The 57,265-nt window shown below is 43.8% G+C and carries 60 protein-coding genes (1 of these 60 cut by a window edge); 34 read left to right on the top strand and 26 right to left on the bottom strand.

The window, feature by feature from the left end; genetic code table 11:
* The 4 genes from AM279_RS18445 to AM279_RS20715 all read right to left on the bottom strand — a co-directional run.
* Positions 1-1,536: the 5' portion of a T9SS type A sorting domain-containing protein gene (locus AM279_RS18445; RefSeq protein WP_054409522.1), read on the bottom strand. 795 nt of this gene lie to the left of the window's left edge; the window shows 1,536 of its 2,331 coding nt (coding positions 1-1,536); its start codon is at positions 1,534-1,536; its stop codon lies beyond the left edge, outside the window.
* 107 nt (positions 1,537-1,643) lie between these two features.
* Complete coding sequence (locus AM279_RS18440) at positions 1,644-2,201, bottom strand: DUF4136 domain-containing protein (protein WP_054409521.1); 558 nt, start codon at positions 2,199-2,201, stop codon at positions 1,644-1,646.
* A gap of 73 nt (positions 2,202-2,274) precedes the next feature.
* Positions 2,275-4,314 carry a urocanate hydratase gene (locus tag AM279_RS18435; protein ID WP_054409520.1) on the bottom strand — a complete coding sequence of 680 codons (2,040 nt, stop codon included), beginning with the start codon at positions 4,312-4,314 and terminating at the stop codon, positions 2,275-2,277.
* A gap of 169 nt (positions 4,315-4,483) precedes the next feature.
* Positions 4,484-4,651 (bottom strand): DUF5522 domain-containing protein, encoded by a 168-nt coding sequence (locus tag AM279_RS20715; RefSeq protein ID WP_160316465.1) that lies wholly within the window; start codon positions 4,649-4,651, stop codon positions 4,484-4,486.
* Positions 4,652-4,682: 31 nt separating this feature from the next.
* On the opposite strand from AM279_RS20715, the gene AM279_RS18430 reads away from it, so the two are divergent.
* From AM279_RS18430 to AM279_RS18420, 3 genes are all read left to right on the top strand, one after another.
* Positions 4,683-5,015 (top strand): hypothetical protein, encoded by a 333-nt coding sequence (locus AM279_RS18430; protein WP_054410410.1) that lies wholly within the window; start codon positions 4,683-4,685, stop codon positions 5,013-5,015.
* A gap of 51 nt (positions 5,016-5,066) precedes the next feature.
* Positions 5,067-5,558: a DUF1761 domain-containing protein gene (locus AM279_RS18425; protein WP_054409519.1), complete on the top strand. Its 492-nt coding sequence runs from the start codon at positions 5,067-5,069 to the stop codon at positions 5,556-5,558.
* Between the two features lie 131 nt (positions 5,559-5,689).
* Complete coding sequence (locus tag AM279_RS18420; protein ID WP_054409518.1) at positions 5,690-6,835, top strand: GNAT family N-acetyltransferase; 1,146 nt, start codon at positions 5,690-5,692, stop codon at positions 6,833-6,835.
* A 210-nt stretch (positions 6,836-7,045) separates the two neighbouring features.
* On the opposite strand, the gene AM279_RS18415 is transcribed toward AM279_RS18420, so the two are convergent.
* Positions 7,046-7,921, bottom strand: coding sequence for a diacylglycerol/lipid kinase family protein (locus AM279_RS18415; RefSeq protein ID WP_054409517.1), 876 nt, complete (start codon positions 7,919-7,921; stop codon positions 7,046-7,048).
* 68 nt (positions 7,922-7,989) lie between these two features.
* Here AM279_RS18415 and AM279_RS18410 point away from each other — a divergent pair, with 68 nt between their 5' ends.
* Positions 7,990-8,958 (top strand): App1 family protein, encoded by a 969-nt coding sequence (locus tag AM279_RS18410; RefSeq protein ID WP_054409516.1) that lies wholly within the window; start codon positions 7,990-7,992, stop codon positions 8,956-8,958.
* A gap of 97 nt (positions 8,959-9,055) precedes the next feature.
* Positions 9,056-9,370, top strand: coding sequence for a hypothetical protein (locus tag AM279_RS18405; RefSeq protein WP_074961398.1), 315 nt, complete (start codon positions 9,056-9,058; stop codon positions 9,368-9,370).
* An 80-nt stretch (positions 9,371-9,450) separates the two neighbouring features.
* On the opposite strand, the gene AM279_RS18400 is transcribed toward AM279_RS18405, so the two are convergent.
* On the bottom strand, positions 9,451-11,364 hold the full coding sequence (locus tag AM279_RS18400) for an ABC-F family ATP-binding cassette domain-containing protein (RefSeq protein ID WP_054409514.1): 1,914 nt from the start codon (positions 11,362-11,364) through the stop codon (positions 9,451-9,453).
* Positions 11,365-11,413: 49 nt separating this feature from the next.
* Between AM279_RS18400 and AM279_RS18395 the strand changes: the two genes are divergently transcribed.
* Positions 11,414-11,803, top strand: coding sequence for a DUF983 domain-containing protein (locus AM279_RS18395; protein ID WP_054409513.1), 390 nt, complete (start codon positions 11,414-11,416; stop codon positions 11,801-11,803).
* On the opposite strand, the gene AM279_RS18390 is transcribed toward AM279_RS18395, so the two are convergent.
* The 7 genes from AM279_RS18390 to topA form a co-directional block, all read right to left on the bottom strand.
* Positions 11,793-12,833, bottom strand: a complete 1,041-nt coding sequence (locus tag AM279_RS18390; RefSeq protein WP_054410408.1) for an NAD(P)/FAD-dependent oxidoreductase — start codon at positions 12,831-12,833, stop codon at positions 11,793-11,795. The genes AM279_RS18395 and AM279_RS18390 overlap by 11 nt on opposite strands.
* Positions 12,834-12,899: 66 nt before the next feature.
* Positions 12,900-13,829 carry a type IX secretion system ring subunit PorN/GldN gene (porN, locus tag AM279_RS18385; RefSeq protein ID WP_054409512.1) on the bottom strand — a complete coding sequence of 310 codons (930 nt, stop codon included), beginning with the start codon at positions 13,827-13,829 and terminating at the stop codon, positions 12,900-12,902.
* Between the two features lie 43 nt (positions 13,830-13,872).
* Positions 13,873-15,426, bottom strand: coding sequence for a type IX secretion system motor protein PorM/GldM (gene porM / locus AM279_RS18380; protein ID WP_054409511.1), 1,554 nt, complete (start codon positions 15,424-15,426; stop codon positions 13,873-13,875).
* 55 nt (positions 15,427-15,481) lie between these two features.
* Entirely contained in the window at positions 15,482-16,120 is a 639-nt protein-coding gene (gene porL / locus AM279_RS18375; protein ID WP_054409510.1) for a type IX secretion system motor protein PorL/GldL, read from the bottom strand.
* A gap of 95 nt (positions 16,121-16,215) precedes the next feature.
* Positions 16,216-17,601, bottom strand: a complete 1,386-nt coding sequence (gene porK, locus AM279_RS18370; protein WP_054409509.1) for a T9SS ring complex lipoprotein PorK/GldK — start codon at positions 17,599-17,601, stop codon at positions 16,216-16,218.
* Positions 17,602-17,749: 148 nt separating this feature from the next.
* Complete coding sequence (locus tag AM279_RS18365; protein ID WP_054409508.1) at positions 17,750-18,898, bottom strand: formimidoylglutamase; 1,149 nt, start codon at positions 18,896-18,898, stop codon at positions 17,750-17,752.
* 3 nt (positions 18,899-18,901) lie between these two features.
* A complete protein-coding gene (gene topA, locus AM279_RS18360) occupies positions 18,902-21,406 on the bottom strand; it encodes a type I DNA topoisomerase (protein ID WP_054409507.1) in 2,505 nt (834 codons plus the stop codon).
* A 219-nt stretch (positions 21,407-21,625) separates the two neighbouring features.
* Between topA and miaB the strand changes: the two genes are divergently transcribed.
* The 9 genes from miaB (at position 21,626) to groL (ending at position 29,424) form a co-directional block, all read left to right on the top strand.
* A complete protein-coding gene (gene miaB / locus AM279_RS18355) occupies positions 21,626-23,071 on the top strand; it encodes a tRNA (N6-isopentenyl adenosine(37)-C2)-methylthiotransferase MiaB (RefSeq protein WP_054409506.1) in 1,446 nt (481 codons plus the stop codon).
* 43 nt (positions 23,072-23,114) lie between these two features.
* A complete protein-coding gene (locus tag AM279_RS18350; RefSeq protein ID WP_054409505.1) occupies positions 23,115-23,486 on the top strand; it encodes a GxxExxY protein in 372 nt (123 codons plus the stop codon).
* A gap of 55 nt (positions 23,487-23,541) precedes the next feature.
* Positions 23,542-24,846, top strand: a complete 1,305-nt coding sequence (locus AM279_RS18345; protein WP_054409504.1) for a sigma-54 interaction domain-containing protein — start codon at positions 23,542-23,544, stop codon at positions 24,844-24,846.
* 4 nt (positions 24,847-24,850) lie between these two features.
* Positions 24,851-25,357 (top strand): LptE family protein, encoded by a 507-nt coding sequence (locus tag AM279_RS18340; protein ID WP_054409503.1) that lies wholly within the window; start codon positions 24,851-24,853, stop codon positions 25,355-25,357.
* A gap of 90 nt (positions 25,358-25,447) precedes the next feature.
* Entirely contained in the window at positions 25,448-25,963 is a 516-nt protein-coding gene (locus AM279_RS18335) for an LptE family protein (protein WP_054409502.1), read from the top strand.
* 301 nt (positions 25,964-26,264) lie between these two features.
* A complete protein-coding gene (locus AM279_RS18330) occupies positions 26,265-26,975 on the top strand; it encodes a tetratricopeptide repeat protein (RefSeq protein ID WP_236688531.1) in 711 nt (236 codons plus the stop codon).
* A 6-nt stretch (positions 26,976-26,981) separates the two neighbouring features.
* Positions 26,982-27,335: a preprotein translocase subunit SecG gene (gene secG, locus AM279_RS18325; RefSeq protein WP_054409500.1), complete on the top strand. Its 354-nt coding sequence runs from the start codon at positions 26,982-26,984 to the stop codon at positions 27,333-27,335.
* Positions 27,336-27,476: 141 nt separating this feature from the next.
* Positions 27,477-27,752 (top strand): co-chaperone GroES, encoded by a 276-nt coding sequence (locus AM279_RS18320; RefSeq protein ID WP_054409499.1) that lies wholly within the window; start codon positions 27,477-27,479, stop codon positions 27,750-27,752.
* Between the two features lie 40 nt (positions 27,753-27,792).
* Positions 27,793-29,424, top strand: coding sequence for a chaperonin GroEL (groL, locus tag AM279_RS18315; protein WP_054409498.1), 1,632 nt, complete (start codon positions 27,793-27,795; stop codon positions 29,422-29,424).
* A gap of 58 nt (positions 29,425-29,482) precedes the next feature.
* Here groL and AM279_RS18310 read toward each other — a convergent pair whose 3' ends face one another.
* From AM279_RS18310 to xrtF, 8 genes are all read right to left on the bottom strand, one after another.
* Entirely contained in the window at positions 29,483-30,427 is a 945-nt protein-coding gene (locus AM279_RS18310; protein ID WP_054409497.1) for a YARHG domain-containing protein, read from the bottom strand.
* Positions 30,428-30,430: 3 nt separating this feature from the next.
* Complete coding sequence (locus AM279_RS18305) at positions 30,431-31,078, bottom strand: DUF2306 domain-containing protein (RefSeq protein WP_074961397.1); 648 nt, start codon at positions 31,076-31,078, stop codon at positions 30,431-30,433.
* 527 nt (positions 31,079-31,605) lie between these two features.
* Entirely contained in the window at positions 31,606-31,977 is a 372-nt protein-coding gene (locus AM279_RS18300) for a hypothetical protein (RefSeq protein ID WP_054409495.1), read from the bottom strand.
* A gap of 125 nt (positions 31,978-32,102) precedes the next feature.
* A complete protein-coding gene (locus AM279_RS18295) occupies positions 32,103-32,483 on the bottom strand; it encodes a heavy-metal-associated domain-containing protein (protein ID WP_054409494.1) in 381 nt (126 codons plus the stop codon).
* Positions 32,484-32,529: 46 nt separating this feature from the next.
* Positions 32,530-34,782: a TonB-dependent receptor gene (locus tag AM279_RS18290; RefSeq protein WP_054409493.1), complete on the bottom strand. Its 2,253-nt coding sequence runs from the start codon at positions 34,780-34,782 to the stop codon at positions 32,530-32,532.
* 71 nt (positions 34,783-34,853) lie between these two features.
* Positions 34,854-35,291: an HYC_CC_PP family protein gene (locus tag AM279_RS18285; RefSeq protein WP_054409492.1), complete on the bottom strand. Its 438-nt coding sequence runs from the start codon at positions 35,289-35,291 to the stop codon at positions 34,854-34,856.
* A 52-nt stretch (positions 35,292-35,343) separates the two neighbouring features.
* Positions 35,344-35,781, bottom strand: a complete 438-nt coding sequence (locus AM279_RS18280) for an exosortase F system-associated membrane protein (protein ID WP_054409491.1) — start codon at positions 35,779-35,781, stop codon at positions 35,344-35,346.
* Positions 35,768-36,310 carry an exosortase family protein XrtF gene (gene xrtF, locus AM279_RS18275; RefSeq protein WP_074961420.1) on the bottom strand — a complete coding sequence of 181 codons (543 nt, stop codon included), beginning with the start codon at positions 36,308-36,310 and terminating at the stop codon, positions 35,768-35,770. Before xrtF ends, AM279_RS18280 begins: the two co-directional genes overlap by 14 nt.
* 83 nt (positions 36,311-36,393) lie before the next feature.
* Between xrtF and AM279_RS18270 the strand changes: the two genes are divergently transcribed.
* From AM279_RS18270 to AM279_RS18210, 13 genes are all read left to right on the top strand, one after another.
* Entirely contained in the window at positions 36,394-36,849 is a 456-nt protein-coding gene (locus AM279_RS18270; protein ID WP_054409489.1) for a GAF domain-containing protein, read from the top strand.
* A 169-nt stretch (positions 36,850-37,018) separates the two neighbouring features.
* The gene (gene rpsO / locus AM279_RS18265) at positions 37,019-37,288 is read left to right on the top strand and encodes a 30S ribosomal protein S15 (protein WP_054409488.1); all 270 of its coding nucleotides are present in this window, start codon (positions 37,019-37,021) and stop codon (positions 37,286-37,288) included.
* A gap of 146 nt (positions 37,289-37,434) precedes the next feature.
* A complete protein-coding gene (locus AM279_RS18260) occupies positions 37,435-39,753 on the top strand; it encodes a polyribonucleotide nucleotidyltransferase (RefSeq protein ID WP_054409487.1) in 2,319 nt (772 codons plus the stop codon).
* A 359-nt stretch (positions 39,754-40,112) separates the two neighbouring features.
* Entirely contained in the window at positions 40,113-40,733 is a 621-nt protein-coding gene (locus AM279_RS18255) for a hypothetical protein (protein ID WP_054409486.1), read from the top strand.
* Between the two features lies 1 nt (position 40,734).
* Entirely contained in the window at positions 40,735-41,361 is a 627-nt protein-coding gene (locus tag AM279_RS18250; protein ID WP_054409485.1) for a hypothetical protein, read from the top strand.
* Positions 41,362-41,398: 37 nt separating this feature from the next.
* Positions 41,399-41,635: a hypothetical protein gene (locus tag AM279_RS18245; RefSeq protein WP_054409484.1), complete on the top strand. Its 237-nt coding sequence runs from the start codon at positions 41,399-41,401 to the stop codon at positions 41,633-41,635.
* A complete protein-coding gene (locus AM279_RS18240; RefSeq protein WP_054409483.1) occupies positions 41,625-41,924 on the top strand; it encodes a type II toxin-antitoxin system RelE/ParE family toxin in 300 nt (99 codons plus the stop codon). The genes AM279_RS18245 and AM279_RS18240 overlap by 11 nt, the downstream gene beginning before the upstream one ends.
* 75 nt (positions 41,925-41,999) lie before the next feature.
* Positions 42,000-42,992: a hypothetical protein gene (locus AM279_RS18235; RefSeq protein WP_054409482.1), complete on the top strand. Its 993-nt coding sequence runs from the start codon at positions 42,000-42,002 to the stop codon at positions 42,990-42,992.
* 68 nt (positions 42,993-43,060) lie between these two features.
* The gene (locus AM279_RS18230) at positions 43,061-43,777 is read left to right on the top strand and encodes a hypothetical protein (protein ID WP_054409481.1); all 717 of its coding nucleotides are present in this window, start codon (positions 43,061-43,063) and stop codon (positions 43,775-43,777) included.
* Between the two features lie 132 nt (positions 43,778-43,909).
* On the top strand, positions 43,910-45,370 hold the full coding sequence (locus AM279_RS18225) for a TlpA family protein disulfide reductase (protein ID WP_054409480.1): 1,461 nt from the start codon (positions 43,910-43,912) through the stop codon (positions 45,368-45,370).
* Between the two features lie 72 nt (positions 45,371-45,442).
* Positions 45,443-46,030 (top strand): TetR/AcrR family transcriptional regulator, encoded by a 588-nt coding sequence (locus AM279_RS18220; protein WP_054409479.1) that lies wholly within the window; start codon positions 45,443-45,445, stop codon positions 46,028-46,030.
* Positions 46,031-46,110: 80 nt separating this feature from the next.
* Positions 46,111-46,566 (top strand): hypothetical protein, encoded by a 456-nt coding sequence (locus tag AM279_RS18215; RefSeq protein WP_054409478.1) that lies wholly within the window; start codon positions 46,111-46,113, stop codon positions 46,564-46,566.
* A gap of 2 nt (positions 46,567-46,568) precedes the next feature.
* The gene (locus AM279_RS18210; RefSeq protein ID WP_054409477.1) at positions 46,569-46,874 is read left to right on the top strand and encodes a DUF3817 domain-containing protein; all 306 of its coding nucleotides are present in this window, start codon (positions 46,569-46,571) and stop codon (positions 46,872-46,874) included.
* On the opposite strand, the gene AM279_RS18205 is transcribed toward AM279_RS18210, so the two are convergent.
* From AM279_RS18205 to AM279_RS18185, 5 genes are all read right to left on the bottom strand, one after another.
* Positions 46,864-47,466 carry a CDP-alcohol phosphatidyltransferase family protein gene (locus tag AM279_RS18205; RefSeq protein ID WP_054409476.1) on the bottom strand — a complete coding sequence of 201 codons (603 nt, stop codon included), beginning with the start codon at positions 47,464-47,466 and terminating at the stop codon, positions 46,864-46,866. The genes AM279_RS18210 and AM279_RS18205 overlap by 11 nt on opposite strands.
* Positions 47,467-47,593: 127 nt before the next feature.
* Positions 47,594-48,280, bottom strand: coding sequence for a hypothetical protein (locus tag AM279_RS18200; protein WP_054409475.1), 687 nt, complete (start codon positions 48,278-48,280; stop codon positions 47,594-47,596).
* Between the two features lie 50 nt (positions 48,281-48,330).
* Positions 48,331-48,930, bottom strand: a complete 600-nt coding sequence (locus AM279_RS18195; RefSeq protein ID WP_054409474.1) for a hypothetical protein — start codon at positions 48,928-48,930, stop codon at positions 48,331-48,333.
* 89 nt (positions 48,931-49,019) lie between these two features.
* Positions 49,020-49,712: an LA_2272 family surface repeat-containing protein gene (locus AM279_RS18190; RefSeq protein WP_054409473.1), complete on the bottom strand. Its 693-nt coding sequence runs from the start codon at positions 49,710-49,712 to the stop codon at positions 49,020-49,022.
* Positions 49,713-49,858: 146 nt separating this feature from the next.
* Complete coding sequence (locus AM279_RS18185) at positions 49,859-50,551, bottom strand: LA_2272 family surface repeat-containing protein (RefSeq protein ID WP_054409472.1); 693 nt, start codon at positions 50,549-50,551, stop codon at positions 49,859-49,861.
* Between the two features lie 151 nt (positions 50,552-50,702).
* Between AM279_RS18185 and AM279_RS18180 the strand changes: the two genes are divergently transcribed.
* The 6 genes from AM279_RS18180 to rpe all read left to right on the top strand — a co-directional run bounded on the left by AM279_RS18180 (position 50,703) and on the right by rpe (position 57,214).
* On the top strand, positions 50,703-51,677 hold the full coding sequence (locus tag AM279_RS18180; protein WP_236688530.1) for a hypothetical protein: 975 nt from the start codon (positions 50,703-50,705) through the stop codon (positions 51,675-51,677).
* Positions 51,678-51,749: 72 nt separating this feature from the next.
* Positions 51,750-52,595 (top strand): hypothetical protein, encoded by an 846-nt coding sequence (locus AM279_RS18175; protein WP_054409470.1) that lies wholly within the window; start codon positions 51,750-51,752, stop codon positions 52,593-52,595.
* 228 nt (positions 52,596-52,823) lie between these two features.
* Complete coding sequence (locus AM279_RS18170; RefSeq protein WP_054409469.1) at positions 52,824-53,375, top strand: RNA polymerase sigma factor; 552 nt, start codon at positions 52,824-52,826, stop codon at positions 53,373-53,375.
* Entirely contained in the window at positions 53,365-55,086 is a 1,722-nt protein-coding gene (locus tag AM279_RS18165; RefSeq protein WP_054409468.1) for a hypothetical protein, read from the top strand. The genes AM279_RS18170 and AM279_RS18165 overlap by 11 nt, the downstream gene beginning before the upstream one ends.
* A gap of 188 nt (positions 55,087-55,274) precedes the next feature.
* Positions 55,275-56,138 (top strand): sigma-70 family RNA polymerase sigma factor, encoded by an 864-nt coding sequence (locus AM279_RS18160; RefSeq protein ID WP_020212501.1) that lies wholly within the window; start codon positions 55,275-55,277, stop codon positions 56,136-56,138.
* Positions 56,139-56,554: 416 nt separating this feature from the next.
* Positions 56,555-57,214, top strand: a complete 660-nt coding sequence (gene rpe / locus AM279_RS18155; RefSeq protein WP_054409467.1) for a ribulose-phosphate 3-epimerase — start codon at positions 56,555-56,557, stop codon at positions 57,212-57,214.
* The last annotated feature ends 51 nt before the right edge of the window (positions 57,215-57,265 follow it).

Genomic DNA, 57,265 nt, shown 5'->3' with positions numbered 1-57,265 from the left:
GGTGGCTATAATTTCTCTTCTTTCAAAAGGCTGAAGGTTACTATAATTCCAGGTTAGTAAGCCCGTAGCCAATGTATTTTGTAACGGGCTTGCACTAACATAATCCAGCACAGTATCATCATAAGTAAAGGTTACATCGCCATTTAGGGTTTGGTTGCCGTTATTGGTGTAGATTATTTTATAAACCGCATCAAAGCCCGGGCGCGCAGGTTCTATAGGCACAATTACCACAGATACATCATTGTGTATACCGTTTGCAGTAACACAAAAGTTTTGGATTGTAACGTTGTAATTGTTATCAACAAAGGTTACAATAGCAGGCGTAGTGGTAAACCAGTCGTTTTCAAATTGGGGTGTAAGGGTAAAAGTGCCTGATTGGGTGTAAAAACTGTAACTCCCAGTACTACTGATAGCAGAACCATTATCTGTCCCGTCGTTTATTGTTACAGTAATAAGTGGCAAAACATCATCTAAAGCGTTACAGCCATTGCCATCTCCATCAAAAGTTACGGTACCGGTTATGGTATTGTAATTTCCGCCCGGCTCAACAGAGCAATAAGTATTTACCTGTACTCCCGTTGTATTGGTAAATGCAAGCCTGTCTAAAATATGTGCTTGTTCACCCTCATCTACACATATATAATGTAATGACGTATTGGTATTATAAAACAGTATTTCAGAAGTATTCTGTAAGTTGCCGTTTTTCAAACTTATAGATTCAAGTAATGGGTTATCTGCAACAAAAAGCGAGCTAATGTTAGGGCAACTGCTAAGATCGAGTTGGGTTAGCTGGCTTTCACTTACATAAAACATACTTAAATTTGGCATAACACTCAAATCAAGAGAAACAAAAGGGTTTTGGAGAGCCAGTAAAGTGTGAACATTATCAACATTGGTAAAATCCAGCCCCTGTAAATTATTTTCTCTGGCATCAATCGAAACCAATGAAGGAAGATTAGACAATGTAAGGTTTGTAAGCTGGTTACCATTGCACTTTAGCATCATCAGGTTAGGCAGGTTGTTAAGGGTAAGGCCCGTTAATTGGTTGCCGTCGCATTCAATATGAACAAGATTTGTAAGTCCTGTAACATCTAAAGATGTAAGCAGGTCATTAGACATATACAGGTATTTAAGATTTACAAGCGGCAACAGGTTTATTGAAGTAATTTGCGAATTATGAAATCCAAGGCTTTCAAGATTGGTCAGAGCGGTTACATCTAATTGTGTCACATTAGGACTACTACAAACCAAGGACTTAACATTTATAAATGCTTCAATCCCCTGATAAGAAATTATTTCAAGTGAACTGGCTTGCAAATAATATACAGCCTGAGCTTCAGCAACCTGTATTTCACCATCGTTATTGGCATCAATTACCATAGGCTGGTTATTTATATCCCTGGCAACTACACCATTTGTTGAATTTGGGTCTGCTGAGAGTAATTTGGCCTTAAATGCCGCATCAGGAATGTTTACAATTTGTGCATTCATAGCACCCGCCACAAACAGCAGCAGCAATAGAGAGATCTTTTTCATAAGGTGATTGGTTTTTATATTTTAGATACTGAAAATCAAAAAGGTTGCGTTACATTAATAAAAAAAGCCCCACAAAACTGTGAGGCTCAATATCATCTAAAAAAATCTTATTTTTTATCCTGCGGAGGGAACTCCGCAATTATCTTTTCTACAAACTCATTAATGCGTTCCTGCTTTTTCTCGCGGTTTTTAGTAAGCACGCCTGTACCCACACCCTGCCATACAAGCTCTTTTTTAGCAGTATCTATAACATCTATATACAGTGTACCTTCGGTATGGGTGCTTACGCTGTTATAGCCTCCGCCCCAGCCCCACGGGCCACCCCAGCCCCAGCCGGGTCCCCAGCCATAACCCCAGCCGCCGTAGCCGCCCCAGTTGTTTACGTTAACCTCTTTATTAGCCTTTGTAAAAATATTGACTAAAAAATCGGGCTTATCGCTTTTGGTAAAGCCTTTCTTGGCCATTTCGGCATCAATGGCGGTTAATATGCGTTTTTTATCCAGGTCGCTTATCTCAGCCTTGTCTACACCATCTTTAAGATAGCCATAGGTTTTAAATGTGGTAAAGTTAGCGGCTTCATCATAATCAGAATTTACCCTAACAGAGCTGCACGACACGGCAAATACCGTGGCAAGCAATAGTGGGAGCAGTTTTATAGCTTTCATAATCTCACAGTTAATTGTTTTTCTTTTTCTTAGCAATTTACATCATTGGCGCACACAATTAACCTTTGCAGGATTATGATTCCAATAGTGCGTCGTCTACAAGGTTGGGCAACGTTACCTGCAATAGCGGTTCGTGTTCCATAGCGCGTTTTATGGCAAAAACAGCGCCCTCATTACGCGCCCAGCTGCGGCGTGCAATACCGTTATTCACATCCCAGAAAAGCATTGATTCCAAGCGCCTTGATGCTTCTGTAGAACCATCAAGAACCATGCCGAAGCCACCATTTATAACTTCGCCCCAGCCCACACCGCCACCGTTGTGTATACTAACCCAGGTTGCCCCGCGGAAACTGTCGCCAATCACGTTGTGTATGGCCATATCGGCCGTAAAGCGCGAACCGTCATAAATATTGCTGGTTTCACGGTAAGGAGAGTCGGTACCGCTCACGTCGTGGTGGTCGCGGCCCAATACTATTGGCCCAACTTTACCCTCGGCAATAGCCTTATTAAATGCACGGGCTATATTAATGCGGCCTTCGGCATCGGCATATAAAATACGTGCCTGAGAGCCTACCACCAGCTTGTTTTCCTGTGCGCCCCTTATCCAGCGTATGTTATCTTCCATTTGCTGGCGAATTTCGGCAGGAGCCGTTTGTGCCATTTCTTCCAAAACTTCTGCCGCAAGGTTATCGGTAAACTGTAAGTCTTCCGGTTTGCCCGATGCACATACCCAGCGGAACGGACCAAAGCCAAAATCAAAACACATAGGCCCCATAATATCCTGCACATAGCTGGGGTATTTAAAGTCGATTCCGTTTGGCGCCATAACATCGGCCCCGGCACGCGATGCTTCTAAAAGGAAGGCGTTACCATAATCAAAGAAATACGTGCCTTTTGCCGTGTGCTTATTAATAGCGGCGGCCTGCCTGCGTAGCGACTCCTGTACCTTATCTTTAAACGCGGCCGGGTCGTTAGCCATTAATTCGTTTGATTCTTCTAACGACAAGCCAACCGGGTAATACCCACCCGCCCACGGGTTGTGTAGCGAGGTTTGGTCACTGCCCAGGTCTATATGTATATCTTCTGTATCAAAGCGTTCCCAAACGTCTACCACGTTGCCCTGGTAGGCTATAGATACTACTTCTTTATTTTGTTTTGCGGTGCGCACACGGGCTACAAGGGCATCCACATCGGTTACCACCTCGTCTACCCAGCCCTGGCTGTGGCGGGTATGTACCGCTTTAGGGTTCACTTCGGCACACACTGTTATACAGCCTGCAATGTTACCGGCCTTGGGCTGGGCGCCGCTCATGCCCCCCAATCCTGAAGTTACAAAAATCTTCCCAGCCCCACCTGACCTCCCCAAAGGGGAGGAATCTGACAGTACGGAAGCCCCCCCTTCGGGGGCGGGGGGGGCTATCTTTCTCAGCGCATTCAGCACCGTAATGGTAGTGCCGTGCACAATGCCCTGCGGGCCTATGTACATATAGCTGCCGGCCGTCATTTGCCCGTATTGCGATACACCCAGCGCATTGAATTTTTCCCAGTCGTCAGGCTTGCTGTAGTTGGGTATCATCATGCCATTTGTTACCACCACCCTTGGCGCCTCTTTGTGCGACGGAAACAGCCCCATAGGGTGCCCGCTGTACATAACCAGCGTTTGTTCGTCGGTCATTTCGGCAAGGTACTTCATGGTAAGGCGGTATTGCGCCCAGTTTTGGAACACCGCACCGTTGCCTCCGTATGTAATAAGTTCGTGCGGGTGCTGTGCCACGGCATAATCCAGGTTATTCTGAATCATGAGCATAATAGCCTTTGCCTGCTGGCTCATGCCCGGATATTCTTCTACAGGGCGGGCATACATTTTATAATCGGGCCTCAGGCGGTACATATAAATACGCCCATAATTTTCAAGCTCCTGGGTAAACTCTTTAACCAAAACGGCATGGTGCTGCGGCTCAAAATAGCGTAATGCATTGCGCAGTGCCAGCTTTTTCTCATCAGCCGATAAAATCTCCTTACGCTTGGGCGCATGGTTTATGGCCGGGTCATACGGTTTTGGCTGCGGCAGGATTGCCGGTATGCCTTCAAGTATCTGTTCGTGGAATGTCATTTTTTGTTTTAGTTTTTGTCGGCCTCACCCCCAACCCCTCTCCAAAGGAGAGGGGGGCAGCTACACTCGAATATTTTGATTACGAATTAGTAATATCTTTTTGTAGCATTGTTACCAAACTGTCTTCGGTTCCCGGCTCCCTCTCCTTTGGAGAGGGCTGGGGAGAGGCTTATCTGCCTGTTCGTTTATCATAGCCATACGGGCAGTGGCGGCAACCGCTTTTACAGCAATAGCCGCGTTTAAGGTGCCAGGCTTCGGTAAACACCTTGTAGCCTTCGGGCGAAAGGTAATAATCTTCGCCTTCTGTTAATTTATTTCCAAAAAATCCGCTGCTCATATTCGCAAATTTATAAACTTTGCACAAAATGATAGTAATAGCCTCTAAATATTTAGTCCCAAAGGGATATGCCGGTATGGCCATATTCCCTTTTATACTTGTGGGAGATAAAAACGACATAAACCCCACCTTCCTCAACCACGAGCGCATGCACCTGCGCCAGCAGCTCGAGCTACTTATTTTATTGTTTTACCTGTGGTATGTGCTGGAATATTTATTCCGCCTCATACAGTACAAAAACCACGACCTGGCTTACCGCAACATTAGCTTTGAGCGCGAGGCCTATGCTAACGAACGCAACCCCGACTACCTGACTACCAGAAGCTTCTGGCGATTTACAAAACACTTACGCACACAACGTTAAGCCAAAATTATTGCTACATTTGTTTTAGACAACCATAAAACAAAATCAATTATGTTAGTAAATCCCTGGGCCTATTTAGTGTCCACCCTTATTGTATTGCCCGTAGGCTTTGTGTGGTACAACCCTAAAGTTTTCGGCAGCATCTGGATGCGTGAAGCCGGCGTTAATGCCGATGCCGCAAAGAGCGCCAATATGTTTAAAATTTTCGGGCTAACCCTACTGTTTTCACTCATGGCAACCTTTATGCTGCAAACCATAGTAATACACCAGTTTGGCGCACTGAGCATGATAGGCGGCATGCCGTTTATTGAGAGTGCCAAACCCAGCTATGAAGCCTTTATGGGCGATTATCAGCACGCCTACCGCACGTTTAAGCACGGCGCACTCCACGGTTTTATGACAGCCTTGTTCCTGGCACTGCCCATAATTGGCACCAACTCGCTTTTTGAAATGAAAAGCTGGAAATACATTTTTATAAACGTAGGCTACTTTGCCGTATGCTTTACCCTGCAGGGCGGCATACTGTGTGCCTGGGAAAATTAATACCTTTACAGCCCTGTTTGTGTTTTGTCATGCTGAGCGGAGCTTCCGAAGTCGAAGCATCTCAACTTATTCGAGATTTAGATTTCTCCACTTCGCTGCGCTCCGGTCGAAATGACAAACAGGGCTTTATTATGGCACTACAAACCTCTTTTACAATTTACGCTTCCGCAGATGAACTCCCTGCGGATTGGGATACTTTGGCCAAAGCCAACATATTCCTTAGCCGGGCTTACCTGGGCGTATTGCAAACATCTGCGCCCGCAAACATGGAGTGCAGCTTCATTGGGCTGTTTGAGGGAAGTACACTTCGCGGCATTGCCCTGGCCCAGTACATAAACATAAGCAGTATTAATACCTATGTTGAAAACCAAAGCGGCTTTAGCCTGAAACACTACCTGTACAAAAAGTTTTCATCGCACGTGCTGATTATAGGCAACAATATGCTTACGGGCCAGAATGCCTATGTATTGGACGCTGATTTCCCTGAAACGGAAGCGCTAAAAATGCTGCTCAAAGCGCAACAGGAATTAAAACGCCAATACTGCAAACGGTGCATTTACATTAACCTGCTTACCATTAAGGATTTCAACTCGCAAGAGCTGCCCGATTTTAAAGCCGCTGGTTACAACGGGTACTTTAAATTTTGCACCCAGCCCAACATGATTTTTGACATCAAACCCAAATGGCAGGATATTGAAGGCTATTTACCTGACCTTAACACCAAGTACCGCACGCAATACAACCGCGCACGCAAAAAAGCCGAAGGTATAGAAAAACGCAAGCTTAATGCTGAAGAAATTGAGGCGCACGCCGCCTGCATACAACGCCTGTATTTAACCGTGGCAGGCAATGCATCATTCAACACGTTCCACCTGCCGGAAGGGCATTTTAAAGCATTTAAAGACGCCCTGGGCAACGATTTCCTGTTCTATGGGTACTTTATCGACGGGAAACTAATCGGCTTCAATACGCTCATAAAAAACGGTACTGATATGGATACCTATTTTTTAGGCTACGATGATGCCCTGCAAAAAGAAAAAATGCTGTACCTCAATATGCTGTATGACATGGTAGCTTATGCTATTAAGAAGCAGTTCAGGCATATAATCTTTGCCCGAAGCGCTATGGAAATTAAAAGCAGTGTTGGTGCCCGCGCCGAGGAAGTATACGGACTCATAAAGCACACCAACCCGCTTATCAACCTGTTTATGGGCAGGCTTTTTCAGTATTTTGACCCGGTTATAACATGGAAACCCCGCAGCCCGTTTAAGGGATAAGAGATGTACCCCAGAGATTCTCAGAGGCAGCCCAGAGATTCGCGAAGAATCAGAGGTTTACCTTCAGTATGAGAATACAGAGGGCAGTCAGCTCTGTGGCCTCGCGCTGAAAGCGCATCCTAAAAAACTCTTCTGAAAACTCTGTGTACCTCTGGGCTTCCTCTGAGAATCTCTGTGCTATAATTTAATGCCATAAAGAACGCAGTCCGTTTAAGGTATCGCCACGCGCATTTGCTTGTGCAGTATACGCACGTCAAGTTTGGTTTCCTCGCCGCAAAACTCACCATCTACCTGAAAGCTTGTGGGCTTATCTACGGTAATAACAGCCTGCTGTGTAGAAATTATCACCACGTCCTCGTCAGCATCAAGCGGCATATTGCCTGCCATTATCTTGCCTATCAGCAAAACATCAAGGCTTTTAAGTACTACTATTTCAAAAAAACCGTCATCGGGCTTACCCACAGGGTTTATGGTAACCCCGGTGCCATACTTTTGTGTATTGGCAATAACCACCATACGCGCAGGGGTTTGGGTAGTATTGCCATCGGCTTCAACAGTAACATGAAAAGGGTCGCCCAGCGTGGCCAGGGTGCTTATGGCTTTTAGCGCATAACTCAGTTTACCGCGCATGGTGCCTTCCTCATAGCGTTTTATCAGTTCGGCATTAGCGCCAATATCGGCCAAATGCAGGCTTTTTTTGTTGTTAATGCACACCATGTCCATCTCCATATAGTTGCCATGAAACGCCACTTTAAGTATCTCCTGCAAATCGGTTGGCAAATCCAGGTCAACCGAAAGCCCGTTAGCCGAACCCGCGGGCAGCACGCCTATAACCACATCATGGTGTTCCACCGCTTCGGCAGCCATTTTAATAGTGCCGTCGCCACCGGCAACCAGCAGGCGCGGGGTTTTATGTTCTTCATACAATTTTCTTATGTTCCCCTCATCATCTTTACCGGTAGTTTCATACTCTATCAGTTCAACACCTTCGTTGGCGGCATATTCGCGCACAGCATCTACCAGTTCGGCCTTATCATTGCCGCCGGAAATAGGGTTTATTACAAACAAAAACTTTTCAGAAGCCATTAACGTTCTTTTTGATTAAAAGTAGGTAAATTGTAAGATGTAATTTCTTATCAAATTTATAATTTTTCATGAAGCCAGTCTTAAAACTATACCGCGGCTATGCTAACGACCAGGAATTTATTGTGTTTGGGCACGTTTTTCGCCCCAACACGGCCGGCAGTTATGAATTTGAAAAGAAGCGCTTTAAAAACGCACGGTCAGTACTTAAAATGTTTTTGATAAAAACCATACCCAATGCCGATGTGTACCTGGAACACAACGGTATTAAAATTCACACCAAATCGCTGGATGACGGGTATTTTAAATTCTGTATCCCCCTTACCGAAGAATTTGCCTATGGCTGGGCCGATTATTATGTAAGCACATTTCATGATGGCGAAGAAATCAGGGAAAAGGGCACTTACATTCGCCCGCCCGAAGGCACCCTGGGCTTTATAAGCGATATAGACGACACTTTTTTGGTATCGCACACCCGTAACCTGTTTAAAAAACTGTACATATTGTTATTCCGAAACATAAACAGCCGCAAGATTTTTGCCGATGTAGTGCCCCACTACCAGGCACTGAGCACCGCAGGCCGAAACAAAAAAGACGAGCAGAATGCATTTTTTTACGTTTCCAGCAGCGAGTGGAACCTGTATAGCTTTATTACCAAATTTACGGCCAAACACGACTTGCCCCGTGCCGTACTGCTTTTAAAAGACATAAAAACCAGCCTGATGGATTTTTTTGTTACCGGCCGCGGCAACCACAACCATAAGTTTGACAAGATAAAACACATACTGGAGTTTTACCCGCACCTGCAATATACCCTGCTGGGCGATGACAGCCAGCACGACCCCTTTTTGTATGAAGACGTATGCAAGATTTTCCCGGTAACGGTTAAGGCGGTTTATATTCGCCAGACTGGGAAAAGCAAAAAAAGTAAGGCCCTTGTCGCGGTTAAAAATATTGAAAGCATGGGGGTTGCAACCTGTTATTTTAAAGACAGCAGCGAAGCTATTGCACACAGCAAACGCATAGGGCTAATACAATAGCATTAAGAAACCTTAAGAAAGTTTAGCGTTCCTTTAAGCAGGATTAATCTTATAAAGAGGTAATTTAGTTACTGATAAACAATTAAATAACCTATTTATGAAACGTGTAATAATGATTGCTGCCGTTGCCATGCTAAGCCTGACTTCGTGCAAAAACGATAAAGAAACCACCCCACCTGCAACACCGCCACCGGTAGAAGACCCGGCACCAAAACAGGTACCTGAGCCACAAACCCAAAGTACCACTACCACAACAACTACAACCACTACAACCGAAGAAAAGCCCAACGGCACATCGGTTAGTATTGGCGATGGTGGCGTGAGCATTAAAAGCAAGAATGGCGATAATGAAAATGATGTAACCATAAACCGAAAACAAACTACGGTTAAAGTAGAAAAGAAAACGGAATAAGAAAGCTGCTGAGCCCCTGAGCCAATTAGCTGCTAAGCAAAAAAAAGCCCCAATCTTGTAATTAGATTAGGGCTTTCTTTTTATGATTCAAGCTCTTCCTGAACCTGTTCCCATTCGAGCATCAGGTCGTCAAGGGCTTTCTTTTTATTTTCATAAGCGCTAAAGAATGAAGCATCGCTCATCAGCTTTTCAGGATGTTCCGCCAGTGCCCTGTCGTCTTTCTGAATTTCGCTTTCCAGCTGCTGTATCTGGCTTTCAATTTTGCTCAGGCGGTTTTGCAGCGTTTTGTTTTTCTTCTGGTCTTCAAAACTTTGCTGAGGTTTGGCTTTTTCCTGTTTTGCAGGCTGTGCCGGTGCAGCGGTTTTCTTTTCAACCTCACGCATATTTTGCATATTACGCTGCTCCAGGAAGAAGTTAATATCGCCCAGATATTCCCTTATTACATGGTCTTTAAACTCATATACAATGTTGCTCATGCCCTGCAGGAAATCCCTGTCGTGGCTCACAAGCAGCAACGTACCCTGGTATTTTTGCAACGCTGCCTTAAGCACATTCTTACTCTTAATATCAAGGTGGTTGGTAGGCTCATCCATTACCAGCACGTTTATGGGCTGTAATAATAGCTTACAAAGCGCAAGCCTGTTACGCTCGCCACCGCTTAATACCTTAACTTTCTTCTCCACATCATCCCCACGGAAAAGGAAAGCCCCAAGCATATCGCGCACTTTACTGCGGTTGGTATCGGTAGCTGCATTTTCCATAGTTTCAAGCAGCGTTATTTCACCGTCAAGGTGTTCTGCCTGGTTTTGTGCAAAATAACCCAACTGTACATTGTGGCCCAGTTTTATGGTGCCGGTGTAGTCAATTTCTTCTACAAGCGCTTTCATAAAGGTAGATTTGCCCTGGCCGTTCTGGCCCACAAAAGCAATCTTGCTGCCGCGTTCTACTAAAAGGCTTATATCTTTAAGGATAAGCTTATCGCCATATTTCTTGGTAACGTGCTCGGCTTCTACCACTACCCTGCCCGGCGTTTGCGATACAGGAAACGATATGTTCATTACCGAATTGTCGTCTTCGTCAACCTCTATACGCTCAACCTTATCCAGCTTCTTGATAAGCGACTGTGCCATGCTGGCCTTGCTGGCTTTGGCACGGAATTTCTCAATCAGCTTCTCGGTATGCTCAATGCTTTTTTGCTGGTTCTTTTGTGTAGCCAGCTGTTTTTCGCGTATTTCCTCACGCAACACTAAGTACTGGCTGTACGGTTTGGCAAAATCATAAGCCTTACCCAGTGAGATTTCAATAGTACGGTTGGTAACATTATCCAGGAACATTTTATCGTGCGATACAATAACCACCACTCCCGGATAGGTTTTAAGGAACGATTCCAGCCAGATGATACTTTCAATATCAAGGTGGTTGGTAGGTTCATCCAGCAGCAGTATATCATTGCTTTGCAGCAGGAGTTTTGCTAATTCAATCCTCATACGCCATCCTCCCGAAAAAGTATCGGTAAGCTTGTCAAAATCCTCGCGTTTAAAGCCAAGGCCAAGCAAAATACGTTCGGTATTACCCACATAGTTATAGCCACCCAAAATATCATAATGGTGGGTATAATCACTTAGGTCTTCTATCAGTTTAGAATAGGCTTCACTTTCGTAATCAGTACGCGTAACCAGTTGATGGTTTATATCCTCAATTTTAGCCTCAAGCGATTTGATTTCAACAAACGCCTGGTAGGCTTCATCCAGTACTGTTCGCCCGGGAATAAAGTCAATATCCTGGCGCAAAAAGCCTATCCTGGCATCTTTTTCAAAGGCAATAGTTCCGCTATCAGGCTGTATATCGCCCGAAAGTATTTTAAGCATGGTCGATTTCCCGGCGCCGTTCTTACCCACAAGGCCTACACGGTCTCCCGCACCCAGCCTGAAGGTAACTTCTTCAAACAGGTAGGTTCCGCCAAAAGAAACCGATAAATTATGTATGTTAAGCATTTTATAGCTGCTTTAAAAGAGTAACTTTGTAATATAATTTTGACTGCTGATGTTTAAAAAAGGATCTAAATTATACAGCATTGTAACCGGATGTTGCCCACGCTGCCACATGGAAAGCATGTATGTAGACAAAAATCCGTTTCACCTTGCGAAAATATATAAAATGCATGACAATTGCAGCCATTGCGGCCTTCATTATAAAATTGAGCCTGCATTTTTCTACGGCGCTATGTATGTAAGCTATGGCCTGGGCGTGGCCTTTAGCATTGCGGCATTTGTAATAAGCTTTGTTTTCTTTGAAACATCTATCGAAACAGCCTTTATAACTATTGTGGTAACGCTTATTGGGCTTATGCCCATACAAATGCGTATATCGCGAAACATATGGATCAATATTTTTATCAAATACCGAAAAGACTGGCGCGATATTAAGCACTAAAACGGTTCAGGTCTACTTCTTTCTTTACAGGGATATTATTTTCAATCTGGTCAAATAACATTTTAGCCATAGGCGGCCCAAGAATAACACCGCGTGTGCCCAAGCCATTTAGCAGGTGTATGTTTTTATATTGCGGATGCGTACCCACAAGCGCTTTCCTGTCTTTAACTGTGGGGCGAATACCCGCCAGCTGGCCTATAACTTCATACGGGCAGGTTATTAGCTCCTCAAGCTTCTCTACAAGTTCAGCACGGGCAGCGGCTGTAGGAATAGTGGTTTTATCGTCCCATTCATAAGTAGCCCCAACTTTAAATATGCCATCGCCAAAAGGCAACACAAAAACACTGCCTTTTGCTATAAAGTTAATATCCAATCCGGGCGCTTTAATAATAAGAATTTCGCCTTTAGTACCATTAAGCGGAAGCTGATTAAAATACGGGTTAGCCTTTATGCCGTAGCCCTCTGCAAAAACAATGTGTTTTGCATTGATACCTCTATAAGAAACAAAACCGTCATGAATTTGTAGATCAGCGTGAATAAAAGTTTCCTGTAATAAAGATTCTTCCTTTTTAAGATAAGAAAGATAACCGTTTAATAGCCTGGTAGTATCCATAAAACCGGTGTGCAATACTTCTCCAAAACCATAAGGCGCATCTACACCCTCAAATTGCTTATGGATAATTTGTGTGGACAGAAACGCGGTTAACGATGGCTTATCAGCAGCGGCAAACCAGTTGTTTTGTTCTTCAACACCTGCAAACCTCCTGTAAACCGGTACAGGGTTATTAAATACAACCCCTATCCTTTCTTCAACCTGCTTGTAAAAAGGCGCCATATAATCCATGTGCTCCTGGGCATCCTGGGTAATATTAAGCCTTTTTAAAACCACCGGGTTATAAACCCCGGCCGCAACCGTACTTGAATTCTGAGAATCATCTGTAATCAGCACCACCGCTTTACCGGCCTGTAAAGCTATTTCTGCAAAGCAAATACCGGCAAGGCCACCACCCACTATTATGTAATCTTTCATGGGTATAAAAATAAAAAAACTCTTACCGTAATGGTAAGAGTTTTTCATATTTTAAAGGGATACCAATTAGTAGTTCCACATATCTTGCTCAAAGTTGCGTATTTTATCTTTAACACGCTCTGCTTCAAGAAGCTGCATTTGTGAATTATCCCTCATGTATTCTTCAATAAGCCTGTCGCCCATTACGTTCTCTTCTTTTACAATAGTGCCCGAAAAGCGCCTTGAGTTAAGAAGGTGGTCAAAAGTGATAGGCATTGCAGAGTTACGCTCGTTGAAAGCTTTCGCTTTGTGAAGCACATCCCTTGCACCAGGATAAAACACCCAAAACAGTTCAACTGCTTCAGCGCCCTCACCACTCCTAAGTTTATCAAGAGCACTTGGAGCCATAGGACATATACCAAGTATGCGGTATTTAAGTTCACCCTGACGCTTATCAAAATACCAAATACCCATAACTTTATATTTAGTAACATCAGAAGGCTGTAAAATACTGGTATCATAATGTTCTGCATTAATGATACCTTCAGCCTCAAGCTGTGCTAAATCTTTGTCCGGATATTGGTTTTTAAGGTCAATACCACTACCATTCAATTCTTTAAAGAAAAACTTATCCTTTACATTTTCTGGCGGAACTTTAGTAGTGAAGTATGAATCTTCATACACTTCTGTAAGCTTACCACTATCCATAGCTGCAGTCAACACACCAAATAGCGACTGTCTTTCGTCTCCTAGGTGGCTATCTTCAGTAGGAAAGTACATAGGAAAATTGATGCGTTGGTCAAGATCGACAACTTCCCATACCCTTTTGGCAAACAACATATCCCTGTCACCCACATAGCCATACGGAAGTGGCTTATCATAATCCAGCGAATCCTGTGCTGCAGTTTTTTTGCCTATCTCGTCAGGAGTTTTTGCATTAAGTATATTAGATTGGGCATTAACCCCTATAACTCCCGCAAAAAGCAAAGAAACTGATAAAAAAATCTTCCTATTCATTAGCTCAAAGTATTATTAAATAATAAACGCGTACTTTAATTTATTATTGCACTTCCCATGCAAAAGGAGCAGAACCTTTAACAGTATAACCCGGAACTCCGATAAGAGTACATTTTACATTGTTAATAGTAATCACGTCACCCCTTTTAGCCTTATTTATAAGAGCCTGGGCAGCACCGTTAAATTTATCACCTTGTACAACAAGTGTAGAACTACCAGGTACAGAAAGTTCAAAAGAAGTAACCTGAGTCTTAACATCAAAAACAAAGTCAGGGAATGCAACCCTTATCGTAGAGTTAAGAAGGTCGTTCTTATTACCTTTACCACTGTTGATTTTACCCCTAAGTTCTGCAACCGGAGCCGGAATAGGCCTAACATTAAATTCTTTAACCGATGTAGCCGTCTTACCACCAGGTAGCTTAGCCGTTACACTGATTTTTGCTTTATCACCAGAAACAGAAGTTACGTTCCAGTTATATTTACCATCACCTGACTTTTTCCATGCACCAGGTGCAGTTGCACTAACATCATTAGCAGATACACCTGCAAATGAAACTGTCATTGGGTTGTCAACACCACGGTAAACAGAGTTCATCTTATCCGCAGATATTGTAGCATCTTTAGGCTGTGGCACAACAACATATTGTCCTTTAATTGGAATAGTAATGTCTTTACCACTTTCTTTAAATACAAAGTTACCATTGATTTCATGCTCACCAATAGAACCCGCACCAATTTTAAGAACAGCCTGACCATTCTCCATTGATACAGAACCACCATTTACGCTAACTGAAGTAGGTACTGTTTTTGCATCATAACGACCAAGAACAACTTTACCTGTAACAGCTTCACCCTGGAAATAAGCATTTTTATCAAGAACCACAATAGCAGCATAATTGCTATATGAAGCCGCATCTTCTGCAGCTTTACCAAGTGCGGCACTGTAAATAGCTGCCTCAATAGTTTCAACATCATTCTGCATTGCAGAAAGTTTAGTCAAAGAGGCAATAGCAGGGAAACCTTTATAATGATAATCAAGGAACTTTTTAGTTACACCTTCACGGTCTTTAACATCTGCAGTAGCAAACTTAGCATTTACATCCCTTATAACACTTACAAATTTAGGATTACCGGCAAGCAATGCAGCCATTTCTGTCCTGTATTTATCAATAGCAGCAACAACTTCCTGACCTTTCTTAGAATAGCCGTCTCCGCTAAACCAAGTTTCGTCAATCTTATCACCTTTATCCATCGCCTCATAAGGCAATTTACCATCAACTTTTTCGATTTCTTTTGTTATATCAACCTTTAGAGATTCGATATAGGCATAAAAATCAGCCGAAACTTTTTGCACTTGGTCAGCAACCTTTTTTGCCTCACCATATTGAGCAGCATTTTCACCTGCCTTAGAAGCAAGAGTAGCATACAAAGCTTCGTTGTTTGATTGAGCATCTTTGTTTGAAGATTCAAACTTCTCATTCATAAGGCCAAAAGCAGATAGTACCTCTTTTGACATATTTAAGGCCATCATAGCGATGAAAACCAGGTACATCAGGTTCACCATCTTTTGCCTTGGGGTTAATTTTCCTCCAGCCATTTCTAATTAGTCTTTCTTGTTTTTTAGTTATATAATAAGGATACTAATTAGCTAATTAAGCCCTGTTACCCATTGCAGAAAGCATACCGCCATAAACGCTGTTAAGCTGAGCGATATTCTTAGTCATAGCAGACATTTCCTGTTGTAGTTTAGAAGCGTTTTCAGCTATTTCCCTGTTAGCAGCAGCATTACGCTCAGCGCTGTCAAGCTGAACTTTGTAAAGGCCGTTAAGGGCTTCCATTTGCTGGGCAGCTGAAGTCATTTCTTCGCTGTATTTTTTAGTTGAAGCAACTGCGTCTACTGTAGGAGCGATACCTTTTGCAGCAGATTCGAAGTTTTTGATGCTGCTACCAAGGCTTGCCATAAGCTCACCATCGATTTTAGCTTCTTTAAGCAGGTTGTCAAGTTTTTGAGAAAGCAGACCCTGAGCTTCAGTAGGATTTTCTTTTTTAGCAACTGCTTTTTTCTCTTTAGCCTCGCCACCTGCAAGTTCAGGGTAAACTAAAGACCAGTCAAGCTCTTTGTGAATTGGTTCAAAAGCAGAAAGAGCAAAAATGAACGCCTCAGTACCAAGACCGGCAATAAGCATCTCACTTGCGCCCGGCCAGTGCATCAATTTAAAAAGTGCTCCAATAATTACAACCGCAGCTCCAAGACCATAGGCCATGTTCATAACTCTTTGTGGTAGTGCCATAATAAAATAAAATTTAGTTTTTAGTTAAGTTAATTAATTTTAAATATTCAAAAAATAAATTTGAGTTGGTTACTCTCGATTAAAATTATTGTGAATTACCTGCCGTTAGCAGTATTTTGTGTACCCATGTAATCCTGAACTGTCCTGAAACCTATGTAGCTCCTTGCAGAGTCTGCATATTCCCAGTCACGTGTACTAACCTGAAGGAAATAAGAAACATCTTTCCAAGAACCACCACGGATTACTTTACGCTTGTTTGCTGCCTCAGAAGCGTTAGGGTTCATTGTAGAAACATACTCATAAGAGTTAGCATCATAAGAAGAATCTGTCCACTCAGATACGTTACCCGACATATTAAACAGGTTGTAGCCGTTAGGATCAAAAGATTCTGCCTCCACTGTATAAAGGGCACCGTCTGCCGCATAGTCTCCACGGTTTGGCTTAAAGTTAGCAAGGAAACAACCTGTATCATTTTTAGAGTAAGGACCACCCCAAGGATAAGTTGCTGATTGCAGGCCACCACGTGCAGCATATTCCCACTCCGCTTCAGTTGGAAGACGGAAAGAGTTTACAAACTGCCTTTTCTTTTCTTTTTGGTAAGCGTTTTTATTAAGAGTCCTCCATGCACAAAATGCTTTTGCCTGCTTCCAGTTAACACCCACTACAGGATATTCGCCGTAAGCGTCATGCCAAAAGTAATCGTTATGCATTGGCTCATTGTAAGAATAAGCAAAGTCTTTAATCCAGGCAGTAGTATCAGGATAAACCGCTACCGGTTCTGTTTTAAGATACTTACTCCTTTTAGTCCTGCTGATACCCGTAGTCTTATCTTTGGCAGCAGCATCTATATCCATCCAGGTGTATTTAAACACAAGCTTAGTTACATCTATAGTCCTTAACCCATTGTATGATTCAGACTCAGGAAGATACATAGAGTCCATAACTTCTACATAATACTCATCAGGATATTTCTGAACATCCTTAATAAGTTTAGGCTTGTGGTTAAGCTTGCGGCCGGCATACATATCATCATCTGTACCAAGGCTCCAGTAGTTTTCTTCCATATAAGTATCATACGGAGATTTCTCTTCACCTTCTGTAGACTGATCTTTAAAGGCATACTCGCCTATACCACCGCTACCCGGGGTTTGCCCCTGCTCATCAGCAAGAATAGCAAGCCTTGTCCTGATAGTAGAATCTTTAACCCACTCTATGAACTGGCGATACTCGCTGTTAGTAATCTCTGTCTCATCCATGTAAAACGAACGAACAGTAACCGTTTTTGTAGGAGCGTCCTGCACATTAGCCAAATCCTCGTCAGACTTACCCATAATGTAAGCGCCACCCGGAACCAGAGCCATACCATAAGGCTTCTCCGGCCTCCACTTCTTTCCTTTAACACCTACCAGTTCCCCACGATCACTGGAACCACAGCTGATTAGTAAAGATAAAGTTGCTGTTAATGCAATGAACTTCTTCATAAATTTGGGTTATTAATGTAATTCTATTTTAAGGGCGTAAACCTATTTATTTATTTTGAAAAAAACAATTTTTTTAAAGAAAAAACCAACCTTTCCTGAAATTATTTGATAAGACGGTCAAAAACAGGCATTTTTTGTAACAATACCGTTAAATAATGTTTTTTCTTTGAGCTTTCCACAATCTCTCCGGCACCTCGTCATTACACGCGCTCAGGTAATCTTTATAACTACACGGTAATAACGCAGCCTTTTTCAATTTAGTATTGACGCCGGGCGCCTGTAACTCCATCCACCACCGCTCAGTCTTGTCGCTTTTATAGAAAATAAGCTCTTCTTCTTCGCCGGTTACGATGTACTTTATATAATGCTCGCGGCTGCCGAACGGATATTCATTGCTCCTGTAATTAACCCCCTCTATAAAATACCACAATATTTGTGCTACCAACCCCGCTTCCTGACGGGTATCTGAGTGGTTAAACACACCAAAAGAAGTAACCTTGTCACTTATCCCGGCGTACCGCGCTAAAATACAAATTTCTTTGCCATCAAAACCATTTGGGATAAATTTAACAATATTTCCTGAATCACCTGATTTTACTACACCCAAATCAATGCTTACAAGGTCTGCATCACGCATTACAGGTTCAGCAAGGGTAGTATCGTTGCAAACTTCACCCAAACGATAGGCGTCAAAGTATAATTTTTCAATTAAATCTATCTCTTCCTGTGGGTTATAATACGTTTGATACCCAAGGTTTGTGTAGCTAAACATATTATGTGGCTCATCCATTATCATAGAAGTAAGGTATGACGAAGCTGAAATTTCATCATTTCCCTTACCAAAATCAAAACGGCTGTCAACAGACACCACGTTTACCATTTGCTCAAGGACGTCATACCCCCTGTAAATGGCATAAGTAAGGTCTTGCGACCCTCCCAGCACTACAAGGAGCACACGTTGCTTTATAAGAGCCGCAGCAATGCTTTTTACCGCATAATAGGTATCCTGCAAAGATGCCCCTTCTTTAATATTGCCTAAATCAACAACAGGAACGTGCCAGTTGCCCGGATAAAGGCTGTAAAACTCTTTACGAATGTAGTTAAGGTGCACATGTGGCCTTTCTTCATCAAGCCCACGGTTTTCAAAAACACCTATAATTGCTATACTGCCGGCTTCAAACTCCGGAAAATTATCTTCGGTATGAAAAACAGTTTTCCTGCCCAGCGCCTGTTCCGGCAGGGCGGTTATATATTCATACAGCGTATTTTCAACAGGTTGTAAAAATTCTAAACCCATGTATTATTTTTTCTTTGCCGAAGCCTTTTTAGTTGTTGTAGCTTTTTTTGCCGCTGTTTTCTTTGCAGGGGCCTTTTCTTCAATCATGGCCTTAACCTGGTCAAGCGTAAGCGCCGCTGCATCAACATCCTTATTCAACTCTATCTTAACCTTGCCTTTCAGGATAACCGAACGCCCCCAACGGGCTTTTTCAACCTTAATACCTTCATTTTCCCAGTTATGGATTACCTTATCCTGGTCTTTTTGCAGTTTGTCTTCAATCAGGTTTACAATATCGTCCTGGCTAAGCCTGTCAAAGTTATACTTTTTACTTACGTTGATAAAGATACCATTCCATTTTATAAACGGGCCAAAACGGCCTACCCCTTTTTGCACCGGCTGGCCTTCATATTCGCCAATAGGAGCATCAGCCTGCTGCTTCTCCCCTATTAGCTCCTTAGCACGCTCAAATGTAACATCAAGCGGGTCTTCGCCTTTAGGCAGCGAAATAAACTGCTTGCCAAAACGCACATACGGGCCAAAACGGCCGTTGTTTACCTCTACCTCTTCACCATCATAAGTACCCAATGCTTTAGGCAGGGCAAAAAGCCCAAGAGCCTCATCAAGAGTTATGGTACCTATATTTTGTTCCGGCAACAGGCTGGCAAACTGTTTTACTTCGTCATCAGGCTCACCTATTTGTGCCATAGGGCCAAATTTACCCAGGCGCACGCTTACCGGCTTGCCTGTTTTTGGGTCGGTACCCAAAATACGCTCGCCCGATTCGCGGTCGGCATTCTTTTCAACATCTTTTACCGTTGGGTGGAAATGGCTGTAAAAATCCTCCATCATTTTGGTCCAGTCTTCACTTCCTGAAGCAATGGCATCAAAATCTTCTTCAACCTTGGCAGTAAAATTATAATCTAAAATAGTATCGAAGTGATTTACAAGGAAATCATTCACAATAGTACCAATATCAGTTGGCACCAGTTTGCCTTTATCTGAACCAACATTTTCACTAAGCAGTTGCTCTTTAACATCAGCGCCTTTTAGCGTAAGCTGCGTATAATTGCGTTGCTGACCTTCAAAATTACCCTTTTCAACATAGTTCCTGCTGATGATGGTACTAATGGTAGGTGCATAGGTAGACGGGCGGCCTATACCCAGCTCTTCAAGCTTTTTAACCAGCGCTGCCTCAGTGTAGCGGGCAGGCGGACGGCTAAAACGCTCGGTAGCGGTTATATAATTATTAGTTAGCCTTTCGTTTACACGAAGTGCCGGCAGCATACCTTCCTGTTCGGTTTCTTCATCATCGCTGCCTTCAAGGTATACTTTAAGGAAACCTTCAAACTTAAGCACCTCGCCCGATGCAGCAAACTGCTCTCCGTGGTTATTAGCCACTATTTTAACGTTAGTCCTTTCCAGTTCAGCATCGCTCATTTGCGAGGCCAGCGTGCGCTTCCAAATCAGGTCATACAACCTGGCCTGGTCGCGGTCTATGTTTACACCATGCAAAGACATATCTGTAGGGCGTATGGCTTCGTGCGCCTCCTGCGCCCCTTTGCTCTTAGTATTATAATTACGTGGACGGCTGAACTCCTTACCGTAAGAACGGGTTATTTCATCAGCTGCGGCAGTCATAGCCTCATTACTAAGGTTAACACTGTCGGTCCTCATATAAGTAATAAGACCCGCCTCATACAGCCTTTGCGCCAGCATCATGGTTACCCCTACCGGGAAGTACAGCTTACGCGCGGCTTCCTGTTGCAGGGTAGATGTAGTAAACGGCGCTGCTGGCGATTTCTTGGCAGGCTTGGTTTCCAAATCGGCCACTTTGTATTGCGAGCCTATATTTTTATTCAGGAAATCCTGCGCTTCCTGCTTTGTAGTAAAGTTTTTAGGCAGCTTGGCCTTAAATGTTTTTCCGGCTTCGTTTGCAAACTCGGCAGTAACCGTATAAGAAGCTTCCGCATTAAAACCCTGTATCTCACGTTCGCGCTCTACAATAAGGCGTACCGAAACCGACTGCACCCTACCGGCAGAAAGGCCGCTTTTAACCTTTTTCCAAAGCACGGGCGACAGCTCATAACCCACAAGCCTGTCGAGCACGCGGCGTGCCTGCTGGGCGTTTACAAGGTTATAATCTATACTCCTTGGGTTTTCAATGGCTTTTTGTATTGCCGTTTTGGTAATTTCATGAAAAACAATACGTTTAGTTTTCTTTTGGTCCAGTTTAAGTTCTTCCGCCAGGTGCCAGGCAATGGCCTCACCCTCGCGGTCTTCATCGGAAGCCAGCCAAACGGTCTCGGCCGATTTAGAAAGATCCCTGAGTTTTTTAACCAATGATTTTTTATCGGGTGACACCTCATATTTAGGAGCAAAACCATTTTCTACATCCACCCCCATTTCCTTGCTCGGGAGATCGGCAATGTGGCCATAGCTACTCTCTACCTGATACTCTTTCCCTAAAAACTTTTCAATGGTCTTTGCCTTTGCAGGCGACTCAACAATCACTAAATTCTTTGCCATACAACATTTCTTTGGTCGCAAAAGTATTGGTTTTTTTTAAATATTGAATTTCAGCAAATTTAATTTGTGCGTTTTTTATACACATTTAACGCTACACCTATATAATATATAGGTGTTACTACATATTATTTTTTAACTTCAACATAGCTGCCAACTTGACAGGCATATATAATTTATTACTATCTTTGCCGTTCTTAAAACGCACATGCAGTAGTGTATATGGAAAAGATTATTGAAGAAAACAAGCAAGGCAACGCCCTTGTTTTAGAGCAGAAGGAAGGTAACACAAAAAAACTTTTTATAGAAAGCTACGGCTGCCAGATGAATTTTTCTGACAGCGAAATTGTTGCGTCTATACTTGCCAATGAAGGTTTTAACACCACACAAAACCTGGAAGAAGCTGATTTAGTGTTAGTTAACACGTGCTCTATCCGTGATAAGGCAGAGCAAACCGTGCGCAAAAGGCTGGAAAAATACAACGCCGTTAAAAAGATAAACCCGGGCATGAAGGTGGGCGTTTTGGGCTGTATGGCCGAACGTTTAAAAAGCCAGTTCCTGGAGGAAGAAAAAATAGTGGACATGGTTGTGGGGCCCGATGCCTACAAAGACCTGCCCAACCTGCTTAAAGAAGTTGAAGAAGGCCGCGATGCCATAAACGTTATCCTGAGTAAAGAAGAAACCTATGGCGACATTGCACCTGTAAGGCTTAACAGCAATGGCGTTACCGCATTTGTATCAATCACCCGCGGGTGCGACAATATGTGTACGTTTTGCGTAGTGCCGTTTACCCGTGGCCGTGAGCGCAGCCGCGAGCCGCAAAGCATAATGGAAGAAATTAAAGACCTTTGGAATAAAGGCTTTAAAGAAATAACCCTGCTCGGCCAAAACGTAGACAGCTACCTGTGGTATGGCGGCGGACTTAAAAAAGACTATGCAAAAGCCAGCGAAATGCAAAAAGCCACAGCCGTAGATTTTGCACAACTGCTGGATATGGTGGCTACCACCTACCCTAAAATGCGTTTTCGTTTCAGTACCAGCAACCCGCAGGATATGCACCTTGAGGTTATAGAGGTTATGGCCAAACACCATAATATATGCAAGTACATTCACCTGCCGGTGCAAAGCGGCAGCACACGTATACTTAAAGAAATGAACCGCCAGCACACCCGTGAGGAATACCTAACGCTGGTAGACAACATATATCGCATTATCCCTGAAATATCTTTATCTCAGGATATGATTGCAGGCTTCCCTACCGAGACTGAAGAAGACCACCAGGACACGCTTAGCCTTATGGAGCATTGCAAATATGACTTTGGTTTTATGTTTGCCTATTCAGAACGTCCCGGTACACTTGCCGCCCGTAAGCTGGAAGACGATATTCCGGACGCGGTAAAAAACCGCCGCCTTACAGAAATCATTAACCTGCAACAAAGCATGGCACTAAAGCGCACAGAGCGTTTTGTGGGCCAGGTGGTAGAGGTATTGGTTGAAAAAACATCTAAGCGCAGCGATGCCCACTGGAGCGGCCGTAACTCACAGAACACCACAGTGGTATTTCCGAAAGGAAACTACAAACCAGGCGATTTTGTAAATGTATTAACGTCAGACTGTACAACTTCAACCCTAATAGGAGAAGCTATAGGTTACAGCCAAATGCAGTAAGATTTGATTTTTGCCACTAATTACACGAATTTCACAAATTTAAATGGAATTAATTCACAAGGAAGAATATTACAAAATAGTTGGAATTTGTATGGAAGTCCATAAGCATCTTGGCGGTGGGCTTTTAGAAATAGTGTATAAAGATGCTCTTGAATATGAATTTAGGAAAAACAATATTCCTTTTGCGAGAGAAAAAGAGTATTTTATTGAATATAAAGACATAGTACTACCTCACAAGTTTTATGCTGATTTTGTAGTGTATGATGATATAATTTTAGAAGTAAAAGCTGTAACCGGCATTGTCGACATTCACGTAGCACAAACGTTGAATTATGTTCGGCTTATCAGAGGACAGCTTGGCATTATAGCCAATTTTAATAGCAAGTCACTGGAGCATAGAAGAATTATAAAATAATCTTCAAGAAGAAATTAGAGAAATTCGTGCAATTCGTGGCAAAACAAAAAACAAAATGGAAAGCGTACAAGCCATAAAGCAACGATTTGAAATTATAGGGAATGACCCCAAGCTAAACCGCGCGGTTGAAAAGGCCATTCAGGTGGCACCAACTGACATATCAGTACTGGTAACCGGCGAAAGCGGCGTGGGTAAAGAAAGCATCCCGAAAATTATACATGCCCTTTCGCACCGAAAGCACGGTAAATACATTGCCGTTAACTGTGGTGCAATACCAGAGGGAACCATTGACAGTGAACTCTTTGGTCACGAAAAAGGTGCCTTTACCGGAGCAACTTCTACCCGCGAGGGATATTTTGAAGTAGCCGACGGCGGTACCATCTTCCTTGACGAAGTAGGCGAACTGCCCCTTACCACACAGGTGCGCCTGCTACGCGTGCTGGAAAACGGCGAGTTTATAAAGGTGGGTTCCAGCCAGGTACAAAAAACCAACGTGCGCATTGTGGCCGCCACAAACGTGCAGATGCAGGAAGCTATTGAGAAAGGCAAATTCCGTGAGGATTTATACTACCGCCTTAGTACTGTGGAGATTGGCCTGCCGCCACTGCGCGACCGTAAGGATGATATACACCTGCTGTTCCGTAAATTCTCTTCAGATTTTGCGCATAAATATAAAATGCCGCCCATAAGGCTTGAAGATGATGCTGTTAGCCTGCTCTTGCGCTACCGCTGGAGCGGAAACATACGCCAGCTGCGCAACATTGCCGAACAGATATCGGTACTTGAAACTAACCGTAATATTTCACTTTCTGTACTTGCAAATTACTTACCACAGGAGGGCAGCAACCTTCCGGCCGTGATTGGCACCAAAAAAGCCGAAAGCGATTTTAGCACCGAACGCGAAATTTTGTACAAAGTGCTTTTTGATATGCGTGCTGATATTAACGACCTCAAAAAACTTACCATGGACCTTATGCAAAACGGCAATACCGCCGGGGTTCAGGAAACCAACAAAGGGTTAATCCAGCGTATTTACGGCCAGCCTGAAAGCAGGGAAAACAACAACCATAACCGCTTTTTTGAGGAAAACAACCGCAGGCAGGAAGTATACACACCACAGCCCGTAAGCCGCCCGGAGCCCGTTGTTGAAGACCACCATGACGATGATGATTATGAAGACGGCCACTACCTGTATGCCGATGCCGTTGAAGAAAGCGAGATACTGCGCCTTGACGAAAAAGAAATTGAGCTGATAAAGAAAGCCCTGGAACGCAACAAAGGCAAGCGCAAAGCCGCCGCCGATGAACTGGGCATATCTGAACGTACATTATATAGAAAAATCAAACAATTTGACCTGTAAGCCCATGCGCATTTTTAAAATACTTATTACCCTGTTAACACTAACCACACTTAGCGGGTGCGGCATATATTCGTTTACAGGGGCTAACGTTTCGCCCGATGTTAAAAGCTTCCAGGTTAATCACTTCCAGAATAATGCCGAAGTGGTAGAGCCGGGTATAGAGCGTGATTTTACCATCAGGCTACAAGACCTTATACAAAACCAAACCAACCTGAGCCTTACCAATACCGGTGGCGACCTGATATATGAAGGAGAGATTACACAGTTCCGCATAACACCTATGGCCGCCACGGCAGATCAGCGTGCTGCACAAAACAGGCTTACCGTTACTATTAATGTAAGGTTTACCAATAAAAAGAAAGAGGAAGACGATTTTGAAAAGCCGTTCAGCTTTTACTATGACTATGCCGGAGATGCCCTGCCTTCAAGGGAAACACTTACCCTTGCCCTTGACGAAATTTTTGAAAGGATAACACAGGACATATTTAATGCCACTTTGGCTAAATGGTAAACTGCGTGTTTGTGGTTCATTGTTTATAGTTTATGGTTGCCAATAGCAGCGTTACAAAATACTGATTACTGATTACTGAACACTAAAAAAATGCGTGTAATAAAAATAATCATATTGCTGGTAGTACTGCCCATATTGGGCTGTGGGAGTGGCAATGATAAATATAGCTTAAGCGGCAGCAACATTCATCCTGATGTAAAAACATTTCAGGTTAATGCATTCCAGAATAATGCTGAAATTGTTGAGCCGGGTATAGAACGCAGGTTTACGCAAAGGCTTCAGGAACTGGTGCAAAACCAAACTAACCTGAGCCTGAACAATACCGGTGGCGACCTGGTGTATGAAGGCGAGATTACCAAATTTAAGGTAACCCCCATGACAGCAACAGCTAACCAGCGTGCTGCACAAAACAGATTAACCGTTACTGTTAATGTAAGGTTTACTAATACAAAGAATGAAAAGGACAATTTTGAGAAGCCGTTTAGTTTTTACTATGACTATGATGCCAACAAAATGCTAACCGGAGAAACCCTTAACACTGCCCTTGACGAAATTTTTGAAAGGATAACACAGGATATATTTAATGCCACTTTGGCCAAATGGTAAACTTACGTGTTTGTAGTTCATGGTTTATCGTTCATTGTTATCTTTAGCACTGAACACTGAACACTGAACACTGAACACTGAACACTGAACAAAACTGACAACAAAAGACTACACATACCTGCTCAATAAGCCTTATTCGTTACACGACAGGCAGGCATCGGACCTGGAAAGCATCCTGGCGGAATTTCCATACCTGCAAAGTGCGCGCGCCATTTACCTTAAAGGGCTTTATAATAAAGATAGCTTCCGTTATAATACTGAGCTGAAGAAAACGGCGGCCTACACGGCAGACAGGAGTGTGTTGTTTGACTTTATAACATCTGAAGGCTTCCGGAGCATAGACCGCGATGTTCTTGAGGAACAGGAGAAAGCCATAAGCGAAATTACGGTTGACGTTGAAGAAACTACTGTAGAACCTACCCCTGCCCTATCGCCGGTTGAAAAGCTGGAGCAATCCATCAAAAGCCTCATAAAAGAATCGGAAACAGAGGCTGCTGAACCGCAGATTGAAGCCGAACCGATTCAGGAACAGGAAATCACAAAAGCAGAGACAGTAACACAGCCTGAACCGGAACCGGTTAAACACGAAGCTGAGGAACAAACAGCTGAAGAAACAATCGGCAAGCCGTTAGCCTTTGACGCTGCTGAAACCCACTCTTTTGCCGAATGGCTGCAACTGAGCCGCTTAAAACCCATTGAGCGCCAGCCCGAACCAACGGATGAAAAGAACCCGCTTGACGAAAAGCTGAACCTTATTGACAAGTTTCTTGAGGCAACCCCCAAGATAGTTCCTGTAAAGAACGACCCTTCGCCGTGGGAGAATTTAAGCCGCACCACTACCGAAGCACCGGGCCTTATGACCGAGACTTTAGCGCGTGTTTACCTGGAGCAAAAAAAATATGCAAAAGCCATACAGGCTTATGAAATTTTAATTTTGAAATATCCGGAAAAAAGTGTTTTCTTTGCAAACCGCATTTCGGAGATAAAAGATTTACAACAAAATAACAAATAAGAACAGATGGGATTCACGATTTTCTTAGTACTTATCACAATAGTTAGCTTCTTGCTTGTAGTGGTAATCATGGTACAAAACCCTAAAGGCGGCGGCCTTTCTTCATCAATAGGCGGCCCTCAGATTATGGGTGGTGTGCAAAAAACTACTGATTTTCTTGATAAAAGCACCTGGACACTGGGTACTATACTTGTAATACTTATATTGCTTTCAAGCCTTAGCTTCGGCACTTTTGCCTCTAACGACGGTATTATAGACGAAGGCGCAGTGGCTCCTAAAACCGAAGCTCCGGCTAAAACAGGTGTTCCTGCACAACCAGGCGCTGCACAACCGGCTGCTCCTGCACAACCTGCAAACTAAAATAACAAAAATTTTATACTAAAAATGCCAGCCTGTCAAAGCTGGCATTTTTTATTGCTGTAAATTTGTCAGATTTTCAAACTGGCACAGTTTCTGAAAAAAAGAAAACAACAATTTAAAACAACAAAAAAACATAGAGATATGGCTTTAAACATTAAACCGCTTCACGACCGCGTTCTTATTGAGCCGGTAGCTGCAGAAACACAAACTGCTTCTGGCATATTTATTCCGGATACTGCTAAAGAAAAACCGCAAAAAGGCATTGTGGTAGCTGTGGGCAACGGCACTAAAGACCATGAAATGACCGTAAAAGTGGGCGATACTGTATTGTATGGCAAATATGCAGGAACCGAGCTTAAATTTGAAGGTAAGGACTACCTTATCATGAAAGAAGAAGAAATTTTTGCAATAGTATAACGCGTTTAATAGTTAACACAACAACAAACAAGCATATAAAATGGCTAAAGAAATAAAATTTGACATAGAAGCACGCGACGGCCTTAAGCGAGGTGTAGATGCACTGGCTAATGCCGTTAAGGTAACCCTTGGCCCTAAAGGCCGTAATGTAATCATCAGCAAGGCATTTGGCGGCCCTACCGTAACTAAAGACGGTGTAAGCGTAGCTAAAGAAATTGAGCTGAAAGACACCCTTGAAAACATGGGTGCACAAATGGTTAAAGAGGTAGCCTCTAAAACCAACGACCTTGCCGGAGATGGTACTACAACAGCAACTGTTCTTGCGCAGGCCATCGTTAAAGAAGGCCTTAAAAACGTAGCAGCAGGTGCTAACCCAATGGACCTGAAACGCGGTATTGATAAAGCCGTAGGAGCCATTGTAAAAGAACTTTCTGCACAAAGCAAAGAAGTAGGCAGCACCTCTGAAAAAATCAAGCAGGTGGCTTCTATCTCAGCTAACAACGACGAAAGTGTGGGCGAACTGATTGCTACAGCTTTTGAAAAAGTAGGCAAAGAAGGCGTTATTACTGTTGAAGAAGCTAAAGGTACTGATACGTATGTAGATGTGGTGGAAGGTATGCAGTTTGACCGCGGTTACCTATCAGCTTACTTCGTAACCAATTCTGAGAAAATGGAGGCTGAACTTGACAGGCCTTACGTTTTACTATACGACAAAAAAGTATCTTCAATGAAAGACCTGCTTCCGGTACTTGAGCCGGTGGCACAAAGCGGCAAACCGCTTCTTATTATTGCTGAAGATGTAGACGGCGAAGCCCTTGCTACCCTTGTGGTAAACAAGCTTCGTGGCGCGCTTAAAATTGCTGCTGTTAAAGCTCCCGGCTTTGGCGACCGCCGTAAAGCGCTTCTTGAAGACATTGCCATACTTACAGGCGGTACTGTTATTGCCGAAGAGCAGGGCTATACACTTGAAAACGCTACCCTTGACATGCTGGGTACCTGCGAAAAAGTGGTTATTGATAAAGACAACACCACTATTGTAAATGGTGCAGGCAGCCAGGACAACATTAAAGGCCGCGTTAACCAGATAAAAGCACAGATGGAAAGTACCACATCTGACTACGACCGTGAAAAACTTCAGGAGCGCCTTGCAAAACTTGCAGGCGGTGTAGCCGTACTTTATGTGGGTGCTGCAAGTGAGGTTGAAATGAAAGAGAAAAAAGACCGTGTTGACGATGCCCTACACGCTACACGCGCTGCGGTAGAAGAAGGTATTGTTGCCGGTGGCGGTGTTGCACTGCTTCGCGCCAAAAAAGTACTTGCAGATGTTACTGCCGAAAATGCTGACGAAGCTACAGGCGTACAGATTGTATCGCGCGCTATTGAGGCCCCGCTGCGCACTATTGTAGAAAACGCAGGCCTTGAAGGCAGCGTTGTGGTAGCTAAAGTAGCTGAAGGCGAAGGTGATTTTGGTTACAATGCCAAGACAGACGAGTATGTAGATATGCTTGCAGCAGGTATTATAGACCCTAAGAAAGTTACCCGCGTAGCGCTTGAAAACGCTGCATCGGTAGCCGGTATGATACTTACTACAGAGTGTGCCCTTATAGACATTAAAGAAGACGCACCGGCAGGCGGTATGCCAATGGGCGGCGGTATGCCGGGCATGATGTAATCATCTCCGCATTATATATAAAAAGGCAGCCAATTGGCTGCCTTTCTTCATTTATTTTCTATCTACCGAAAGAATCGTAATGGTCTTCAGCATATTCTTCAAGGCGTTTCAGTAATACTATATTTTGCTTCTCAAGAGCGGTAAGTTCTTTATTCACATCATCAGATATAGGCACATACCAATAACTGGCCTCAAAAAAACTACGCACAGTTGGTGTTTTAAACGCAAGGCCATGACGGGCAAATATGGAGTTCCTGATAATTTCCAGATCAAGCTTACGCAGGTTTTTAAGGTCTTCTTCCTTAAGTTTTGTGGTAGAGCCGTTTATTTTAAACACCTGGTCAGATGCTGTGCGGTAATACTCTTCTATTTCTATATATTCTTCATCATCAATCGTATCATTCACTATTGCAGGTATACTGTCTCCATTAGCTGAAGCCTCATCAGATTCATCCATATCATAAGCCACTTTCTCAGTTTTTGGGTTATCCCAGTCTACAAGCTCCACTTCGTCACTAAGCATAAAATTAGGATTATACACAAACTGCCTGTGCGAAAGCCTTAGTGTTTTTACCTGTGTGGTAGAGGCGCTTTCCTTAAACAGCACATGCTGCCCCTCCATAAACGAACCTTTAAGCAGTTCCAGCTCATAGCGGCCATCGTTATCCAGGGTACCCGGTTCGTCAAGGGTAAAGAGTACGGTATCGCCGTCTTTATTGGTCATTTTACCCCTAAGCGGCCTTTGTATACCGTCTATAATACTATGCCCATACACCACATCGCCCACAATGCGGTTAATTTTGAGGGTTATTTTTTTCTGGGGCACAAAAAGTGAGTCATTATGTGCATCATACACAGGCTTAAGGTCGCCCATCCATATGCCGTAATAGTCTTCCTTATTATCGGTTTCTACAACTTCGGCTATTTGTTTAGTCTGCTTTGCTTCTTCTTTACACGAAAAAAATAAGGGTGCAAGCAGTACAAGTGTGAGGATTTTTTTCATTGGTTATTTGTTGTTACGAATTATTATTTCAGCAATTATTAAGTTGGGTATCCAGCCCAGCCAGGCAATTATTTTATAAACATCCATAGGTGGCGGATGAAACAGGAATACAATTACAATCTTCCACAGTCTTAACGTAACAGCCGACAGCGTAAGTGCAAAGCTTCGCACCATCCAGCCACGATGGGCAGCTACCTGCCCTTTTTTTATCTTCACAAAAGCCAGCACTGTGGTAACACCCCAAAGCAAGCTAAGAAGCATAAATGACACTTTAGCCGCCGCACCTCCATTAGCATGCCAGCCCATATAAAGCCCACTGGGCGCTGCAAAACCAAGCAACAACACAATATACTGGTAACCCGCAAAACGATGAATCTTTCGCCCTGTTTCAGTTTTAAATTTAAAGAACTGCATAAAACCGAACAGCAACACAAATATACTGGTATACACATGGGCATAAAACAGGTACAGGTATTCCGGGTGGGAAGCAACTTCAGTCTGCTTTATTTTAAGGAAGGCCACACTGTTGCTGTAAGGCACATACAACAACGTTATTTTAAGCATGAGCCAATAGAAATACACAAATACAGCAACAAGCAGCCACTGCCACCGGTTACCCTGCGCGGGTATGTTTATGTTACTGATTTTCATGTGCATCAAAAATACACAAAACTGTATTTAAAAACAGCTGTGCTATAAAAAAGAAATCCCCGCCCGGACTGGGGCAGGGATTTCGTAACCAACTAATTAAAAAACACCCGGCGCTGTGCTATAACAACGCCTTATTGTATATTGCAGGTGCAATGTAAATACTTAAAAAAGAAAGCCCCCTTCGCTAAAAGAAGGCTTTCATAACCAACTAATTAAAAAACACCAATGCCGGATTGCGGCACTTTATTATAGCAGCTAAAGCACAAACCTTAGCCCAAAAATGTAACGGATTAAAAAAACAGATTGCCGGCAGGCATACTTATAAGCTTGTAAAAAAAAGGAATACCGGTCAGCAAACAGGCAGTGCTACCGCCGGTATTCCGGGCAATTAACAACTTATATCTTCAGTATGTAACAGCTAACAAAATGGCCTAAACTGGCAATAAACGGCAGGCATCAGGCCAATAAGGCTGACGTGCACGGCAATTCCCCTACAGGCTAAAAACCTGTAATCAAGGAATTAAATATTAAGAAAGGTGGAATTTCCAGTTGCAGAAAAGGTCATACAACGGAACAGTATATACATCTTTACAAAGGGTAAAGCGGGGTGCGGTTTTTTGAGCCTCTACAGGTTCAAAAAAACCACCGTGGGCATCTTCTCCAAAGAAGGTGCATTCAAGTTCAAAATCATCGGCATAATCAAAGGCCTTAAGCTCATCGTACTTTGTTTCATCGCCTTCGGCAATAATAACACTTACAGACTGTTCTTTTTTAGTGTGGCTTTTTATTGATTTAGTACCGGCAAAACTTTTAGACAATCCCGCAAAAAGAAAAAACAGCACCATACCAAAGGCAAAGAAGCCTTTGTTGTGGTTTATCATTTCCCTTATTATTTTCATATAAACAGTTTTGCATTACAAAGGTATGCGAAAATCACATCACAAAATTAAACACGCACCTGATTTTTTCATAAAAGAATACCCCTGCTAAAAAACAGGGGTACTATAACGTTTACAGCAGTATATTAATGCTGGTGCTCATCGTGGTCAGTGTGTTCTACACTTGCAGTACGGTCATACTTGCAGCAGCCGTGCAGGTCTTCATAAGCCTCATCTGTAGCTTTAACCTCGTCAGTATCATGGCCGGTAGCCGCTACCGCTTTACGAATATCGTCAAGGCTGCATTTGTTTTCGTCATAAATAAGGTGCATATCCTGGTGGTCTGCATGCCAGTCGGCACTTTTAACACCTTTAACGCTGTAGGCAGCCTTTTCTATGCGCTTTTTACATTGATCGCAATTACCGCTTACGGCAATTTCTTCTTTAGCATTTTTATTCTTTTTTTCCTGTGCCTGGGCAGATACCCCGGCAAACAGTATAAGCATTACTGCAATTAGTTTTTTCATGGTTGAGATTTTTTAAGTTGTTAAATATATGAAATTTAAGTTTTATCTACTTTATTTTAAAACGGATACCCGCATAATACATTTGCCCGAATATAGGGCCGTAGATTATACTTGTGTCAAAATACGGGCCAAACGGGTCATCATTACCCACAATAGCCCTTTTCTGCTGGTAGTTACCCAGGTTCTCGGCACCTACATAAGCTTCAAATACGCTCGAGAACGTGCGCGTAACCTGTGCATTCATTAACGAGAAGGACGGCGAATAATCACCCATCTGGTACTCAGCAGGGTTGCTGCCGGTGTATGGCAGGCGCTGCTTGCCCATCCAGTTGTAGGTAAAGTCAAACTTCCACTGCTTACCGCCATCGCCTACGTGTGTTTCATAAGCTATATTGGTAAAGAAACGGTTTTTAGCCTGCAGCGGTCGCTCAAACGTACCGGTCATGTAATCCGTCTTGATATCGTAGTATTTATAAGCAGTACGGATATTAAAATGGTGTGTAAGCTCCAGGTTAAACTCTACCTGAAGGCTATTGGCATAGCTTCTACCATCAAGATTGTAAAAATGGGCCTGCTGCGGCGATGCATACAGGTCTACCACCACCTGGTTCTGGAAGTCGGTGCGGTAAAAATCTACCACAAACTCAGCGTTTTTATTAAACAGCGGGAAGCTTTGTACAAAGCTCACGCCATAGTTCCAGGCAATTTCAGGGTCAAGGCCATACACTTTGCCACCGGCATTCATAATCATTAAATCGCGTGAGCTACCAAATAAAGACTGGTTTTCGGCAAAAATGTTAGCTGCCCTTTTTCCCCTTCCGGCAGAAGCACGAAAAGTACCACCCTCCCACGGGTTGTAGCGCAGGTGGGCACGCGGTGTAAAAAATGCGCCAAGGCGGTTGTGGTAGTCTACACGGCCGCCAATTACATAACTCAGGTCGGTATTATTATCGTGTGTGTATTCAAAAAACGCCCCAACCGAATTATCTATACGGCTGTAATCGGTAGTACCCATATCGTGCATACCTACAAACTCACCATAGTTATCATACGTAAAGTTAAGCCCTGTAGAGAACTTATTCATAGAGTTGTTAATGATAGAGCTGAATATCAGGTTAGAATAAGCGCTTTTCTGCTCAATATCGTAGGTACGGAAACCAAAGTACGACTCCTGGTTGTGCCAGTTAACCGCTGCCTGCACACCTACGCTCTGCCACGGCATATCAGGCCACACATAGCCCAGTTTGGCCGATGCATCAAGCTTATCGGTATTAATTTCGCTACCCCAGTGGTTTGTGGTAAACTTATCCCTGTCCGGGTCAAAATCTACCTCACCGGCCTGTTTTTCATCGCGCATATAGCGCACGTTCATAAAACTAACCCAGCCTTTTTCAAGGTCGTTATATTGCCAGCGGTTCATAATGTTTATCTGTTTGCCCAGCGGGTTATCCAGGAAACCGTCATCGTTCATGTCGTTCTTGCCCACACGCGCATTACCGTGTACAAACAGGGTTGAGCTCCACTTATCAGAAAACTTTTTATTGAAATGCGTGTTAACCTCAAAACGGCTGTCGGTTGAGCCGTAAGCATTTAAAAAGAACGGATCGTCATTAGCCGGTTTAAGCAGCTCGTAGTTTATTTGTCCTGAAATACTTTCATAGCCGTTAATAACAGGCCCCGCTCCTTTGGTTATTTGTATGCTCTCTACCCATGTACCGGGAATAAAAGACAGTCCAAACGCCTGGCTGGCACCACGCACGGCGGGTATATTTTCCTCAGCAATAAGCAGGTAGGGGCTGGTTAGGCCCAGCATTTTTATCTGGCGGCTGCCGGTAAGGGCATCGCTAAAGTTAACATCTATAGAAGGATTGGTTTCAAAGCTTTCGGCAATATTACAGCAGGCAGCCTTAAGCAGTTCGCCATGCCCCATATTGGTAGTATTAAGCGCGGTTGACTTTTTACGTTCAAGGGTTTTGCGCTTTACCTCAAGGTTAACGGCATCGAGCACGTTATTGCCATCGGGCGTAAGTTTGTGAGTAATGTATTGAGGTGAAGCTACCTCAAGGGTATCTGTAGTGTAGCCAAGAAATGAGATTACAAGCTTTATATATTCCGGCTTGTAGTCAATTTCAAAAGAACCGGTTTCATCTGTAGTTGCAGAAACCGAAGTATCAAGCCAGTACACGCTTACGCCGGCGGCGGGCTGCCCCTGCTCGTCTGATACTTTTCCCGTAAGGGTTTGCTGTGCCTGTGCGCAATAAGCACCCAGCAGCGAAATGATTATATATATATAACGCATAATAGAGTATTAATGTTAATGATCATGTTTAAGCCCAAAAGGTTGGGACTAAGCTGATAAAAACATAATACTTAGGCGTATAAAACGTATTGGCAATATAATTTGTAGAGGGGTGGCGCATTGCTTTCGCAATAAAAAGACGGGGTATCTTTCTTTACCTTTACTACATCAAAACCACTAAAAACCGATGGTTTCCAGGTTTCAACGGTGTAAAAAGCACCAAGGTCAAATTGTAATGATTTTACAATGGCTTTCTCCGGTGTATCTTTTACCTTAAGCACATCATCTTTACAGCACTTTTTGTGGTTATCCACCACTTTTTTGCAGCAGCCCTTTCCTTCATCCTCATCATGTGTATGATGGTGGCTATTGGCAGGCTCGGCAACTTTATAGGCAAATGAAACCGAAGTTACCTTCTCATGGCAATAATGCACATTAAGCGCAAGGCCCATATTGGCAAACAATACCAGGGCGCTTAACAATATACTTATGTGCTTATTTAGTTTCATGCAGGGCAAAAATAGCCATTTATGCTTTAATAACGAGGATTTTGCACAAAAATTATTTCGTGCCTTTCTGGTAGTAAAACGCCGGGAGGAACAATAAGATAAGTAATGGATGTATAAGAAAACGGCGCAGGTAAAATATTAGCAGTAAATTAGGCGAATCTACCTTTAATGCTATAAACAATGCCGGGGCTATCAATAAAAAAAACACCCCATATAGCAGTGCGCTTAATTTTACTATTTGCAGGTCCTTAAAAGCCACCCATAATATTGCTACCGACACAAGGCCATTAAGCAAATACCTGAAGGCTATACCCGTAAAAAGCCTAAAGTTATCATACTGCGGCAATACCTTTCCCTCATGCTTAAAAAACAGCTTAAGGGGGTCATAAAAAAGCTGGTCTTCAAAAATGCGGATACAGGCAAATACCACAATAAGGGCAAATATACCCACCAACTGTATACCGCTTATACCAAACTTACTTTTTTTCATTACCCCTAAATTTAGCTACCCATAATATCCAAAGCACCATAACTACCCCATATATAAACAATGGGAAAAGAATATCGTGCAAAAACGGGCCCCAGTCTTTATAATAAAAAAGAGCCATGCACAACAACGCTATACGCAGCACATTAAGCAAATGTATTACCAATGTTCCACAAAAAATATACAAAACAGTGCGCTTAAAAGTAGATGAAAACGCCACCACAAACGCTGCAAACAGTATCATAACACTCACAGCATTACAGCCTTCAACTATGCGAACCATGTGACGCCCGTTTAAAAAAAACTTGTAAGATGCTTCTTTAGTGTGAGGCTCAACACGAGCCTCTTCGCCAAAAGCATTAGCCAGCCACGCCGATTGCTTAGAGACCATTGTTGTAACACCATCAGGCTCAAAATGCTCAGCATCAAACCGGCTAAGGTAAAAAGAATATATAAGTGCAAGCACCAAATAGGTTCCGCCAAACTTGGCAAGGAAGATAAAAAAAGGTTTATTTTTTTGAAAAGCGTTCACGTTGAGGGCAGTAATTTTTAACAAAAATATACAAAACCTACCATCTTTACTGCCTACTTTTGCTAAACTTTAATTTAAATATCATGACATTTCAGGAACTTGAACCAAAAGTTACAGATATACTGCACCATGAAGGCGTTTTGCGCGAAGACAAGCTATTGCAAATATGCCACCTGCTGCGCGACAATATTGATTATTATGACTGGGTAGGCTTTTATTTTCGCAATGGCGATAAGGAAGAACTTATACTGGGCCCTTATGCCGGCGAAGCTACAGACCACACCGTTATACCCTTTGGCAAAGGCATTTGCGGCCAGGTAGCCGTTAGCAATAAAAACTTTGTAGTGCCCGATGTTACTGCACAGGATAACTACATAGCCTGCAGCATTACCGTTAAGAGTGAAATTGTAGTACCGTTATTTGTAGACGGCAAAAACATAGGCCAGATAGACATCGACAGCGAAGTTCTGGATGCTTTTACTGAACTTGACGAACGTTTTCTTGAGTTTGTAAATGCAGAAGTGGCGAAGCTTTTTTAAGTCTAAAGTCAAAAGCCGAAAGCCATAAAGTCGTAACCCGATGCATTGCAAAACTTTACGACTTTAAAAACTTTCTAACTTTCGACTTCAAATTTCAAAAATTTGACTTACCTTTGCACGCAAATCAGGATACACCTGTATACATAATAATTATTTAAATAATATTAGCATGTACTTAACTAAAGAAGTTAAAGCGGAAATTTTCGCAAAACACGGTAAAGACGCTGCCAACACTGGTTCAGCTGAAGGACAAATTGCCCTTTTTACATTCAGGATTAACCACCTTACAGAGCACCTTAAGAAAAATCGCCATGATTACAACACTGAGCGTTCTCTTGTTAAACTGGTAGGTAAAAGGAGAAGCCTTCTTGATTATCTGAAGAAAAAAGAAATCAACAGGTATCGTGAGATTATCAAAGAACTAAACATCAGGAAATAATCTAAGATGAGAAGAGGTGCCCGCGCGCCTCTTTTTGTTTTTGGTATTTTTGTATAAAAAGTTTTGGTTTTTCATTGGGTTCTAAACAACTACACACAACACAACAACACAAACAACCCATTGTTTAATCAAATAGTTAAAACCGTATGAGTTTAAACATTATTAATGAAACCATCACCCTTAGTGATGGCCGCACCATTACTATCGAGACCGGTAAGCTTGCCAAGCAGGCAGATGGCTCGGTAGTAGTGAAAATGGGCAACTGTATGCTTCTTGCCACTGTAGTAAGTGCCAGGACAGCAGCGCCCGGAATAGACTTTTTACCACTTACTGTAGACTACCGCGAAAAATTTGCCGCTGCAGGCCGTTTTCCGGGTGGTTTCTTTAAACGTGAAGCAAGGCCAAGTGACAATGAAGTACTGGTGATGCGCCTTGTAGACAGGGTATTACGTCCGCTTTTCCCGGATGACTACCATGCCGAAACACAGGTAATGATACAGCTAATGAGCCATGACGAAAACGTTATGCCCGATGCACTTGCAGGCCTTGCCGCTTCTGCCGCACTTGCTGTATCTGATGCACCATTCTACACACTAATCTCTGAAGTGCGCGTTGCACGTGTTGATGGCCAGTTTGTTATCAACCCAAGCAAGGCAGATCTTGCCCTTTCTGATATCGATATGATGATAGGCGCCAGCGCTGACTCAGTATGTATGGTAGAAGGCGAAATGAAAGAGATTTCTGAAGCCGACATGGTTGCAGCTATCAAATTTGCACACGAAGCCATCAAAGACCAGATTGCTGTACAGGAGCGCCTTAGGACTGCTGTAGGCAAAACATTCCGCGAGTATGAGGCTGAACGCAATGATGATGAAATCAAAGCTAAAGTACGCGAACTTTCTTACGACAAGTATTTTGCAATAGCCAGCGAAGGTTCTGCAAAACACGAGCGTTCAGAAAAATTTGCTGCTGTAAAAGAGGAAGTTAAGGCTACATTTACTGAAGAAGAGTTGCTTGAAAACGGCGACCTTATTAGCAAATACCTTTACAAAACCAATAAAGAAGCCGTAAGGAACGTAATCCTTGACCTTGGCCAGCGTCTTGACGGCCGTAAGACTAACGAGATTCGCCCTATATGGAGCGAGGTAGACTACCTGCCTTCAGCGCACGGCTCATCTTTGTTTACACGTGGTGAAACCCAGGCACTTGCAACTGTAACCCTTGGTACATCACGTGAGGCAAACATTATCGACCTGCCTACAGAGCAGGGCGAAGAGCGTTTTTACCTGCACTACAACTTCCCGCCGTTCTCAACCGGTGAGGCTAAGCCACTTAGGGGCACAAGCCGCCGCGAAGTAGGCCACGGTAACCTGGCCCAGCGTGCACTTAAAAACATGATTCCTGCCGAGAACCCTTACACCGTACGTATTGTAAGTGAGGTACTTGAGAGCAACGGATCATCTTCTATGGCTACTGTTTGTGCCGGTACACTGGCCCTTATGGATGCCGGTATCCAAATGACAAAACCTGTTTCAGGTATTGCTATGGGACTTATAAGTGACGATGCCACAGGCCGTTATGCCGTTCTTAGCGACATTCTTGGCGATGAAGACCACCTTGGCGATATGGACTTTAAAGTAACCGGTACTGCCGATGGTATTACCGCTTGCCAAATGGACATTAAAATTGAGGGACTTAACTATGAAATCATGGAGAAAGCCCTTGAGCAAGCTAAAGAAGGCCGCCTTCATATTCTTGGTAAGTTACTGGAAACTATAGAGAAACCACGCGAAACCGTTAAAGACCACTCGCCTAAAATACTTAAGGTTACTATACCTGGTGCATTTATTGGTGCGCTTATTGGCCCTGGAGGTAAAGTTATCCAGGAACTACAAAAAGCAACCGGTACTACCATAGTAATCAACGAAGTAGACGAGCAGGGCGAAGTAGAAATCCTTGGTGTAAGCCCTGCAGGCATGCAGGCTGTACTTGATAAGATTGACTCTATCATATTCAAGCCACAGGTGGGCGAGACGTATGAGGTTAAGGTTATCAAAGTACTTGAGTTTGGCGCCGTTGTAGAATACACCCAAGCCCCTGGTAATGAGGTACTTCTACACGTTTCTGAGCTTGACTGGGCACGTACTGAAAACGTAACCGATGTGGTTAACATGGGCGATGTATTCAATGTGAAGTACATAGGTATCGACCCTAAAACCCGTAAGGAAAAGGTATCGCGCAAAGCGTTACTACCTAAGCCTGAAGGATATAAGGAGCGCGAACCACGTCCTGACCGCGACCGTAACGACCGTGGCCGTGACAACCGTGGTGGACGCGACAACCGTGGCGGACGCGACGACCGCAACTCTCGCGACCGTGGCCCAAGGGAAGAACGCCGTAACGACGGCCCACGCCCTGAAAGGACCGAAAGGCCTGACAATCAAACAGAAGATCCACAATCTTAGTTTATATAAAGGTTTAATTCCAAAAGAAAACCTGTTGCATTTTGCAGCAGGTTTTTTTAGTTTAGGCCAACTCAGTAAAATCTTACATTTTAAGACGATTTTAACGCTAATTCTTCACTTTTGGAGTTCAATATTCAGTCATAAAGTCAAACGTCGAAAGTCATAAAGTCCATCGGGCAATTTTATACTTTGCACTTTATCATTTTTTCGCTTTTAACTCAAAACAGCCTCAAAAAAAATTCACGATATATCGTGAATTTTGCCTCCTTAACATTTCCCGCTTTCGCCTTTCATACTTTTGACTTTTGACCTTCCCGCTTTCAACTAAAAATTCTACATTTGGATAAAATCCCTTCACCATGAAATGTACTGCGGCAATTGTTTTTGCCCTCCTCCTTACTTTTTCGGCTTCGGCCCAAAAAAAAGCACCCAAAGGCTATACCCATGCCCCTGCCCTAACCATAACCGGCGATTTTAACGGAGATGGCAAACAGGATACCCTGAGCCAGTTTGTGGCCGATAGCCTGGGCAATAAACTTGACTACATTCTTGATACCGGCGACTGGGACACTACCATACCCCTATACACCCGCATGCACTATTATAATGAATTTACCCTCAACGGCAGCCTTATTGATATTAACCGCCAAATGGGCGTAGGCCTGTTGTGCCTCATTAACCTGGGTAACATTAACAGTACCAAAGGAGATGAGGTAGCCCTGGTACCGTTTCTTAAAGACTACAGCAACCTTAACCACTGCCGCATCTATTCTTATTGCAGCGGAAACTGGGCTGAAGTGTTTAACTTCAACATAAACGAAATGGACTTTATATACACCGGCAGTGTTGAGCCTGTGTTTACCGCCATTCCCGGAAGGCTCGAAAAACAAAACGGCACATGGGTATACATAGATTATATGGACTGGTTTGAAGACCCTACCATCCCTATGAAACCCCTTAAAGTACCCAACTGCAACTAATATGAAATGGCTCCTTACCCCGCTTCTCATCCTGTTTAGCCTGGCTGCACATAGCCAGGACAACCTGGTATATGAATATGCCGAAGCCACTGAATTTTCGGCTGACTGCGATTTTAACGGCGATGGCAAACCTGATACCCTGACCCAGTTTATAGCCGATAGCCTTGGCATGAAGATAACCGAATACAGGTATCCTGTAATCCAATCTTGGGATTTGTATGTAAACAACTACAGTACCATGGGCTATCAAACCATTATTTCACTTAAAGGCAGCACCCCGCTTCTCACCTTTAAAGGTGCCAATGGTGTTATACTGCTCACCAACCTGGGCAACATCAACAATACACCCGGTGACGAAGTTGCCGTTATGGCAAACAACATAGACCACAGCCGCCACAGTTACTGCCACATTTATTCACTTTGCAACGCCACCTGGCAGGAAGTATTTGTGTTTAGCGTGCACGAAGATTCCTTTGATGATTTTGACCCCATTACTATTGGCTACATACCCAATGTTTTAGAACAGAAGAACGGCGTTTGGGTGTATTATGACTATCTTGACATGGAATATGATAATCCCGAAGAGGTAGGCAATATGCTGCCGCTAAAGGTGCGGGATTGCGAGTAACCAAATTTTCCTTATTTTTGGATAAAACAATTGTATCATGAAATTACAATATATATCAGACAGTGAAGGCAATACAACCGCAGTTGTAATACCTATCGAAGAATGGAACCAAATGAAGGCCAGGCATACTGACCTTGCTGATGCCGAAAATGATTTTGAATTACCTGAAGCTGCAAAAGCAATACTCGACGAGCGCCTTGCTACAGAAAATAAAGCTGACTTTATTCCTTATGAAGAGTCACAAAAAATGTTGAGGGAAAAATATGGGCTATAAGGTTAGCATATCTCCAAAAGCACATTTAGATATTGCAAATGCTTATGAGTATTATGCAGAAAAAGGCAGTATGCAAGCGATAATAAACTTAGGTAAAGAGTTAGATGTAGCTTATAAATCCCTTGAAAAAAATCCTCATTTCAGGATACGCTATAAGAACATTACAGGCTTTCCCTTAAAAAAATTCCCGTTTCTTTTACTATATGAAATAGATGATATCGAGAAGAAAGTGTACATCTATTCCGTTTTCAACACATACCTCAACCCTAAAAAATACCCGGGCAAATAGGCAATAAGCATTACAAAGCAAACTTGCCATATACCGCGTCAAATAATGATTAGGTTACTCTAATTCAAAATAACCATGAAAAAACTCCTCCTCTTCATACTGGTTTATTTTGTCTCTGTAAAGGCACTTACACAAACCGTTGCTTTTACAGGTTCGGGCGTGGGTGTAGCAGAAGTAGCCATACCCAACAAAACATCTGCCGAATTGTTTAACAGCATAAACGGGTTGCTTAGTAATAAAAATGGCCTTAATATAGGGCAGCACACAATAACTGTGGCCGATAGCAGCTTTATCGCAACAGGCACCATTTACAATGTACTGGGCAGGAACAGCTACCCAAACCGAAAACCTGATGTAGCAGCGGTTTATAATATAGAAATCAAAGTAGCAACTGGCAAATTACTCTTTTCACTACAGCACAAATACTTCAGGAACAATGGGCAGCAATACTTTATAGACTTTTCAAAATTCATAACCGGACAGGAAACCATTTTAATATATCCGGGAGAGAAAGACATTTATAACCGGCAGTTTTCGCTGCTCATACAGGCTATTGTGGGCTATGCCAACACTAAAACACTACAGTATCATGGCGCAACACACTACCGGGACGCCTACAAGAACCCGCTCTTATTTTCATTTAATGCCAGCGGTACAGGCACAGTGGTTATAGAAAAGCCCGGGCTTAATGCAACCGAACTCTACAACCTTTTCCAGTCGTATTTTTCATATACATCAAAACCTCAGTGTAACGATGTCGAAAAAACGGTAAGCTACACCGGGTCGCATTACGACATTTTTGGTAGGAAGGCATTTATAGAACCCGAAAAAGAAATTATTAACGGTGAGTTTAGCATAAGCTTTGCCATTGAAGATGGTAAAATCACGGCTACCTACACGCATTTAAGGTTTACAGACGGCACTTTTTGTGAACCGATAGCCCTTTCATACAGCGATATAGCCACCGGAAAATGCAGCGATGAAGACCGTGCCAACTACATTGCAAATACATCCCGAATTATAAACAGCATTAATTATTACTTAAACACCGGGGAAATCAGGCGTTAGTTTACCCTTACTGCAATTAACCCCGCAAAATTTCGTTATCTTTAAAAACGCAAACAACCTGCATTATAATGAAATTACACTACCTGTTTATTTGCCTTATATCTGCCGCTATGCACGCCCAAAGCCTGTCACCCTCCGTTAACCGAGATTCACTGTTTAAAAGCCTTATAACCCGTTTTAACGGCAGTTTGCAGGAAGAATACAACCGCGAATACCAGGGCACACCACCCGGCAAAGAGCAGGATTTTTTACTGTTTGTAATGAGCCAGCCGCAGGGCAGCAAAAAAGCAATGCAGGACAACATGGCAAAGAAACAGCCCTATTTTAACCAGCTGTTGCACCTCTTTAGCCCCATGGTACCACAGGAGCACTCTATAGGCGTGTTTTTTAACCCGGCAAATGCCCTGTTTAATATCCCCGAAAGTATAGATATACTCATATACGGCCCCATACCGGGTACTGACCTCGAAATGCGCAATATGGCGCCTAATAGTGCCGACCTCAGCAAAACCCTGAAACGCCTTAACTGGACACCCCAGGACCTTGAAAACGTAAGGGTAGCCCTGCAAAAGGCGGGCTGCATAGGCATACAAAACGGCTATGCCGCTACAGAGGTTACGTATGCCGCAAACCTGCGCGAACGCTTTAGCTATATTATTTTTAACCAGGAAGTAAGCCCTGCCACTGTTAAAGAATATGTTACAGACTGTACCGCCGTAGCCTATAACGAACGCGTGGTGCTGCAATACAGGGGCGCCGTGGGTACTGAGTGTTTTCCGCAGTAAGATTCTAAAGCATTCTTTAATCTTTGAAGAACATACTCTATTTCAGGTTTCGATAAATTCTTTTAGTTCAGATGCTTTCGGGGTCAGGTTTTAAAAGTTTTTCTTACTTTTACTGTACTAACCTGTTCCATCATGAAAATAAAAATCCTCCTCCTGTGCCTGTTTGTGGTGTGTGCCGCATGGGCTAAACCCATTATAATTAAAGGTAAAATAAACGGCAAGCTTCCTGAAGCCCTGCGTTATAACGCACCGGTTAACGGTTCATCAGGTTTTGAATTTTGTTATACGGCAGTAGTAGATGCAAATGGCAACTTCGAAATAAACACCGATATAAGCAATGTAGCCTTTATAGATATATACTACAACTACCAGCCCGCGGGCTATGTTGTGGCCGTTCCGGGTGGGCAATATAATATTGACATTATTAAGAATGGCGACTTTATAACCACCAAGGTTACAGGTACTGATGCCCCGGTGCAACAACACTACAATGCTATGTTAAGCCAAATACGTGAGGGGCTTTTTTTTGAAACAGCGCAGCAAGCCTCTAAAATTGAAGACCCAAAAGAGTTTGAAAATCATTTCAGCCAACTATACAAAAAAGACTTTGAGGGTATAACCACGCTTTATAACGGCAAGCTTATTTCTAAAAATATTTTTGAAGCATTAACACACGAACGCCAAACGTTTTATGCCGCAACAAAATCATATGCCATACTCATTAAACATAGTACAGAAAATGAAGCCACAAAGCCTAACCTAAAACCGTTTCAGGATATTTGGGAGGCCATATTCAGAAAAGAGCAGCCGGGTGTGCTGCAGTCGCCGTGGTGTGGCTATTACCTGATGGAATATAAAAATTTCAAGGCATACCAGGAGGTTGGGTTCAACCAAAAAAATATAGTAAACGCCACTGATGCCCTTAGCGGAATAAAACATACTTCCGGCCTTTTGCCAAAGCAGTATGCCGAATGTTTTATTGCACAGACATTGTATGGTTATTTATATGGCGACAGGAAAGACAAAGGCGCCATAACCGTATTTAATTACCTTAAACAACACTACCCAAAAAGCGGTTACATTAGTTATTTTGAACCAAAAATAGCGCCCGTTATTGCCTTTTTTGCCGAAACCGAAAGCCTGCCGCAGGGCGCTGCCTATGTAGATAATTACCGCCAGTTGAATACTTTTGAAGAACTGGTTAAAAAATTTGAGGGGCAAAAACTCTTTATAGATGTGTGGGCCACCTGGTGCGGGCCGTGCCGCGATGAGTTTAAGTATAAAGATGAGCTGTACAAAATACTAAAGGCAAACAATGTTACGGTGCTCTACATTTCGGTAGATAAAGAAGATAAAGACGAAACCTGGAAAAAAATGATAGGCCACTATGGCTTGCAGGGGCACCACATACGGGTAAACCCGGCGCTTGACCTTAACATTACCAAATTATTTAACAGCGACGGCGATGTTAACAATACCGGTATCCTTATTCCGTGGTATATGCTGGTGGGCAGTAATGGCACCGTGCATCAGCTGCATGCCGCATCGCCATCAGATATCAGTAAGCTTGAAGCCGAAATCAAAAAAATGTAAGCGGGCCCAATTGTTACATAAATCAATTGCTACATTGAATAATTGCTACATTTGCATAGTAATCATTAAAAAATGTCTGCCAAAGCCGCTGCCACACGCCTCAACATACTGCAAAAAGCCTTTGCACTGGTGTATGCCAACGGCTACCGCACCACCAGTATTGACCAGGTTATAGCCACTACACAGGTAACCAAGGGCGCGTTTTTTTATCATTTTAAGAACAAAGATGATATGGGCCTGGCCATGATAAACGAGGTAATGCGCCCCGGTATGGAAGAAGCCCTGCTAACACCGCTTACATCGGGCAAAAACCCAAAGGAAGAACTTTATGCCATGATGCACGGCCTGTTGCTGCAAAACCCTTTTTTTGTGGTAAAATACGGCTGTCCCGCCATAAACCTTATCGATGAGCTTTCGGGCTATAGCGATGCCTTTAACAAAACCCTTACCACCCTGGCTGATAACTGGCGCAATGCCATTATTGCCTGTATAGAAAACGGCAAATCAAACGGCAGCATCAAGCCTGAAACCAATGCATCTCAGGTAGCCCTGTATGTACTGGCATCTTATGGCGGCATTCGCAACCTGGGCAAAATGTATGGCAAAGACTGTTACACCCCTTTCCTTGCCGAGTTTAAAAACTACCTCAGCACCCTTTGATATTTTTTTATTTAAAAACATACTAATTAGTATGTTTTTATTTTACCTTTGCTGCCATCAATCAAAAAATACCGAATAGTATGTTTAATATTTTACTTATAGCACATTCGATGTTCCGGTGGCTGGTACTGGCGGCGCTGTGCTACACTCTTTATCGCTCGTGGTGCCGCTACCGCACCCTGCAACCCTTTACAAAAACAGATAACGCCCTGCGTCACTGGAGCGCTACCATAGCCCACATACAGCTCATGTTGGGTATGGTACTCTATACCCAGAGCCCCATGGTTAAATACTTTAACAGCGGTGTGGGAGATAACGCCGGCGAACCTGTTTTCTTTGGTGTAATCCACATACTGCTCATGCTGCTGGCCATTGTGGTGGTTACAATAGGCTCTGCCCGGGCCAAACGCCAGCCCACCGACAGCCGGAAGTTTAAAACCATCTATACCTTTTTTGGCATAGCACTGCTGGTTATACTGGTTGCCATACCGTGGCCGTTTTCAACACTTGCCCACCGCCCGTTAATTCGCTTTTAATCATGATACACTTATTCAAAACAAACACAGGCCGGTTGCGCATCATCGGCTTTTTAGAAGGCATTTCTTTACTCTTGCTGGTTTTTGTGGCCGTACCACTTAAGTATGCCGCGTCTGACCCATCTCTGGTAAAAACCCTTGGCCCCATACACGGTGCGCTGTTTTTGCTGTTCATTTTCAATACGCTCAGTGTGGGGGTAGACCAGGGCTGGAAGTTTAGCCAAACCACCTGGAAGGTACTCCTGGCCTGCATAATACCCTTTGGCACATTTTACATAGACCACAAGATACTCAGGCCTATCCGTTAAACATTTTGTGGCGCTTAATATCCCTGCCCTGCCGTATTTGCCAGGCATGCCACGCACTGGGCACATCGTGCGTCCATTTAGGCAGGAACAGGATTATAAGGTACACGTCAAGGTGCGATATAACCCCGAAAACAATAGCCAGCGCAAAGGGTATACCCGCATAGTCAAAGCCCAGTATACTTGTAAAGGCGGCAAACAGCATAATGCCCCACAGCTTGCTTAGCAGCGCGTGCGTGCAGGTTTCTTTGCCAAATTTCAGGAAGCTGAACAGGTAGGTTAACCCCTCCATGGCAAAAAGCGTAATAATGGCTATTTTGTTTTGGATGATGATATCCGGGCTCAGCAGCCAGGCACACCATCCGGCACAAAGCCAGAAAACAAGGTCGGTCTGGCTGTCCATACGGCGCAGCGTGGCAGTGCTTATGCCCTGATTACGGGCAATAATACCGTCAAAAATATCAGATAGTATACCTGCCAGCAGCATAACCACAAGCGGCATGCGGGCAGCTTCGCCATAGTGGTACGCCAGTGCAATCATGCACGGCCCCAGCACCAGGCGAAACAGGATAAGAAGGATGGGAAGTTTTTTCATTTTTTTTAGGTTCTGAGTTACTGAGGAACTAAGGTTCTGAGGTTTTACAAACATTACACCGTAGCTATTTTTTGACAATTACAGCGGCTTTACCCTAAGTACCTCAGCACCTCAGGGCCTAAGCGCCTTAGATTCTCACCTGCGCACATACACTCACGCTGTGGCTGCCAAAATTATCGGGTACGTTGTTGCTAAAAAACCCGTAAGGTGCAAAGTTATAGGCCGCATAAAACGATACCCGCCCCACGTGCAGCCGTACCCCCTGCCCTATGTGGAAGGTACTTAGCGCACGGGCATAGCTCTCGCCAAAGAGGTCAACCGTGTTCTCGTTCTCTTCGTCTTCGGCGGGTGTAACGGGCGGGTCAGTATAGTGGCGGTCGCGGTATTCGTCATAATAGGTAAAAAAGGCATAGCCGTAGCTGCTTACCCACTCCAGGCTGGTTTTGCCGCCCAATACATACACATTGCAAAACCGCATGCCCACCATACCCGAAACACCTATGGCATTTGTGGGCAGCGCCTCGCCGCGGTAGGTATAGGTAAACTCCTGCGGGTTTTGGGGAATATACAGGCTAAAACCCAGGTCAAGCATATCGTTATAGGCAACACGGGTGCGCCACCAGGCACCAAACTCGGCAGATGTGCCGTATTTTTCCTTCATCCGCCCCAGCGGGATGCGCACCCCGGCCTCTGCCACAAAACGCGCATAACGGGTAGTATCGGTAATGGTAGAGTCGCGCTCAATACCCCGGTTTTGCTGGGCATGCACCGGGCTAACAGCCAATAGGATTAAAAATATCAGTATCTTTTTCATAGTGTTATTGTATAAATTAACGCTGAGGCAGCATCCTGTTTTCGGTTACGTCAACGCACCTTCTGCCGCATTTTTTCAAAAAAAGTATTCCATTTAAAACTATACGACCACGCGCCATCTTCGGTAACATAGTTGTTAAGCAGCCATATATGCCGTGCCGCGCCGTTTGCATACACCAGTACCTCATAGTCATACCCCGTACCCAGGCGCTTAAAGCCATTAGCCTCTGCCTTGTTCCACATCTTTACATATTTCTTTATCTCATTAGCGCTTAAACGCAGGGTAGCCGTACTGCCTTTTATCAGTACCGAATCAATGGTTTCTGCGCTAAGCAGTTCCTTACTATCTGCATACACTCTTTTAGTGCCGTTACACAAATTGAAGTACACATAGCGTTCGCGGTTTTCCTCAAAGCGCAACAGGCAGGAGTCGTTATCCTGTAAGGCGCCATAGTTTATGTAGCGCCCATCCCTATACACATCATACGTATAAAATGGCGGGCCTGCCCAACCCATTTTCCTGCAATACATTATGCTGTATCCGTCTATATGCCATACTTTTCCGGCATACTCACTTGTGATTTTCAGGCTGCCGCAGGACATCAGGAAAACGGCAGGCAATAGTGTAATTATGGCTGTTTTTAGTTTCATATCTGTTTATTTTACCGGATGAAACCCGCGGCTGTGCGCAACCCCTCTCAAAGGCTTAGATGCTAAGCGGCTAAGTAGCTAAGCAGCTTTTACCAGTTAACAAAAGGCAGGCTGCGTTTTTCGTTTACATTCCACAGCCCTATCTGCAGGCCGCGGCACTTTTTGGTACGGTTAAAAATACCTACCTGAAGGCCCGTCATTTCTCCGGCAGTTATATTGGTTATGCCTATGTTTAGCCCCCTTATGGTTTCCCCGCGGTTAAAAAGCCCCAGCATAACCCCGTTGTATTTTACCGCATTATTGCCCATGCCCACAAGCAGGCCGTTGCCCTTTTCTTCAACAGAATTACCAAAAGCAGCTATGTGCAGGCCGTTCATAACCCGGTTAACGTTATACAGCACCGAGACATTAACCCCGTTACTGGCCGACCCTGCATTAAACAGCGACACCCCAAGGCCATTAAGGCGTGCATTGCCTATAAGCCCCGCAGTTGAAATATGCAGGCCGTTAACGCGGGTGTAAATACTGTCGCGTTTAACCCTCGACGGGTCAAAAAACAGCATGTACAGCGGCGCAAGCGGATTAATTTCAAGGTTAAACCCGTTAATGGTTACTTCTGCATTATCTTCAGACGGAAAGCCCACACCAAGGCCCATGGCCATTCCGTTTACACGATAGGTATCCTGCCCTACAGGCGTAAGGCTAAAGGGTGTCCATTTTTTGGCATCGGCCTGCTGCGCCAGCGCAGCAACCGAAAAGAGTAAGATGAGTAGGTGTTTCATAATAAAAGCCGCTGAGCTACTGAGTTTCTTAGCTACTGAGCTGCCCGGCGTTGTGGCTCAGCAGTATGTTATTAATCATAGTCAACAATAATCGCGTGCTTTCAAAAGCTAAAACGCTTAGTGGCTAAGAAGCTTAGCAGCTTCTTCTACCAGTTAATAAAAGGCATTGTGCCCCTGTCGTTTTGGTTAAGTAAGCCTATTTGCAGGCCGTTGCATTTCTTTGCTTTATTTATAAGGCCTATTTGCAGGCCGTTCATCTCTCCGGTGCAGGTATTGGCAATACCTATGCTTACCCCTTTAAAGTATTCGGCAGTATTAAAGCCGCCTATCTGCACGCCGCTAAATTTTTTGCCATTGTTAAGCGCCGCTATAAAAAGCCCGCTGCCTTCTATGTGCGCACTGTTGCTTAAGCCTGAAATGTGCACCCCGTGCAGCTGCCTGCTCACATTATACAGTGCGCTTATGGTAAGCCCGTTGGTTTTATTGGTAATACTAAAAACCGAAATGCCCAGCCCGTTAAAGTCATCGCCATCCATAAAGCCACCGGCGGCAAGGTGCAGCCCGTTAACGGTGCGCATTACTTTTTCATTATCTGCTACCAGTATTTTAGCCGGATCCAGGAAAATAAGTATAAGGGGCGTAAGCGGGTTTACTTCAATATTAACCCCGTTAAACATAGTAGGCGTATTACTCAACGACCCGCCAAAGCCTATTGCCAGGCCATTTACACGGTCAATCCTTCTGGGCGTTGGCGTAAGGCTGAAAAAACGCGTTTGCAACGTATCGGCCTGCTGCGCAAAGGCAGTAATTGAAAAGAGTAAGATGAGTAGGTGTTTCATTTTTAAGGTTCTTAGATTCTGAGGTTCTGAGTTTGGGGCTGTAGAGAAACCTTAGCACCTAAGTACCTAAGTACCTCAGAACCTTGAATCAAAATTATCGCGAACACCGCAATTTAATTTGTGCCAATCGATTAAAATAAAACCTATATTTGTGAAAATCGCAAAAATGGATAACCAGGATGTTTTGCTTAAAGCGGTAAGGAATAAGCTTGATAAAAGCCGGTCAGTAATAGAAGCCATTGCCGAAGTACTGGGCATAAGCTATGATGCCGCCCACCGCCGTGTGAGCCAGAAAAGTAAATTCAGCATTGAAGAAACCATTACCCTGTGCCGCCACTACGGCCTGAGCATGGATGCCCTTTTTGCAGGCAGCAAAAAAGTAATTGTAGAAAAAACAGCCGAGATAAGCTCACTACAGGATATGGAAGCCTACTTTAGGCACTCGGCCGATAATATTGCGGCATTTGCCCAATATCCGGACGCAAAAATGTACTACAGCGCTAAAGATATTCCGCTGTTTTATACCATAGGCGGCACGCTGCTCAGCAAGTTTAAGCTGTATGTATGGCTCAACCTGCTGTCGGGCACCCAAAACCAGGGCAGCTTCGAGGCTTTTACGGTAGACAGGGCGCTTTTGCAGCACAGCACCCGCCTTAAAGATATTTATGAAAAGGTAGAGGTACACGAAATCTGGAACGACACCACCATAAACAGTACCCTGCAACAGGTGTACTATTTTTTCCAGAGCGGGTTGGTATCATTGCCCAATGCCCTCCTGCTGTGCGAAGACCTAAAAGCCATCCTCAACACCGCCGAAGACCGGTGCTGCAACGGGCAGGGGCGTTTTAGCCTGTATTATAACGAGCTGCTTATACTCAACAACAATGTGCTGCTTAGCGCGCCACAGCAGCAATCGCTTTTTGTGCCCTACACCATGCTGGGCTATTTTATTACCGAAGATGCCGATACCTGCACCAATGCCCTGGCGTTTTTTAAGCACCAGCTGCGCAGCAGCAAATCGCTTAACCTTAGCGGCACGCGCGACAGGAAGGTGTTTTTTAACCGTGCCCACCAAAAGGTTGAACTGTATATGCAGCGCATGCAGGCTGCAACAGAAATATTTTAAACTTTAACATAGTTATGGCGCAACTTTAAGTAATTTAACAGACTTAAATACAAACCATTAATACTTTACGCCATGAAAAAGTTACTTTTACTCCTTGCGGCACCGGCATGTGTACTGGTGTCGTGCTCTGATGACGATTCAACACCAAGCACCCCTAATGCCCTAACGCTGGCAAAGACCATTACTTACGAACCCCTCGAGAGCAATTACAACACCAAGCGTGTAGCCTATTACAACACACAGGGCCGGTTTATTGCCGATACCCTTTTTAGCGCAAGCGGCACTATCTTGGAACGTTCTGAGGCTGTTTATACCGCCACAACCCAAACTGTTGCCGGCTTTGATGCCTCAAACACGTTGGTTTACACATCAATCGACACCTTTGATGCCCAGGGCCGTATTGTATCAAGAAGCAACCAAAACCTTTTTGACAACAATATTTCGCAGTTTACCTATAATACAGATGGTACCATTACCTATGCCCAGGTTAGCGGGGGTGTTGCAGTACCGTTAATTACCTACGCCACTAACAGCGACGGGCTTATTATTTCATCTCAATTTGTTGAAAGCAATAATGCATCTTATGTAAATTTTGACGGAGGCACGCCCTCTAACATTATGCAGTACATAAGCGACTGGGACCAGGAACAACTTTTTGCAAGCTTTACGTATTTTAACGTACAGAAGCCCCAAAATTCGCTGCTTAGCGTTGCCGAGCGCAACAACCGCATACTGCCGCAAAACCAGCTTAACCAGGTGGCCGAAACGCATTCGCAATACGTTAAGTCGTATGAAAATATGTGGGAGTTTGAGCGTACCTTCAACGCCAATAACTATCAGACATACAGGAAAAAGACCAGCTTTAATGATTTTGGTGCAGACCTTACCGAAGAAACATTTTTTTACTATAACGAGTAACACCAAAAACCATAGTGAAGGAGCAGGCGCAAAAAACGCCTGCTTTTTTTATGCCCGCACGCAACCTTTTGTTTTTTAGGCAGACTAATAATTAAATTGCTAAGAAAGAGAAAACAATTTTTGCACCGGCGCTCCATAAAAACAGCGCCGGAAGCAAATTTTAAACGGAAGTATGACGCGATAAACCAGGTATAATTGTTAGCTTTAACCCTACCTAAACAAGAGGCTTTGAATCTCGACGACATCATTAAGGGCTGCATAAAGGGCAATGCTAAGGCCCAGGAACAACTGTACCTGGCCTACAAGGGTGTATTGTATACCCTGTGCCTTAAATACTGCCGTAATGAGGAAGAAGCCGAAGACAACCTGCACAACGCGTTTATAGAAATCTTTACCAATATTAGCAAGTATAAAAACGCAGGCTCTTTTGAAGGCTGGATGAAGCGCATTACCATAAATAAGGCCATAGACAGCTACAAGAAAAACACCTTGATGGTGCCCATTAAAGACAACCTGCCTGAAGATACAGATGTTACTGATGATGAGGTAAACCTGCCTGCCAGCTACCTGCTTAGCCTGGTGCAGCAATTGCCCGATCAGTACCGCCTTGTTTTTAGTATGTATGAGCTGGACGATTACAGCCACAAAGAAATAGCCGAAAGCCTGGGCATAAGCGAAAGCACCAGCAAAAGCAACCTGCACAGGGCAAAGGCCATATTAAAGGAAAAAGTAAAGGCTAAGCAAAGCCTTGGAAATTATAACGTGAGCAATGGAAAATAAGCAAGACATAGGCAAGGCCTTTAAAGACAGGCTTGGCGGGCTGCACCGCGAGCCCGGCGATGCTGTGTGGCAAAACATAAACGCCTCTTTGCAGCAGCAAAAGCGTGGTGGTTTCCGCATGCCGTTTTGGGGCAAGGCTACATCTATCGTGTTGGGTGTAGTGCTGCTGGCAGTATTTACCTACCCGCAGTGGGAACAATACATGCCGGAAATTATCATTAAAATGCCCGGCGAAAAACAGCAAACCACAACCGGAACCGCTTCAGGTAATGGTACAGGTAACAGTACAACAGCACCCGAAACCGGCACAAATACAAATGTTACATTGCCACAAGGCACTGCTACCCCAGGCTCACAGGGTAATGCAGGCGTTAATAGCAATGCAGTAACTGCTACTGATTCCGGCAATACAACATCTGTTGTAAACAGTACTACGCCGGCTACAGGCAATGCAGTAAATGCCTCAGCAAATAACAGTTCGGCAAGTAATACCAAAACCACACAAGCCAATACTAACCGTAGTACTACCGAAAGCAATAAGGCGAACAGCAGTTCAACTTCAAACAGCAAAAATACAGCTGCTGTGGCTACTGTAAATAAGGCATCTGCCAAAGGCAAAAACAACAGTACTGCCACTAAAGGCAATACTAATAGTAAGCAAACAGTTGCCTCAACACCTGCTATTCAAAACAACCCTGCAAAAATGGCCAATGCCACAAACCAGGCAGGAGTTCAGGTTGCAGCTTCAGGGCAACCGGATAACCATAACAATGTTTCGGGTAACGCACCTGTACAAAACCAAAACAATAATGTTCAAAACCAACCGGCTACAAACGCCACATCCTCAGCCACAACACCTGTAGCTACAATTACAGGCAAAGGCCGCACTAAAATCAATACCGATGCACAATTTGTGTACAGCGCGGGTAATTTCCCTACCATTACAAAAGCAATGGCCGATAGCCTGCTGCTGGTACAAAAAAAGCTTGACGACGAAAAAAGCAGGGAACGCAGCTTTGCAAAACCCGCTTATGCTTTACAGGACAACCTTAGCGGAGGCGAAGGCTACCGCAATGATTTTTATGTGTTTGCCTTTGTGGCGCCTACTAACTATAAGTTTGGCGAAAGCACATCGCTTATAGACCCGTCGCTTAACAACAGCCGCTCTTCTGCCGAAACATCTACAAATTTTGGCGCTTACGTTGGCTATGAATTTTCAAGCCAGTTTAGCGTACGTGCCGGTGTAAGCAGCATGGGCATTACACAAAACACTACCGGTGTTACCCTTGGCGGCAACTACAGCGGCGTTACTTATGCCGATGGTATGAGCAACACTGCTGCAAACGTGGCACTGGGCAACAGCCCGGTAACCCTGCGCCAAAAAACCAGCATTGTAGAAGTACCGGTAGAAGCTACTTATGCCCTGTTTGGTACCCGTGCCGATTTGTATTTTAAAGGCGGTTTCAGTATGTTCTTTATGGGCGACAACGAGCTCCATGCCCTTAACAACCAGGGCAGCGTGCTGCTGGGCAGCCTTAACCGCGCTAACGATTTTAGCCTTTCGGGCAATGCCGGCTTTGGCTTCTACTACAAGTTTGTACGCGAATTGCAGCTTAATGTAGAGCCCGGCTTTAAATACTACTTTAATACATTTGAAGGCGTTAACCCCATATCGCTATACGTTCAGGCGGGCCTTCAGTACAGGTTTTAATATACAACCAACAAGTATATAGTTTTTTCAACCAATGATGAGTTAGTTTACCCCTGCCGCCGCAGGGGTTTGCTTTTTTAAGAAAACGTGATAGTGTTAATTTTTACTATAAATTAAAAATCTTTGTAACCTTTTGTCCGTCCCTTACGTATAACTACTGAATATTTTAAACCACAGGGAATTTTTACATGAGACAGTTAAAAATTACGAAGCAGGTAACCAACAGGGAAACTGCTTCTTTAGACAAATACCTCCAGGAGATTGGTAAAGTTGATTTGATCACAGCGGATGAGGAGGTAGAACTGGCACAGCGCATTAAAGCAGGTGACCAGCGCGCTCTTGAAAAACTTACTAAAGCTAACCTGCGTTTTGTGGTATCGGTTGCAAAACAGTACCAAAACCAGGGTCTTACTCTGCCCGACCTTATTAACGAAGGTAACCTGGGACTTATAAAAGCCGCCCAGCGTTTTGACGAAACACGCGGTTTTAAATTTATATCTTACGCCGTATGGTGGATTCGCCAGTCTATACTTCAGGCACTTGCTGAGCAGTCTCGTATTGTAAGGCTACCGCTTAACAAGATTGGCTCTATAAACAAGATTAATAAAATGTATGCCCTGCTTGAGCAGAGTAATGAACGTGCCCCAAGCGCCGAGGAAATTGCCAAAGAGCTTGACATGACCGTTAACGATGTTAAGGAGAGTATGAAAAACAGCGGCCGTCACCTGTCAATGGATGCACCGCTTGTAGAAGGTGAAGACTCTAACCTGTATGACGTATTGCGCTCTGGCGAATCGCCAAACCCGGACAGGGAGCTGATACACGAATCGCTTCGCACAGAAATTGAGCGTGCCCTTGAAACCCTTACCCCACGTGAGGCCGATGTTGTAAGGCTTTATTTCGGTTTGGGAGACCAGCACCCAATGACACTTGAAGAAATAGGAGAAACTTTTGACCTTACCCGCGAACGCGTACGCCAGATTAAAGAAAAGGCTATCAGGAGGTTAAAACACACTTCAAGGAGTAAAATACTTAAAACCTACCTTGGATAAGGCAAGGTTTGGCAAAAATAGCCGCCAAAATTTCGTATTTTAAATAAATGTCGTATTTTGGCGGTATAAATATGCATTATACCCACACCAGTATATAACAATACAAACAGTTCAATAACTGTTCGTTTTTTGATTGATGATTGAACTCCGGCTGATTACCGGAGTTTTTCAATTTATATAAGCCCTGCCCTGCGGGGTGATCGATGTCCCGCAGGTATAAATGGGCTATATCTTCATTACATTAACGCATTCTATCTTACAAATATTGTGCCGTTAATACAGCTTTCAGCAATTAGCCATCAGCTTTTTGATACTAACGTTAAAATTAGCTTCAACCCCTCCCTGAAACCTGAAACTTGAAACCTGAAACTAAAAATGTATCTTTGCTCCAACTAAACAACAACAACTTTTTAAGTATGAAAAACACACTTATAGCACCTTCAGTTTTGGCAGCCGACTTTGCCAACCTGCAGCGCGATATTGAAATGGTTAACGCCAGCCAGGCCGACTGGTTTCATATAGATATTATGGACGGCGTGTTTGTGCCCAACATTTCTTTTGGTATGCCGGTGCTGGAAGCCATTACCCGCCACGCTAAAAAAACCATAGACGTGCACCTTATGATTGTAGATCCTGACCGCTACATTAAAACCTTTGCCGAACTGGGTGCCACTAACCTTACCGTACACTATGAAGCCTGCACACACCTGCACCGCACGCTACAGGCCATAAAGGCTGAAGGCATGAAAGCCGGTATTGCCATAAACCCACACACTAACGTAAGCCTTTTGGAAGACATTATCAATGATACCGACCTGGTATGTATCATGAGTGTAAACCCGGGCTTTGGCGGCCAGTCTTTCATCGAAAAAACGTATGATAAGGTAAAACAGCTTAAGGAAATCATTACACGCAACGGCGCCTCTACCCTTATTGAAATAGATGGCGGCGTTACCGATAAAAACGCTGCACAGCTTGCCGCCGCCGGTGCCGATGTACTGGTAGCCGGTAACTTTGTTTTCCGTGCAGAAGACCCAATTGCTACAATTGAGAATTTGAAGAAGCTACTTTCTTAACAAGCTACTGAGCCGCTGAGCTACTTAGCATCTGAGCATAAAAAAACTCCA

Origin of the sequence: Flavobacterium akiainvivens, assembly GCF_001278115.1 — a bacterium.
Taxonomy (GTDB): Bacteria; Bacteroidota; Bacteroidia; order Flavobacteriales; family Flavobacteriaceae; genus Flavobacterium; species Flavobacterium akiainvivens.
This window is presented reverse-complemented; position numbering and strand designations above follow the sequence as displayed.

What these genes read in the sequence shown, in the direction of transcription:
- AM279_RS18195 (WP_054409474.1), bottom strand. Translation starts at nt 48,930, where the DNA reads ATGAAACTAAAAACAGCCATAATTACACTATTGCCTGCCGTTTTCCTG.
- AM279_RS18290 (WP_054409493.1), bottom strand. Translation starts at nt 34,782, where the DNA reads ATGCGTTATATATATATAATCATTTCGCTGCTGGGTGCTTATTGCGCA.
- AM279_RS18345 (WP_054409504.1), top strand. Translation starts at nt 23,542, where the DNA reads ATGGAAAGCGTACAAGCCATAAAGCAACGATTTGAAATTATAGGGAAT.
- secG (WP_054409500.1), top strand. Translation starts at nt 26,982, where the DNA reads ATGGGATTCACGATTTTCTTAGTACTTATCACAATAGTTAGCTTCTTG.
- AM279_RS18400 (WP_054409514.1), bottom strand. Translation starts at nt 11,364, where the DNA reads ATGCTTAACATACATAATTTATCGGTTTCTTTTGGCGGAACCTACCTG.
- AM279_RS18395 (WP_054409513.1), top strand. Translation starts at nt 11,414, where the DNA reads ATGTTTAAAAAAGGATCTAAATTATACAGCATTGTAACCGGATGTTGC.
- rpsO (WP_054409488.1), top strand. Translation starts at nt 37,019, where the DNA reads ATGTACTTAACTAAAGAAGTTAAAGCGGAAATTTTCGCAAAACACGGT.
- AM279_RS18235 (WP_054409482.1), top strand. Translation starts at nt 42,000, where the DNA reads ATGAAAAAACTCCTCCTCTTCATACTGGTTTATTTTGTCTCTGTAAAG.
- AM279_RS18285 (WP_054409492.1), bottom strand. Translation starts at nt 35,291, where the DNA reads ATGAAACTAAATAAGCACATAAGTATATTGTTAAGCGCCCTGGTATTG.
- AM279_RS18270 (WP_054409489.1), top strand. Translation starts at nt 36,394, where the DNA reads ATGACATTTCAGGAACTTGAACCAAAAGTTACAGATATACTGCACCAT.
- porM (WP_054409511.1), bottom strand. Translation starts at nt 15,426, where the DNA reads ATGGCTGGAGGAAAATTAACCCCAAGGCAAAAGATGGTGAACCTGATG.
- AM279_RS18260 (WP_054409487.1), top strand. Translation starts at nt 37,435, where the DNA reads ATGAGTTTAAACATTATTAATGAAACCATCACCCTTAGTGATGGCCGC.
- miaB (WP_054409506.1), top strand. Translation starts at nt 21,626, where the DNA reads ATGGAAAAGATTATTGAAGAAAACAAGCAAGGCAACGCCCTTGTTTTA.
- porK (WP_054409509.1), bottom strand. Translation starts at nt 17,601, where the DNA reads ATGAAGAAGTTCATTGCATTAACAGCAACTTTATCTTTACTAATCAGC.
- AM279_RS18435 (WP_054409520.1), bottom strand. Translation starts at nt 4,314, where the DNA reads ATGACATTCCACGAACAGATACTTGAAGGCATACCGGCAATCCTGCCG.
- AM279_RS18365 (WP_054409508.1), bottom strand. Translation starts at nt 18,898, where the DNA reads ATGGGTTTAGAATTTTTACAACCTGTTGAAAATACGCTGTATGAATAT.
- AM279_RS18240 (WP_054409483.1), top strand. Translation starts at nt 41,625, where the DNA reads ATGGGCTATAAGGTTAGCATATCTCCAAAAGCACATTTAGATATTGCA.
- AM279_RS18255 (WP_054409486.1), top strand. Translation starts at nt 40,113, where the DNA reads ATGAAATGTACTGCGGCAATTGTTTTTGCCCTCCTCCTTACTTTTTCG.
- AM279_RS18390 (WP_054410408.1), bottom strand. Translation starts at nt 12,833, where the DNA reads ATGAAAGATTACATAATAGTGGGTGGTGGCCTTGCCGGTATTTGCTTT.
- AM279_RS18420 (WP_054409518.1), top strand. Translation starts at nt 5,690, where the DNA reads ATGGCACTACAAACCTCTTTTACAATTTACGCTTCCGCAGATGAACTC.
- AM279_RS18160 (WP_020212501.1), top strand. Translation starts at nt 55,275, where the DNA reads ATGAGACAGTTAAAAATTACGAAGCAGGTAACCAACAGGGAAACTGCT.
- AM279_RS18340 (WP_054409503.1), top strand. Translation starts at nt 24,851, where the DNA reads ATGCGCATTTTTAAAATACTTATTACCCTGTTAACACTAACCACACTT.
- AM279_RS18280 (WP_054409491.1), bottom strand. Translation starts at nt 35,781, where the DNA reads ATGAAAAAAAGTAAGTTTGGTATAAGCGGTATACAGTTGGTGGGTATA.
- AM279_RS18295 (WP_054409494.1), bottom strand. Translation starts at nt 32,483, where the DNA reads ATGAAAAAACTAATTGCAGTAATGCTTATACTGTTTGCCGGGGTATCT.
- topA (WP_054409507.1), bottom strand. Translation starts at nt 21,406, where the DNA reads ATGGCAAAGAATTTAGTGATTGTTGAGTCGCCTGCAAAGGCAAAGACC.
- AM279_RS18425 (WP_054409519.1), top strand. Translation starts at nt 5,067, where the DNA reads ATGTTAGTAAATCCCTGGGCCTATTTAGTGTCCACCCTTATTGTATTG.
- AM279_RS18185 (WP_054409472.1), bottom strand. Translation starts at nt 50,551, where the DNA reads ATGAAACACCTACTCATCTTACTCTTTTCAATTACTGCCTTTGCGCAG.
- AM279_RS18220 (WP_054409479.1), top strand. Translation starts at nt 45,443, where the DNA reads ATGTCTGCCAAAGCCGCTGCCACACGCCTCAACATACTGCAAAAAGCC.
- AM279_RS18300 (WP_054409495.1), bottom strand. Translation starts at nt 31,977, where the DNA reads ATGAAAATAATAAGGGAAATGATAAACCACAACAAAGGCTTCTTTGCC.
- AM279_RS18200 (WP_054409475.1), bottom strand. Translation starts at nt 48,280, where the DNA reads ATGAAAAAGATACTGATATTTTTAATCCTATTGGCTGTTAGCCCGGTG.
- AM279_RS18335 (WP_054409502.1), top strand. Translation starts at nt 25,448, where the DNA reads ATGCGTGTAATAAAAATAATCATATTGCTGGTAGTACTGCCCATATTG.
- AM279_RS18415 (WP_054409517.1), bottom strand. Translation starts at nt 7,921, where the DNA reads ATGGCTTCTGAAAAGTTTTTGTTTGTAATAAACCCTATTTCCGGCGGC.
- AM279_RS18350 (WP_054409505.1), top strand. Translation starts at nt 23,115, where the DNA reads ATGGAATTAATTCACAAGGAAGAATATTACAAAATAGTTGGAATTTGT.
- porN (WP_054409512.1), bottom strand. Translation starts at nt 13,829, where the DNA reads ATGAATAGGAAGATTTTTTTATCAGTTTCTTTGCTTTTTGCGGGAGTT.
- groL (WP_054409498.1), top strand. Translation starts at nt 27,793, where the DNA reads ATGGCTAAAGAAATAAAATTTGACATAGAAGCACGCGACGGCCTTAAG.
- AM279_RS18250 (WP_054409485.1), top strand. Translation starts at nt 40,735, where the DNA reads ATGAAATGGCTCCTTACCCCGCTTCTCATCCTGTTTAGCCTGGCTGCA.
- AM279_RS18205 (WP_054409476.1), bottom strand. Translation starts at nt 47,466, where the DNA reads ATGAAAAAACTTCCCATCCTTCTTATCCTGTTTCGCCTGGTGCTGGGG.
- AM279_RS18175 (WP_054409470.1), top strand. Translation starts at nt 51,750, where the DNA reads ATGAAAAAGTTACTTTTACTCCTTGCGGCACCGGCATGTGTACTGGTG.
- AM279_RS18245 (WP_054409484.1), top strand. Translation starts at nt 41,399, where the DNA reads ATGAAATTACAATATATATCAGACAGTGAAGGCAATACAACCGCAGTT.
- AM279_RS18405 (WP_074961398.1), top strand. Translation starts at nt 9,056, where the DNA reads ATGAAACGTGTAATAATGATTGCTGCCGTTGCCATGCTAAGCCTGACT.
- AM279_RS18210 (WP_054409477.1), top strand. Translation starts at nt 46,569, where the DNA reads ATGATACACTTATTCAAAACAAACACAGGCCGGTTGCGCATCATCGGC.
- AM279_RS18410 (WP_054409516.1), top strand. Translation starts at nt 7,990, where the DNA reads ATGAAGCCAGTCTTAAAACTATACCGCGGCTATGCTAACGACCAGGAA.
- AM279_RS18230 (WP_054409481.1), top strand. Translation starts at nt 43,061, where the DNA reads ATGAAATTACACTACCTGTTTATTTGCCTTATATCTGCCGCTATGCAC.
- AM279_RS18165 (WP_054409468.1), top strand. Translation starts at nt 53,365, where the DNA reads ATGGAAAATAAGCAAGACATAGGCAAGGCCTTTAAAGACAGGCTTGGC.
- rpe (WP_054409467.1), top strand. Translation starts at nt 56,555, where the DNA reads ATGAAAAACACACTTATAGCACCTTCAGTTTTGGCAGCCGACTTTGCC.
- AM279_RS18440 (WP_054409521.1), bottom strand. Translation starts at nt 2,201, where the DNA reads ATGAAAGCTATAAAACTGCTCCCACTATTGCTTGCCACGGTATTTGCC.
- AM279_RS20715 (WP_160316465.1), bottom strand. Translation starts at nt 4,651, where the DNA reads ATGAGCAGCGGATTTTTTGGAAATAAATTAACAGAAGGCGAAGATTAT.
- AM279_RS18320 (WP_054409499.1), top strand. Translation starts at nt 27,477, where the DNA reads ATGGCTTTAAACATTAAACCGCTTCACGACCGCGTTCTTATTGAGCCG.
- AM279_RS18215 (WP_054409478.1), top strand. Translation starts at nt 46,111, where the DNA reads ATGTTTAATATTTTACTTATAGCACATTCGATGTTCCGGTGGCTGGTA.
- porL (WP_054409510.1), bottom strand. Translation starts at nt 16,120, where the DNA reads ATGGCACTACCACAAAGAGTTATGAACATGGCCTATGGTCTTGGAGCT.
- AM279_RS18225 (WP_054409480.1), top strand. Translation starts at nt 43,910, where the DNA reads ATGAAAATAAAAATCCTCCTCCTGTGCCTGTTTGTGGTGTGTGCCGCA.
- AM279_RS18190 (WP_054409473.1), bottom strand. Translation starts at nt 49,712, where the DNA reads ATGAAACACCTACTCATCTTACTCTTTTCGGTTGCTGCGCTGGCGCAG.
- AM279_RS18305 (WP_074961397.1), bottom strand. Translation starts at nt 31,078, where the DNA reads ATGAAAATCAGTAACATAAACATACCCGCGCAGGGTAACCGGTGGCAG.
- AM279_RS18310 (WP_054409497.1), bottom strand. Translation starts at nt 30,427, where the DNA reads ATGAAAAAAATCCTCACACTTGTACTGCTTGCACCCTTATTTTTTTCG.